The organism is uncultured Stenotrophomonas sp. (assembly GCF_913778665.1).
GTDB lineage: Bacteria > Pseudomonadota > Gammaproteobacteria > Xanthomonadales > Xanthomonadaceae > Stenotrophomonas.
Map to the genome: position 1 here is coordinate 1 of NZ_CAJYVQ010000010.1, position 54,931 is coordinate 54,931.

Genomic DNA, 54,931 nt, shown 5'->3' on the forward strand with positions numbered 1-54,931 from the left:
GGCGTGGATCTATCGTGTCGACCAAGGTCGACACCTACCGGAGATCGCGATTTACCAACCGTCACCAGGAAACTGTCGGGGGCGGGGCGGTGTGGGTGGGCAGGACACGCCGTAAACCCGTCCATGGGGGCTCGATGGCGCCATCCATGGCGCCAACGGTCCTGCCCACCCACACCGCCCCACCCCCGACAGTTTCCTGGTGACGGTTGGTAAATCGCGATCTCCGGTAGGTGTCGACCTTGGTCGACACGATAGATCCACGCCATGCGTGGATGAGATCTGTCAGGTGATGAGGGAGGGTAGGGGGGGAGGGGGCTCGGCTTCTGCCTGTGATCTTCTTTTTTTCTTTCCGTGACGGGCGGAACCGCCGGAATGTGTCAGAGGCCGGGCGGCTGGGGATGGCGGGGTGTCCGCGGCATGGATGCCGCGGCCAAGCCCCCAGGGACGGGTTTACGGCGTCCCCCGGCATCCCCACCCGCCCGGTCAACCCCACAAATCCCCCCGGAGCTCTCCGCAACCAACCAACCCCAAACCCGCCACGAGGGGCTGCGCCGCTGGCTGAAAATCCATGTAACCGCTTACACGGAAACGGATTTTTGCCGTAGCGGGTATCATGACCGGCTGACTTCACACAGGAGCCACCGCTCATGCGCCGCAAGATCGTCGCCGGAAACTGGAAGCTGCACGGCAGCCGTCAATTCGCCACTGACCTGCTGGGCCAGGTGGCTGCGGGGCTGCCCAAGGCGGGGGTCGAGGTGGTGATCCTGCCGCCGCTGCCCTACCTGGGCGAGCTGGTCGAGGACTTCGGCGACACCGGTCTGGTGTTCGGTGCGCAGGATGTCAGCAGCAACGAGAAGGGCGCCTATACCGGTGAGGTCTGCGCCGCGATGCTGCACGAGGTCGGTGCCCGCTACGGCCTGGTCGGCCACTCCGAGCGCCGCCAGTACCACCATGAAAGCAGCGAGCTGGTCGCGCGCAAGTTCGCCGCGGCCCTGCATGCCGGCCTGGTGCCGGTGCTGTGCGTGGGCGAAACCCTGGAGCAGCGTGAGGCGGGCCAGACCGAGGCGGTCATTGCCAGCCAGCTGGCGCCGGTGCTGGAACGGGTCGGCGCGGCCGGCTTCGCCCAGGCCGTGGTGGCCTACGAGCCGGTCTGGGCGATCGGCACCGGCCGCACCGCCAGCAAGGAGCAGGCGCAGCAGGTGCACGCGTTCATCCGTGGCGAAGTGGCGCGTATCGATGCTAGAATCGCTGATTCACTGCCCATTGTTTACGGCGGTAGCGTGAAGCCCGACAATGCCGGGGAACTGTTCGCGCAGCCGGATGTCGATGGTGGGCTGGTCGGCGGTGCCTCCCTGGTGGCCGCGGACTTCCTGGCCATCGCAAGGGCGGCGGCCGCGAACTAATCCTAGAAGTATTGTCCGAGGGCGGTTTCCAATGCTGATGTTGATCCTCAATGTCGTCTACGTGCTGGTCGCTGTGGCCATGATCGCGCTGATCCTGATGCAGCGTGGCTCGGGTGCGGCGGCGGGTTCGGGCTTTGGTGCCGGCGCCTCGGGTACGGTGTTCGGTGCGCGCGGCGCCTCGAACTTCCTGTCCAAGTCGACCAAGTGGCTGGCCGTCGTGTTCTTCGGTATCAGCCTCTTCATGGCCTGGTATGCCGGCCACGGCAGCCGTCCGGCGGCCGACCAGGATCTGGGCCTGATGTCCGCCCCGGCGGCCAGCGCTCCGGCCGCTCCGGCAGGTGAACTCCCGGCCGTTCCGAAGGCCGATGCGGTCCCGGCCGCCCCGGTTCCGGCCGCGAATGTGCCGGCTAAGGCGGAATCTTCGGTTTCTGGTGAAGAAAAGCCTTCGGAAGGCTCCCAGAAACACTGAAGCCGGTTACAATACGCGGCGCATCGGGAAGATAGTCTGATGTGATCGTTTGCCCAGGTGGCGGAATTGGTAGACGCACTACCTTGAGGTGGTAGCGACTTAGGTCGTAGGGGTTCGAGTCCCCTCTTGGGCACCATTTGTAAGTAAAGCGGGTTCGTCTGGCGCGCAAGGCGCCAGGCTGATTCCCGTCCACTCCCCCATGCCAAAGCGCCTGCAGGCGCAGCGGCAGAGGCAAGAGAGAATCGCTGTGCTGGCCGAATATTTGCCGTCTCTGCTGTTTCTGATCGTTGCCACCGGTATCGGCATTACGCTGATGCTGGTTGGTCGATTCCTCGGTCCCCGCCGCCCCGATCTGGAAAAGCTGTCGCCGTATGAGTGCGGCTTCGAAGCCTTCGAAGACGCGCGCATGAAGTTCGACGTGCGCTACTACCTGATCGCGATCCAGTTCATCGTCTTCGACCTGGAAATCATCTTCATCGTGCCGTGGACCCAGGTCTTCATGGAGCTGGGCGCCCGTTCGCTCGTCACCATGGGCCTGTTCGTCGGCATGCTGTTCCTCGGTTTCATTTACGTCTGGAAGAAGGGAGCGCTGGAATGGGAGTGATTCAGACTCTCGATGGCCTCATGAACAATCCGGTCCCGGAAGGGCGGGTTGATGACATCCTGCGGCCGGAGGGCGACAACCCGCTGCTGGAAAAGGGCTTCGTCACCACCAGCGTCGATGCCCTGCTGAACTGGGCGCGCACCGGCTCGATGTGGCCGATGACCTTCGGTCTGGCCTGCTGCGCGGTCGAGATGATGCACGCCGGCGCTGCGCGCCTGGACCTTGACCGCTACGGCGTGGTGTTCCGCCCGTCGCCGCGTCAGTCCGACGTGATGATCGTGGCCGGTACCCTGGTCAACAAGATGGCCCCGGCGCTGCGCAAGGTCTACGACCAGATGCCGGACCCGAAGTGGGTCATCTCCATGGGCAGCTGCGCCAACGGCGGCGGCTACTACCATTACTCCTATTCTGTCGTGCGCGGCTGTGATCGCGTGGTGCCAGTGGACGTTTACGTCCCGGGCTGCCCGCCGACCGCCGAGGCGCTGGTGTACGGGATCCTGCAGCTGCAGAAGAAGATCTGGCGTACACAGACCATCGCCCGCTGACCCTTCCACACTACAAGAGCGCGCCAAGCCCCCATGGCAGAGCAAGCATCCTTCATCGACCGACTCTCCGCACGTTTCGCTGGTGCGAAGGTCATCGTGGTCGAACCCCGCGGCGAAGTGACGCTGGAGGTGCCTGCCGCCGAGTGGCATGCCACCGCGCTGGCGCTGCGTGACGAGTTTGGTTTCGAGCAGGCCGTGGATCTCTGCGGCGTCGATTACCTCGGTTATGGCTCCGACGAATGGGACACCGCTGACGTGTCCTCGCAGGGCTTCAGCCGTGGCGTCGAAGGCAAGGCCCAGGGCCGTTTCGCGTGGGGCGAGTTCCCCACCGAGGAAAACGGTGCCGATGGCGCGAGCCCGCAGCACATGCCGGCCCAGCGTTTCGCCGTGGTCGCGCAGCTGCGTTCGTACCAGCACAACCTGATGATGCACCTGCGCTGCTTCGCCCCTGACGAAGCGCTGCCGGTGGTGTCTTCGCTGACCGGCATCTGGCCCGGCCTGAACTGGTTCGAGCGCGAAGCGTTCGACCTGTACGGCGTGATCTTCGAGGGCCACCCGGACCTGCGCCGGATCCTGACCGACTACGGTTTCGTCGGCCATCCGTTCCGCAAGGACTTCCCGCTGATCGGCAATGTCGAAGTGCGCTACGACGAAGAAAAGAAGCGCGTGGTCTACGAACCGGTCACCTCGGTGGAGCCGCGCGTCGGCGTGCCGCGCGTGATCCGTGACGACGCCCGTCTGCAGACCGCAGAAGGCGAGCGCGCGCAGGAGGCAGTGAAGTGAGTCAGTTCCATCAAGCCAGCGAAGCCTTTGCCAGTAATCCGGCCGAAGCACGACAGGAGATCCGCAACTACACCATGAACTTCGGCCCGCAGCATCCGGCCGCTCACGGTGTGCTGCGCCTGATCCTGGAAATGGACGGTGAAACCATCATGCGCGCCGACCCGCACGTGGGTCTGCTGCACCGTGGTACCGAAAAACTGGCCGAGTCCAAGCCGTTCAACCAGTCGATCGGCTACATGGATCGCCTGGACTACGTGTCGATGATGTGCAACGAGCACGCCTACGTGCGCGCGATCGAGACCCTGATGGGCATCGAGGCGCCGGAGCGTGCGCAGTACATCCGCACCATGTACGACGAAATCACCCGCATCCTCAATCATCTGATGTGGCTGGGCTCCAACGCGCTCGACCTGGGTGCGATGGCGGTGATGCTGTACGCCTTCCGCGAGCGCGAAGAGCTGATGGACTGCTATGAAGCGGTCTCCGGCGCGCGCATGCACGCGGCGTACTACCGTCCGGGCGGTGTCTACCGCGACCTGCCGGACCACATGCCGAAGTACAAGGAATCGCGCTGGCACAAGGGCAAGGCGCTGAAGCAGCTCAATGCTTCGCGCGAAGGCTCGTTGCTGGACTTCCTGGAGAACTTCACCGTCGAGTTCCCCAAGCGCATTGATGAATACGAAACCCTGCTGACCGACAACCGTATCTGGAAGCAGCGTACCGTCGGCATCGGCGTTGTCAGCCCGGAGCTGGCCCACCAGTGGGGCATGACCGGCGTGATGCTGCGCGGCTCGGGCGTTGCTTGGGACCTGCGCAAGAAGCGTCCGTACGCCAAGTACGATGCCGTCGATTTCGATATCCCGCTGGGCAAGGAAGGCGACTGCTACGACCGCTACCTGGTCCGCGTTGCCGAAATGCGCGAATCCAACCGCATCATCAAGCAGTGCGTGGCGTGGCTGAAGGCCAACCCGGGCCCGGTGATGGTGAAGAACTTCAAGGTCGCTCCGCCCAAGCGCGAGGACATGAAGGACGACATGGAAGCGCTGATCCACCACTTCAAGCTGTTCAGCGAAGGCTATTGCGTGCCGGCCGGCGAGACCTACTCGGCGGTGGAAGCCCCGAAGGGTGAGTTCGGCTGCTACCTGGTCTCCGATGGCGCCAACAAGCCGTTCCGCGTGCACCTGCGTGCGCCGGGCTTCGCCCACCTGTCTTCGATCGATTCGATCGTGCGCGGCCACATGCTGGCCGACGTGGTGGCGATGATCGGTACCTACGACCTAGTGTTCGGCGAGGTTGACCGGTAATGCCGTCCGCCACGCCAACGCCCGCTGCAGGCAGCCGGCGCAAGCCGGCGCCGCAGTTTCTGGAATTTCACGTTATGCATTTCGCTGAGGTCGGCCGATGAAGGCGACAGGTAATTTCGAGGCGGCGCGCGACGTCGACCCGATGGTGGTGCTGAGCGACAAGACCCGCGCTCACATCGATCACTGGCTGTCCAAGTTCCCGCCGGACCGCAAGCGCTCTGCCGTGCTGCAGGGCCTGCATGCGGCCCAAGAGCAGAACCAGGGCTGGCTGACCGACGAACTGATCGCCGGCGTGGCCAAGTACCTGGACCTGCCGCCGGTGTGGGCCTACGAGGTCGCCAGCTTCTACTCGATGTTCGAGACCGAGAAGGTAGGCCGCAACAACGTGGCCATCTGCACCAACATCAGCTGCTGGCTCAATGGCGCCGAGGACATCGTGCGCCATTGCGAGAAGAAGCTGGGCATCAAGCACGGTGAATCGACCCCGGACGGCCGCGTCTACCTCAAGCGCGAGGAAGAGTGCCTGGCCGGCTGCGGTGGCGCGCCGATGATGGTCATCAACGGTCACTACCATGAGCGTCTGACCCTGGAAAAGGTTGACGAGCTGCTGGACGGGCTGGAGTAAGGGCATGGCACATCACCACGAATCCAAGGGTCCGGTCGGCCCCGCGCCGCTGCCGCACCAGGTGGTCTACACCACCCTGCATTACGACACCCCGTGGTCGTACGAAAGCTACCTGAAGACCGGTGGCTACGCTGCTCTGCGCAAGATCCTCGAAGAGAAGATCCCACCGGAGCAGGTCATCGAGATGGTCAAGGCCTCGGGCCTGCGCGGCCGCGGTGGCGCAGGCTTCCCGACCGGCCTGAAGTGGTCCTTCATGCCCAAGGGCAACATGCAGAAGTACATCCTCTGCAACTCGGACGAATCCGAGCCGGGCACCTGCAAGGACCGCGACATCCTGCGCTACAACCCGCATTCGGTGGTGGAAGGCATGGCGATCGCCTGCTACGCCACCGGTTCAACCGTGGGTTACAACTACCTGCGCGGTGAGTTCCACCACGAGCCGTTCGAGCACTTCGAGCAGGCCCTGGCCGACGCCTATGCGAACGGCTGGCTGGGCAAGAACGTGATGGGCTCGGGCGTGGACATCGATATCTACGGTGCCCTGGGCGCCGGCGCCTACATCTGCGGCGAAGAAACCGCGCTGATGGAATCGCTGGAAGGCAAGAAGGGCCAGCCGCGCTACAAGCCGCCGTTCCCGGCGAACTTCGGCCTGTACGGCAAGCCGTCGACGATCAACAACACCGAAACCTACGGTTCGGTGCCGGCGATCATCCGCAACGGTCCGGAGTGGTTCAAGGGCCTGAGTCTGACCGCCAACGGCGGTCCGAAGTGCTTCTCGGTGTCCGGCTGCGTGCAGAACGGCGGCAACTTCGAAGTGCCGCTGGGCACCACCTTCGACGACCTGCTGGAAATGGCCGGTGGCCTGCGTCCGGGCCGCAAGCTCAAGGGCGCGATCCCGGGCGGTGTGTCGATGCCGGTGCTGACCGCAGCCGAGCTGAAGGGCCTGCCGATGGACTACGACACCATCCGCGCTCTGGGCTCCGGCCTGGGTTCGGGCGCCGTCGTGGTGCTGGATGACAGCGTGTGCTGCGTCAAGTTTGCCTGCCGCATCAGCCAGTTCTTCCACAAGGAATCCTGTGGCCAGTGCACCCCGTGCCGTGAAGGTACCGGCTGGATGCACCGCGTGCTGGAGCGCATCGTCGCCGGCAAGGCGACGATGGAAGACCTGCACCAGCTGAAGGCCGTGGCCGGCCAGATCGAAGGCCACACCATCTGTGCGTTCGGCGAAGCGGCTGCATGGCCCATCCAGGGCTTCCTGCGCCAGTTCTGGGACGAGTTCGAGTACTACATCGTCAACGGTCATTCGATGGTTGACGGCAAGAAGGTGGAGGCAGCCGCTGCATGAGCGCGCAACCCGTAAATCCGAGCGTCCCACCCGATCACGTCACCATCGAGATCGATGGCAAGTCGCTGGTCGTGCCCAAGGGCTCGATGATCATCCAGGCGGCCGACAAGGCCGGCATCTCGATCCCGCGCTTCTGCTACCACGAGAAGCTGCCGATCGCCGCCAACTGCCGCATGTGCCTGGTGGACGTGGAGAAGTCGCCAAAGCCGGCGCCGGCCTGCGCCACCCCGGTGATGGATGGCATGAAGGTGGCCACCCGCAGCGAGAAGGCACTGAAGTTCCAGCGTTCGGTGATGGAGTTCCTGCTCATCAACCACCCGCTGGACTGCCCGATCTGCGACCAGGGCGGCGAGTGCGAACTGCAGGACGTCTCGCTGGGCTATGGCCGTTCGGTCAGCCGCTTCAACGAGCGCAAGCGCGTGGTGCCCGACGAAGACATGGGCCCGCTGGTTGCCACCGAGATGACCCGCTGCATCCAGTGCACCCGTTGCGTGCGCTTCACCGCCGACGTGGCAGGCACCTATGAACTGGGTGGCATGTACCGCGGCGAGAACCTGCAGATCGGTACCTACGACGGCAAGCCGCTGACCACCGAACTGTCCGGCAACGTTGTGGACGTGTGCCCGGTCGGTGCGCTGACCAACAAGGTGTTCCAGTTCCGCGCCCGCCCGTGGGAGCTGACCGCGCGCGAGTCGCTGGGGTACCACGACGCGATGGGTTCGAACCTGTTCCTTCACGTGCGTCGCGGCGAAGTGCTGCGCACCGTGCCGCGCGACAACGAAGCCGTCAACGAGTGCTGGCTGTCCGACCGCGACCGCTACTCGCACCAGGGCCTGTACAGCGAAGACCGTGCGGTCAAGCCGCTGCGCAAGGTCAATGGCGAATGGAAGGAAGTGAGCTGGGCCGAAGGCCTGGCAGCGGCCGCCGAGATCCTCAAGGCGAACCAGGGCGACAGCCTGGGCGTGCTGGTGCACCCGTCGACCTCGAACGAGGAAGGCGCACTGCTGGCCCGCCTGGCCAAGGGCCTGGGTTCGAGCAACATCGACCACCGCATCAACAACCGCGATTTCTCCGACGCCGCAGCTGCCGAAGTGTTCGGCCTGCCGCTGGCCGAAATCGAAGGCGCCGACCGCATCGTCATTCTGGGCAGCAACATCCGCCACGAACTGCCGCTGCTGCACGCCCGCCTGCGCAAGGCGCAGACCACCCATGGCGCGAAGATCCACGTCGTCAACCCGGTGGACTTCGACTTCGCCTTCAGCATCGCCGGCAAGCAGATCGTTGTCCCGTCGAAGTTCGTCGACGCGCTGGCCAACGCCGAATTGCGTACGGCGGTGCAGGGCGGCAACAACACCGTGCTGATCGTCGGTGGCATCGCCGAGAACCACCCGCAGGCCGCCGCGATCCGCGCCGCTGCGCGTGAGTTCGCCGCCGCTACCGGTGCCAAGCTGTGCCGCATTCCGCAGGGCGCCAATGCTGTCGGTCTGACCCGCGCTGGCGTGCTGCCGGCCGGCAAGGACGTTGCCGCGATGCTGGCGCAGCCGCGCCAAGCTTACGTGGTGTATGGCCTGGAACCGGGCCTGGACTTCGCCGATGCCCCAGCCGCGCGCAAGGCGCTGGCCGGTGCCCAGGTGGTGGCCTTCAGCCAGTTCGCCTGCGCCTCGACCCGCGACGTTGCCGACGTGATCCTGCCGATCGGTGCGCTGCCGGAAATCGACGCCACCCTGACCAACCTCGATGGTCGCGAACAGTCGGCCCGTGCCGGCGGCAAGCTGCCGGGCGAGGCTCGTGAGGGCTGGCGCGTGCTGCGCGCCCTGGGCGGCGACCTGGCCGTGGCCGGTTTCGATTTCACCGACCTGGCCGGACTGCGTGCGAGCCTGGCCCCGGTGTCGGTCACCGTCGCCGCTTCGGCCCAGCCCGTGGTTGCCGGTGAAGGCCTGGAAGTGGCTTCGACCGCCGCGATCTACCGCACCGATGCGGTGGTCCGTCGCGCCCCGGCGCTGCAGTCGCATCCGCTCAACAACGCCCCGCGCATCGTGCTCAACGCTGACGATGCCGCTCGCCTGCAGCTGCAGGAAGGGCAGATGGCCAAGGTCGGCACCGACGCCGGCAAGGCCACCCTGCCGGTGGTGGTCGACGCCCGCGTCGCTGCGGGTTCGGTCTGGATTGAATCGGGCCACGGCGCGACCGCGCCGCTGGGTGCCGCTCGCGTATCGGTGGTGGCTGCATGAACGAATTGCTGTTGAACGCGGTCGACCCGCTGCACCAGTGGCTGCTTGGCCTCGGTGACATCGGCGCGCTGATCTGGATCATCCTGAAGATCCTGGTGATCGCCGTGCCGGTGATCGTCTCGGTGGCCTTCTACGTGGTCTGGGAACGCAAGCTGATCGGCTGGATGCACGTCCGCCACGGCCCGATGTACGTGGGCATGGGCATCTTCCAGGCCTTCGCCGACGTCTTCAAGCTGCTGTTCAAGGAAGTGGTCCAGCCGAGCAGCGCCAACAAGGCGATCTACCTGCTGGCGCCGCTGATCACCCTGGCCCCGGCCTTCGCGGCCTGGTCGGTGGTGCCCTTCGATTCGCAGATCGTGCTGTCCAACGCCAACGCCGGCCTGCTGTACCTGCTGGCGATGACCTCGCTGGGCATCTACGGCATCATCCTGGCCGGTTGGGCGTCCAACTCGAAGTACGCGTTCCTGGGTGCGATGCGCGCCTCGGCGCAGATGATCAGCTACGAAATCGCCATGGGCTTCGCCCTGGTCGGCGTGATGATCGCCGCTGGCAGCCTGAACCTGAGCAACATCGTGATGGCGCAGGCCGGCAGCTCCGGCTTCTTCGACTGGTTCCTGCTGCCGCTGTTCCCGCTGTTCGTCATCTACTGGGTGTCGGGCGTGGCTGAAACCAACCGCGCGCCGTTCGACGTGGTGGAAGGCGAGTCGGAAATCGTTGCCGGCCACATGGTCGAATACTCCGGCGGTGCCTTCGCCCTGTTCTTCCTGGCCGAATACGCGAACATGATCCTGATCAGCTTCCTGATCTCGATCTTCTTCCTCGGCGGCTGGCTGAGCCCGGTCCAGGGCTGGGTCAACGTCGGCGATGTCTCGCCGCTGGTCGACTGGATCTGGAAGGGCGGTGCACCGTGGCTGTTCGTCAAGGTGTTCTTCTTCGCCAGTGCCTACATCTGGTTCCGTGCCAGCTTCCCGCGCTTCCGCTATGACCAGATCATGCGCCTGGGCTGGAAGGTCTTCATCCCGCTGGCCATTCTGTGGATCGCGGTTACCGCCGTCATGGTGTTCTTCGGCGTGATTCAAAAGGGCGTCTAAGTGATGAACAGGATTACCCATTACTTCAAGAGCCTGCTGCTGCTCGAACTGCTGGCCGGCCTTTGGCTGACGCTGAAGTACAGCTTCAAGCCGAAGTACACGATGATGTACCCGATGGAGAAGTTCCCGCAGTCGCCGCGCTTCCGTGGCCTGCACGCACTGCGCCGTTATCCCAACGGCGAAGAGCGCTGCATTGCCTGCAAGCTGTGCGAAGCGGTGTGCCCGGCCCTGGCCATCACCATCGACTCGGCCAAGCGCGAGGACGGCACCCGCCGTACCACCCGCTACGACATCGACCTGTTCAAGTGCATCTTCTGCGGCTTCTGTGAGGAAAGCTGCCCGGTGGACTCGATCGTCGAAACCCACATCCTCGAGTACCACTTCGAGAACCGTGGCGAAAACATCGTTACCAAGCCGCAGCTGCTGGCCCTTGGCGATCGTCTCGAAAACGAGATCGCCGAGCGTCGTGCCGCCGATGCCGCTTACCGCTGAGGTCGAGAGATGGATTGGGTAAATATCGCTTTCTGGGTGTTCGCCATCGCGGCAACGGTTTCGGCCGGTGCGGTGATCAGCGTGCGCAACCCGGTGCACGCCGTGCTGTGCCTGGTGCTGACCTTCTTCTCCATTGCCTGCGTGTGGCTGCTGGTGGGCGCCGAGTTCCTTGGCGTGGCGCTGGTGCTGGTCTACGTCGGCGCGGTGATGGTGCTGTTCCTGTTCGTGGTGATGATGCTGGACATTGACACCACCAGGATGCGTGAGGGCTGGGTGCGCTACCTGCCGGTCGGCCTGATCGTGGCCGTGGCGATGCTGGTGCAGATGCTGATCCTGATCGGCGTGAAGGGCAGGGCGGTCAACCCGTTCCCGGCCGACAACGCCGCCGCGATCGCTGCCGACACCTCCAACATCACCTGGCTGGCGCGCACGTTGTTCACCGAGTACCTGCTGCCGTTCGAGTTCGCCGCCGTCATTCTGACCGTGGCCGTGGTCGCCGCCGTGATGCTGACCCTGCGTCGCCGCACCGGCGTGAAGAGCCAGAACCCGGGCGAGCAGACCATGGTCAAGGCAGACCAGCGCCTGCGCATGGTCAAGATGGATGCCGAACAGCCGGTGATCCACAGCAACACCACTCCGGCCGCGGGCGAAGAGGAGACCAAGGCATGATCACTCTGGGCCACATCCTCGCGCTGGGCGCGGTGCTGTTCGCCATCAGCCTGGCCGGCATCTTCCTCAACCGGAAGAACGTCATCGTCCTGCTGATGTCGATCGAACTGATGCTGCTGTCGGTGAACATCAACTTCGTCGGCTTCTCGCGTCAGCTGGGCGATCCGTCCGGCCAGCTGTTCGTGTTCTTCATCCTGACCGTCGCCGCCGCGGAAGCCGCCATCGGCCTGGCGATCCTGGTGACCCTGTTCCGTACCCGCCGCACGATCAATGTCGGCGAAGTCGATTCGTTGAAGGGCTGATCCACAGATGGAAATCACTCTCTCCAAGAGTCTGTTGATCGCAGTGGTGCTTGCACCGCTGTTCGGCAGCATCATCGCCGGCCTGTTCGGTCGCCAGGTCAAGCGCTTCGGCGCACAGACCATCACCATCCTCGGCGTCGCGGTTGCCTGCGGCCTGTCGATGTACACGTTCTACCAGTTGATGTGGGGCGGCGCGCAGCCGTTCAACCAGAACATCTACACGTTCTTCGAGGTTGGCCAGTACTCGGCCCATGTCGGCTTCATGGTCGACAAGCTCACCGCGATGATGATGGTGGTGGTGACCTTCGTGTCGCTGCTGGTCCACATCTACACGATCGGCTACATGCAGGACGATCCGGGTTACCAGCGATTCTTCAGCTATATCTCGCTGTTCACCTTCTCGATGCTCACCCTGGTGATGAGCAACAACTTCCTGCAGCTGTTCTTCGGCTGGGAAGCGGTGGGCCTGGTGTCGTACCTGCTGATCGGTTTCTGGTTCAAGCGCCCGACCGCGATCTTCGCCAACATGAAGGCGTTCCTGGTCAACCGCGTCGGTGACTTCGGCTTCCTGCTGGGTATCGCTGGCGTGCTGTGGGTGTTCGGCACCCTGGATTACTCGCAGGTGTTCTCGCAGGCCGGCATGCTGGCTGATCCGCGTGCCCAGCTGCAGATCTGGGACGGCACCATCCTCGGCATGCAGCTGCTGAACGAGCCGGTGATCTGGTCGATCGCCACCGTCATCTGCATCTGCCTGTTCATCGGCGCCATGGGCAAGTCGGCCCAGGTCCCGCTGCACGTCTGGCTGCCGGACTCGATGGAAGGCCCGACCCCGATCTCGGCTCTGATCCACGCCGCGACCATGGTGACCGCCGGCATCTTCATGGTCACCCGCATGTCGCCGCTGTTCGAGCTGTCGCAGACCGCGCTGAACTTCGTGTTGTTCATCGGTGCCACCACCGCGTTCTTCACCGGCCTGATTGGTATCGTGCAGAACGACATCAAGCGCGTCGTCGCGTACTCCACGCTGTCGCAGCTGGGCTACATGACCGTCGCCCTGGGCGTGTCGGCCTATTCGGCTGCCGTGTTCCACCTGATGACCCACGCCTTCTTCAAGGCCCTGCTGTTCCTGGGTGCCGGCTCGGTCATCATCGCGATGCACCACGAGCAGGACATGCGCAAGATGGGCGGCCTGCGCAAGTACATGCCGATCACCTTCATCACCATGTGGATCGGTACCCTGGCACTGGTGGGTACGCCGTTCTTCTCCGGCTTCTACTCGAAGGACACCATCATCGAGGCCGCCGAGCTGCACGCGCACCTGTCCAACAACTGGGTCGCCACCTACGGCTACTGGGCGGTGCTGGGTGGCGTGATCGTTACCAGTTTCTACAGCTTCCGCCTGCTGTTCCTGACCTTCCACGGCAAGGAGCGCTTCCGCGACGCGCATGATGATCATGCCCATGGCCACGGCCATGACGATCATCACGCCGCTGACGCCCACAACGGTGATGCGCACCACGACGACCATGGCCATGGCCATGGTCCGCATGAGCCGCACGAAACCCCGTGGGTGGTGACCCTGCCGCTGATCCTGCTGGCCATCCCGTCGATCGCCATCGGTTTCTTCAGCATCGGTCCGATGCTGTACGGCACCGACTGGGCCGGTCACCACGCGCACGACGCGATCAAGGGCCAGGCGCATACGTTCTTCACCGGCATCGTCGATTTCTACGATCCGGCCAAGAACACCATCGGTTTCCTGGGTGAAGAGTTCCACGGCCCGGTCGCCTTCGCGCTGCACGGCATGATGGCGCCTGCGTTCTTCCTGACCGTTGCGGGCTTCCTGCTGGCTGCACTGTTCTACCTGTGGAAGCCGGACCTGTCTGGCAAGGCGCGCAAGACCTTCGCCCCGATCGTTTCGGTGCTGGAAAACAAGTACGGCTTCGACAAGCTGTGGATCGATGGCTTTGCCGGCGGCAGCGTGAAGCTGGGCAAAGTCTCGCGCTGGATCGACAGCAACATCGTCGACGGTGTGGTCAATCTCTCGGCACGTGTTGTGGACGTCGCAGCCGGCGTGCTGCGTCGTACCCAATCCGGTTTCCTCTATCACTACGCCTTCGCGATGATCATCGGCCTGATTGCCCTGCTGGGCGTGCTGATGCATTACCTGCGTTGATGACCTGTACGGAATAAGAAGACGTGTCGAACTGGCCTCTACTCAGTGTCCTCATCTGGCTGCCGATCATCGGTGGCGCCCTGATCCTTGCGATCCGTGATGCGCAGACCGCCCGCTGGGCGTCGTTGGGCGTGGCGGTGCTCACCTTCGTTGCGAGCCTCTCGCTGCTGAGCGGCTACAACGCGGGCATCGACGGTCTGCAGTTCGTCGAGACCCATGCCTGGATCCCGGCTTACAAGATCGGCTACAACCTGGGCGTGGACGGCATTGCCATCGCGCTGATCCTGCTGACCACCCTGGTCAGCGTGCTTGCCCTGATCGGCGCCTGGAGCGCCATCGACAAGCGCGTGAACCAGTACGTGGCGGCCTTCCTGATCCTGGAAGGCGTCACCGTCGGCATCTTCGCCGCGACGGACGCGATGCTGTTCTACGTGTTCTTCGAGGCGATGCTGATCCCGATGTTCCTGATCATCGGTGTCTGGGGCGGCCCGCGCCGCATCTACGCGGCGCTGAAGTTCTTCCTGTACACCTTCCTCGGGTCGGTGCTGATGCTGGTGGCGCTGATCTACCTGTACATGAAGGGCGGCAGCTTCCAGCTGGCCGACCTGTACGCGCTGCCGCTGTCGGCCAAGGAGCAGACCTGGATCTTCTTCGCCTTCCTGATCGCCTTCGCGGTCAAGGTGCCGATGTTCCCGGTGCACACCTGGCTGCCGGATGCCCACGTCGAAGCACCGACCGCCGGTTCGGTGATCCTGGCCGCCATCGCCCTGAAGATCGGTGGCTACGGCTTCCTGCGCTTCAACCTGCCGATCGTGCCGGACGCGTCGCAGGAATGGGCCTGGCTGGTGATCGCACTGTCGCTGATCGCGGTGATCTACGTCGGCCTGGTCGCCCTGGTGCAGGACGACATGAAGAAGCTGATCGCCTATTCGTCGATCGCGCACATGGGCTTCGTCACCCTGGGCACCTTCATCGCCCTGTGGCTGGTGCGTGAAGCCGGCAACGCCGATGCGGCCCGCCTGGGCCTGCAGGGCGCCATGGTGCAGATGATCTCGCACGGCTTCGTGTCCGGTGCGATGTTCTCCTGCGTCGGCGTGCTGTACGACCGCATGCACAGCCGCCGCATCGCCGATTACGGTGGCGTGGTCAACGTGATGCCGTGGTTCGCCACCTTCGCCATGCTGTTCTTCATGGCCAATGCCGGCCTGCCGGGCACCAGCGGTTTCGTCGGTGAGTTCATGGTCATCCTGTCGGCGTTCCAGCGTAATCCGTGGATCGCTTTGGGCGCGGCCACCACCCTGATCATCGGCGCCGCGTACACCCTGTGGCTGTACAAGCGCATCTTCTTCGGCGAAGTGGCCAACAGCCACGTGGCCGAACTGAAGGACATCAACGGCCGCGAATGGCTGGTGCTGGGCGTGTTTGCCATTGGCGTGCTGGCCCTGGGCATCTACCCCAAGCCGCTGACCGACCTGATGGAGCCCTCGATCGCGAAGCTGGCGATGCAGATCGCATCCAGCAAGCTGCTGTAATTCCAGGATTTGATGATGACCACCTCCCCGCTGCTGCCATTGACCGCCGCTGACCTGCCACCGCTCGCTCCCGAGCTGGTGCTGATCGGCAGCGCCTTCGCCCTGATGATCCTCGACCTGTTCGTCAGCAACCGGAACAAGATCGTCACCCACCTGTTCTCGCTCGCTGCGCTGGCCGTGGTGCTGTTCATGCTGGCCACCGGCGTGGGCGGGCAGGGCGAGGTCTTCCATGGCATGTTCGTACGCGATACCGCCGCGGATGTGATGAAGACCGGGATCGTGCTGCTCAGCGGCCTGACCCTGGTCTATGGCTGGCGTTACCTGCGTGACCGCAACCTGTTCCAGGGCGAGATCCCGGTGCTGATCCTGTTTGGCACCGCCGGCATGATGATCCTAGTGTCGGCCGGCAGCCTGCTGATGGTCTACCTGGGCCTGGAACTGCTGGCGCTGTGCTCGTACGCACTCGTTGCCAGCAACCGCGAGAGCGGCCTGGCCTCGGAAGCGGCGATGAAGTACATCGTGCTCGGCTCGCTGGCCTCGGGCCTGCTGCTGTACGGCATGTCGCTGATCTACGGCGCCACCGGCAGCCTGCACCTGGACGTCATCCGTGACGCGATCCCGCACTCGGAAGAGCGCGTGCTGCTGATCACCGGTGCGGTGTTCATGATCGCTGGCGTCGCCTTCAAGCTCGGCGCCGCGCCCTTCCACATGTGGCTGCCGGACGTGTACCAGGGTGCCCCGGCGCCGATCGCGCTGTTCATCAGCTCGGCGCCGAAGCTGGCTGCGTTCGGCATGGCCTACCGCCTGCTGGAAATGGGCGTGGGCCCGCTGTCGACCGAGCTTCAGCTGATGATTGCCGGCCTGGCCGCGGTCTCGCTGGTGATCGGCAACCTGATGGCCATCGCGCAGAGCAATCTGAAGCGCATGCTGGCGTTCTCCACCGTCTCGCACATCGGCTTCCTGCTGATGGGCATCGCCGGTGGTGGCGCGCAGGGCTATGCCGCAGCGCTGTTCTACGCACTGGCTTACGCCATCATGTCCACCGCCGCCTTCGGCGCGATCATCGCGCTGTCGCGTGCCGGCTTTGAGGCCGAGAACATCGAGGACTTCAAGGGCCTCAATGCCCGCAACCCGTGGATGGCCGGCCTGGTGCTGTGCATCATGGCGTCGCTGGCCGGCATCCCGCCGTTCCTGGGCTTCTGGACCAAGCTGGCCGTGCTGGGCGCTGCCGTCAATGGCGGCCTGCTGTGGCTGGCCATCCTCGGCGTGCTGTGCGCCGTGGTCGGCTGCTTCTACTACCTGCGCGTCATCAAGGTCATGTACTTCGATGAGCCGGTTGGCGAGGCCATGCCGCGCAGCAACGACCGCGTGCTGGGCCTGGTGCTGGGCGTGAACGCGCTGGCGCTGCTGGCGCTGGGCCTGGCCTGGAACCCGATCATGGTCTGGTGCCAGCAGGCATTTGCGCATCTTGCATAAAAGTTGACACAAAGCTGCGTGATTCGTGTAATATGCGCAGCCTGAGTTGTCACTGCAGCGGTTCAGCCAGAACATCGTTGCGGTAGCCCTCCTCGAAAGAGCAGGGCAGCAGTTCAAACACTTCCGGTGCGGGGTGGAGCAGTCTGGCAGCTCGTCGGGCTCATAACCCGAAGGTCGCAGGTTCAAATCCTGCCCCCGCTACCAACATCGAACCGGCGCCAACCGGTCTGATGAATGAGGGAAGGCTTGCATGTATTGAAGCCATGCCTCATAATTCCGCTTCTGATGCGGGGTGGAGCAGTCTGGCAGCTCGTCGGGCTCATAACCCGAAGGTCGCAGGTTCAAATCCTGCCCCCGCTACCAAGTAAAGAGATCGCCTTCGAAGTCCTGCTTCGGAGGCGTTTTTCTTTGAGGTTGCGCCTTTTTGTAGAGTCGAGCCATGCTCGACTGCCGGTGAGGCAGGCCGGTCCAAGCCTTGCACCAGTGCGGTGCAGCCGCTATCATCAGCGGCCTAGGCAGTACCCCTGAAGGCGGCATCCCCACGGGAGGCCCGGTCCGGAAGGAGGGCTCGCAACACGCTTACGCAGCGCGTTGCAACCGGAATCCAGTCACCGGAGTCTTTCCGGAAAAAGGGGCCCAGCGGGCCCTTTGTCGTTTCCGGGGCGTCATGTTTTCACGCCGGCCAAGGTCGGCACCCAACCAAGAGATCAAGGCAGGCTGTGAGCGACAAGGCAACCGACATCGCGAATCTGCTCGCCCCGACCGTTGTGTCGCTGGGCCTGGAGCTGCTGGGCGTTGAGTATCTGCCGGCCCCCGGCGGTGCGACCCTGCGCCTTTACATCGACGTGCCGCTGGCTGAACAGCCGGAGCGCATCATCAATGTGGACGACTGCGAGCGCGTCAGCCGCGAAGTGTCGGCGCAGCTGGACGTCGAAGACCCGATCAGCGGCAACTACACGCTGGAAGTGTCCTCGCCGGGCGTGGACCGCCCGCTGTTCAACCTGGAGCAGTTCGCTCGCCACCAGGGTGAATCGGCCAAGGTCACGCTGAAGCTGCCGCAGGACAACCGTCGTCGCCTGCAGGGCCGCATTGAAGCGACCGACGAGGCGGCGGGCACCATCACCTTCATCGTCGACAAGGCCGAAGTGGTCGTGTCGGCCGACAATATCGACAAGGCGCGGATCATGCCCGACTGGGTGGCGCTGGGGCTGGCCCCGAGCAAGCCGACCGGTCCGGCACCGAAGCGTCCGAAGCCTAACAAGAATTCTTCTTCCAACGAGCCGGCGGCAAAGAAGCCGCGCGCGGAGTGAGCCAATGAGCAAGGAACTGTTGCTGGTAGTCGACGCAGTCGCCAACGAGAAGGGCGTGCCGCGTGAAGTGATCTTCGATGCCATCGAGGCCGCCCTGGCCTCGGCAGCGAAGAAGCGCTATCCCGACGAGGAAGTGCTGACCCGCGTGGTCATCGACCACAAGGATGGCAGCTATGAAACCTACCGCCGCTGGGAAGTGGTGGCCGATGACGTGGTCATGGAGTCGCCGGACCGCCAGATCCGCCTGATGGACGCCGTCGATGAAGCCGAAGGCGTGGACGTCGGCGACTACATCGAAGAGCAGATCGAGAACCCGGACTTCGGCCGCATCGCCGCCCAGGCCGCCAAGCAGGTCATCGTCCAGCGCGTGCGCGAAGCCGAGCGCCAGCAGGTCGTGGATGCGTGGAAGGATCGCGTCGGCGAACTGATCACCGGTGTGGTCAAGCGCGCCGAGCGCGGCAACATCTATGTGGACCTCGGTGGCAACGCCGAAGGCTTCATTCCGAAGGACAAGGGCATTCCGCGCGACGTGCTGCGCGCCGGTGACCGCGTGCGCGGCTACCTGGCCGAAGTGCGTTCGGAACCGCGTGGCCCGCAGCTGTTCATCAGCCGCGCCGCCCCGGAGTTCATGATCGAACTGTTCAAGCTGGAAGTGCCGGAAGTCGGCCAGGGCCTGGTGGAAATCAAGGCCTGCGCCCGCGATCCGGGCGACCGTGCCAAGATCGCCGTGCTCGCCCACGACCAGCGCACCGATCCGATCGGCGCCTGCATCGGCATGCGCGGCTCGCGCGTGCAGGCCGTGTCCAACGAGCTCAATGGCGAGCGCGTGGACATCGTGCTGTGGAACGACAACCCGGCCAACTTCGTCATCAACGCGATGGCGCCGGCCGAAGTGCAGTCGATCATCGTCGATGAAGACAAGCACTCGATGGACCTGGCCGTCGCCGAAGACCGCCTGGCCCAGGCGATCGGCAAGGGCGGCCAGAACGTGCGCCTGGCCAGCCGCCTGACCGGCTGGCAGCTCAACGTGATGACCCAGGACCAGGTCACCGCCAAGTCGGAGGCCGAGCAGGCATCGGCCCGGCAGCTGTTCATGGACAAGCTGGAAGTGGACGAAGAAATCGCCGGCATCCTGGTCAGCGAAGGCTTCGGCACCGTCGAGGAAATCGCTTATGTCCCGGTCGGCGAACTGCTGGCCGTGGAAGGTTTCGACGAAGACATCGTCGAAGAGCTGCGCGCTCGTGCCCGCGATGCGCTGCTCAATGAGGCCCTGGCAGTCGAGGAAGGCCTTGAAGACGGCCAGCCGGCGCAGGACCTGCTGTCCCTGAAGGGCATGGACGAAGCCACCGCGTATGCGCTGGCCGGCCACGGCGTGCGTACCAGCGAGGAACTGTCCGACCTGGCTGCCGACGAGGTCATGGACTTCGGCATCGAAGGGTTGGACCAGGAGCGCGCTGCGGCGCTGATCCTGGCCGCGCGCGCCGAAGAGATCGCCCGACTGGAACGCGGCGAATGAGCCGGCAATGAACAGGGCCCTGAGCCGCTCAGGGCGTAGAATCCGCGCCACCTCCAGATGCGGGGGGGCGCCCACAAGATCATAGGATCCGAATGTCGCAGCAAACCACCATCCGCAAGCTTGCCGAACTGGTCAACACGCCGGTCGAAAAACTGCTGGAACAGCTGGCCGGTGCCGGCATGAAGTTCAGCGGTCCCGACCAGGTCGTGACCAGCTCCGAGAAGGTAAAGCTCCTGGGCTTCCTTCGTCGTTCGCACGGCAAGCCCGAGCAGGCCCCGGAAGAGACCGATCAGTCTGCAAAGAAGATCACGCTCAACCGCCGGAAGCAGCAGGAATTGACGGTCAATTCCGGTCGCAGCAAGACGACCGTGAATGTCGAGGTGCGCCAGAAGCGCACCTACGTCAAGGATGGTGCTCGCGCCATGACGCCGGACGAAGAGCGCGCCGACATCCTGCGAAAGCTGGAAGAGTCGCGCGCACGCAACCTCGCCGAACAGCAGGCCCTTGCCGAGAAGGATCGTCTGCGCGACGAGGCCATCGTCCGTGCCCGTGAGGAAGAGGTTGCGGCCAAGGAACGCGCAGAGGCCGAGAAGAAGGCGGCCGAGGAAGCTGCCGCCGCCGCCAAGGCTGCCGAGGCGCTGGCGGCCAGCAAGCCCAAGCGTGCTCCGATCGATGAAACCGCGCCGCGCCCGCCGCGTACCCCGGCCGCTGCCCCGGCAGCGCCGCGTGGTGCACCGCCGCCGCCGCGCAACGATGACCGCAACAACCGCAGCGCGCCGCGCAACGAGCGTGGCCCGGGCGATCGCTTCGCCGGCCAGATGCACCTGTCGGCCGCCGATCGTGCGCGTCGTGGCAACAGCAACAACAGCAACAACCGTGGGCGTCCGGGTGGCCGCAACCAGGCCGGTGGTCGTCGCGACATGTCGCGCGGTGGCAACAATGCCGGTCCGCACGCGTTCGAGCGGCCGACCGCACCGGTGGTGCGTGAAGTGGCGATCGGCGACACGATCACCGTGGCCGACCTGGCGCAGAAGCTCGCGCTGAAGGGCGGCGAGGTGGTCAAGGCGCTGTTCAAGATGGGCGTGATGGCCACCATCACCCAGTCCATCGACCATGACACCGCCGCGCTGGTCACCGAAGAACTCGGCCACAAGGCGATCCGTGCCAACGACAACGACGCCGAAGACGCACTGCTGGCCTCGACCGGTGAAAACCAGGGCGAAGCCACCCAGCGTCCGCCGGTGGTCACCATCATGGGCCATGTCGACCACGGCAAGACCTCGCTGCTGGATTACATCCGCCGCACCAAGGTCGCCACTGGCGAAGCCGGCGGCATCACCCAGCACATCGGCGCCTACCACGTGGATACGCCGAAGGGCGTGATCAGCTTCCTGGATACCCCGGGCCATGCCGCCTTCACCTCGATGCGTGCCCGCGGCGCCAAGCTGACCGACATCGTGGTGCTGGTCGTTGCCGCCGATGACGGCGTCATGCCGCAGACCAAGGAAGCGATTCAGCACGCCCGTTCGGCAGGTGTGCCGCTGATCGTGGCGATCAACAAGATCGACAAGTCCGATGCCGACCCGATGCGGGTCAAGAACGAACTGCTGTCCGAGCAGGTCGTGGCCGAAGACTTCGGTGGTGACACCCAGATGGTGGAGATCTCGGCCAAGACCGGCCTGGGTATCGACGACCTGCTGGACGCCATCTCGATCCAGGCCGAACTGCTGGAACTGAAGGCCGTCGACGAAGGTCGCGCCTCGGGCGTGGTGATCGAATCGGCGCTGGACAAGGGCCGTGGCCCGGTTGCTACCGTGCTGGTGCAACAGGGCCGCCTGAAGAAGGGCGACTATCTGGTGTGCGGCATCCAGTACGGCCGCGTGCGTGCGCTGTTCGACGAAACCGGCAAACAGCCGGAGTTCGCCGGCCCGTCCATCCCGGTGCAGGTGCTGGGCCTGTCCGGCGTGCCGGAAGCCGGTGACGACTTCGTGGTCGTCGAGGACGAGCGCCTGGCCAAGGACGTTGCCCAGCAGCGTGAGACCAAGCGCCGTGAATCGCGCCTGGTCGCCACCGCCGGCAGCCGCATGGAAGACATCATGGCGACCTTGGGCAAGGGCGAGGGCCAGCAGGTCCTCAATCTGGTCATCAAGGCCGACGTGCAGGGTTCGGTGCAGGCGCTGAGCCAGGCGTTGGTCGCGCTGTCCAACGAAGACATCCGCATCAACGTGATCCACTCCGGCGTGGGCGGCATCACCGAGTCGGACGCCAATTCGGCGGCCGCCTCGAAGGCCACTGTCATCGGCTTCAACGTGCGTGCGGATGCCTCGGCCCGTCGCATCATCGAATCCAACGGTGTTGACCTGCGTTACTTCTCGATCATCTATGACGTGATCGATCAGGTGAAGCAGGTGGCCTCCGGTCTGCTGGGCGTGGAGATCCGCGAAGAGATCATCGGTATCGCCGAGGTCCGCGACGTGTTCCGCAGCTCCAAGCTGGGCGCCGTGGCCGGTTCGATGGTCATCGAGGGCGTGGTCAAGCGCAACAAGCCGATCCGCGTGCTGCGCGACAGCGTGGTGATCTTCGAAGGCGAACTGGAATCGCTGCGCCGCTTCAAGGAAAACGTCGAGGAAGTCCGCAACGGCACCGAGTGCGGTATCGCGGTGAAGGCCTACAACGACGTCAAGCCGGGTGACCAGATCGAGTGCTTCGAGCGTATCGAAGTGCCGCGCACCCTGTAATGCCATACGGAACCGGGCCTTTGGGCCCGGTTCCCGTTCCACCCTGTAAGCTGTTCAAGACCCAATACGAAGAAGAGCCCGACCGCGTGCCCAAGACTTTCCATCGAACCGACCGTGTCTCCGCCCAGCTGCGCCGTGAACTCGGCACCCTGGTGCACAACGCCGTGCGCGAGCACGGGTTGCCCTCGGTGAGCGTGTCCGACGTGGAAATCACCCGCGACATGGCCCATGCCAAGGTGTTCGTCACTGCGCTGATGCCGGAACGTTCGGCCGAAGCCGTGGCCGGCCTGAAGGAGCTGGGCTACCGCCTGCGCATGGACCTGGCCCGGGCGATGAAGCTGCGCCACGTGCCGGAGCTGCACTTCCACTACGACGACTCGGTCGACCGTGGTGAGCACATCGACAACATCCTGCGCGACCTGCCCGACACGCTGGCTGCGGAGAAGCGTCGCGAGAGCGACGAAGAATAAGCTTGCGCCGGGTAATGCCGGCGTTTTCCATGCTGACCGTGCGAGGCCGGACGCTGGCCGCGCTTCGGCAGTCGAGCATGGCTCGACTCTACGAAATGCTGTCATGACCCGAATTCAGTTCCGCCGCCTGGATGGCATCCTGCTGCTCGACAAGTCGACCGGCATGAGCTCCAACGCCGCCCTGCAGGTGGCCCGCCGCCTGTTCCGTGCCGAGAAGGGCGGCCACACCGGTAGCCTCGACCCGCTGGCCACCGGCCTGCTGCCGCTGTGTTTCGGCGAGGCGACCAAGATCGCCGGCCTGCTGCTCGGCTCAGCCAAGGCCTACGACGCCGAAATCGTGCTCGGCCAGACTACTGACACCGATGATGCCGAAGGCCAGGTGCTGCTGGAGCGCCCGGTGCCGGCCATCAGTGCCCAAGCGCTGCAGGCCGCGCTGGTACCGCTGACCGGCTGCATCCGCCAGCGTGCTCCGATCTATTCGGCGCTGAAGCAGGGGGGCGAGCCGCTGTATGTGAAGGCCCGCCGCGGAGATGCCATCGAGGCCCCGGAACGCGATGTCCAGGTGCACGCCATCGAGGTGCTGGAGCAGCAGCCGGAGCGGCTGCGCCTGCGCGTGACCTGCGGCTCGGGCACCTACATCCGCAGCCTGGCCCGCGATCTGGGCGAGGCACTGGGCTGCGGCGCGCACATCAGTGCGCTGCGCCGGCTCTGGGTGGAGCCGTTCCGCGAACCGGCGATGGTTACGCTGGACCAGCTGCGGGCGATGGCCGAGGCCGGTGATGAGGCGGCCCTGGATGTGCTGCTGCTGCCGCTGGCGGCGGGCCTGGCCGAGTACCCGCGGGTTGACCTCGATGCTGACCAGGCCCACCGCTTCTGTGTTGGCCAGCGCCAGCGGGACCCGTCCTGGCCGCGTGGCGTGGTCGCCGTGTTCGGCCCGGACGATGCTGTCCAGGGACTCGGCCAGGTCGATGGCAGCGGGCTGCTGGCCCCGCAGCGGCGCTTCAACCTCTGAACGGGGCAGGGCGGTTCAGCCCCGGACCTTGTTCCCGGGCCCCCCGACCGTTACACTTTCGCGGCCGTTTTCCGGCAATCTGCCTCGCGCAGGTTTCATCCCTGTAGTCCACGGCGAGCCTGGCGGTGCGCGAAGCGCGTTCCTGCCGGCCACGCATCACTGAGAAAAAAGAAAATGTCGATCGACACCCAGAAGGTCATTGAAGACAACAAGCGCAGCTCGGCTGACACCGGCTCCCCGGAAGTCCAGGTGGCTCTGCTGACCGCCCGCATCGAACTGCTGACCGGCCACTTCAAGACCCACAAGAAGGACCACCACAGCCGCCGCGGCCTGCTGCAGATGGTCAACCGCCGTCGCAGCCTGCTCGACTACCTGAAGAAGAAGGACGTCGAGCGTTACAAGGCGCTGATTGAAAAGCTTGGCCTGCGTCGCTAAGCAACGAATCCCCCGCGGCGCAGCGATGCGCCGCGGTTTTGTTTTGTAGCACCGCAATCCCCGATTCAGGCCGGAACGATCCGGCCACCCGCAGGCGGCAAGGGTCGCCGACGGTCCAAATTCGCAGACAGCATCCCCAAGGACACCCTCCGTGGCAAAAATCACCAAAACCTTCCAGTACGGCAAGCACACCGTCACGCTTGAGACCGGCGAAGTCGCCCGCCAGGCCAGCGGTGCCGTCATCGTCAAGATGGACGACACCGTACTGCTGGTCACCGCCGTCGCTGCCAAGAGTGCGCGCGAAGGCCAGGACTTCTTCCCGCTGACCGTTGATTATCAGGAAAAGTTCTACGCCGGCGGCCGTATCCCGGGTGGTTTCTTCAAGCGTGAAGGCCGTGCGACCGAGAAGGAAACCCTGATCTCGCGTCTGATCGATCGTCCGATCCGCCCGCTGTTCCCGGAAGACTACAAGAACGAAGTGCAGATCATCGCCACGGTCATGTCGCTGAACCCGGACGTGGACGGCGACATCCCGGCCCTGATCGGCGCCTCGGCTGCCCTGGCTCTGGCCGGCACCCCGTTCATGGGCCCGATCGGCGCTGCCAAGGTCGGTTACAAGAACGGCGAGTACATCCTGAACCCGACCGTCAGCGAACTGGCTGACTCGCAGCTGGAACTGGTCGTCGCCGGTACCTCCAACGCCGTGCTGATGGTTGAATCCGAAGCCGCGCTGCTGTCCGAAGAAGTGATGCTGGGCGCCGTGACCTTCGGTCACCGCGAAATGCAGAAGGTCATCAACGCGATCAACGAGCTGACCGTCGAAGCCGGCACCAAGCCGTCGACCTGGGAAGCCCCGGCCAAGAACGACGCGCTGATCGCTGCCCTGAAGGAAGCCATCGGCCCGCGCCTGGGCGAAGCCTTCCAGGTGCGCGACAAGCTGCAGCGCCGCGACGCCATCTCGGCGATCAAGAAGGACGTGGTCGAAGCCCTGGCTGGCCGCGTGGCTGCCGAGGGCTGGAACCCGGCCGAGCTGTCGAAGGAATTCGGCGAGCTGGAATACCGCACCATGCGCGACTCCGTGCTGGACACCAAGGTCCGCATCGACGGCCGTGCGCTGGACACCGTCCGCCCGATCGCGGTGAAGACCGGCGTGCTGCCGCGTACCCACGGTTCCTCGCTGTTCACCCGCGGCGAAACCCAGGCCATCGTGACCATTACCCTGGGCACCGCCCGTGACGGCCAGGTCATCGACGCCGTTGCCGGTGAGTACAAGGAAAACTTCCTGTTCCACTACAACTTCCCTCCGTTCTCGGTGGGTGAGTGCGGCCGCATGATGGGCCCGAAGCGCCGCGAAATCGGCCACGGTCGCCTGGCCAAGCGCGGCGTGCTGGCTGTCATGCCGTCGCTGGAATCGTTCCCGTACACCATCCGTGTCGTCTCGGAAATCACCGAGTCGAACGGCTCCTCGTCGATGGCCTCGGTCTGCGGCTCGTCGCTGGCCCTGATGGACGCCGGCGTGCCGGTGAAGGCCCCGGTGGCCGGTATCGCCATGGGCCTGGTCAAGGAAGGCGATCGCTTCGTCGTCCTGTCCGACATCCTGGGTGACGAAGATCACCTGGGCGACATGGACTTCAAGGTGGCCGGTACCGCTGAGGGCATCTCCGCCCTGCAGATGGACATCAAGATCGAAGGCATCACCGAAGAGATCATGAAGCAGGCCCTGCAGCAGGCCAAGGCTGGCCGTCTGCACATCCTGGGTGAAATGGCCCACGGCCTGACTGCTCCGCGCGAAGAGCTGTCGGACTACGCGCCGCGCCTGCTGACCATCAAGATCCACCCGGACAAGATCCGCGAAGTGATCGGCAAGGGTGGTTCGACCATCCAGGCCATCACCAAGGAAACCGGCACCCAGATCGACATCCAGGATGACGGCACCATCGTCATCGCCTCGGTCAACGCCATCGCTGCCCAGGCCGCCAAGGCCCGCATCGAGCAGATCACCTCGGACGTCGAGCCGGGCCGCATCTACGAAGGCAAGGTCGCCAAGATCATGGACTTCGGTGCGTTCGTCACCATCCTGCCGGGCAAGGACGGTCTGGTCCACGTGTCGCAGATTTCCAGCGACCGCGTCGAGAAGGTCGGCGACGTGCTGAAGGAAGGCGATGTGGTCAAGGTCAAGGTGCTGGAAGTCGACAAGCAGGGCCGTATCCGCCTGTCGATGAAGGCCGTGGAAGAAGGCGACGCCGCCAGCGCCGAGTAATCGGCGTTGGGTGTCAACCTCGTTTGACACGCTCTTGGCATCGCTGAGATGAAAAAGCGGGCTTCGGCCCGCTTTTTCTTTGCCTGCGATCCAGCACCGTTCGTTGTGCCGGTATGCTCCGCTCATGGACATGCTGCGCCTGCTCGATCTGGATATTGACCGCCCGGCGCAACGGGTCAGCCGCGGCGGCGAGGTGCTGGCCGTCAGCGGCCTGAGCTGGACGCTGCTGGAGGTCCTGCTGGCGCATGGCACCGAGGTGGTGGATTTCGACACCCTGGCTGCCCAGGTCTGGGCACCGGCGGTGGTCGGCGAAGATGCGGTCAGCCAACGGGTCAAGCTGCTGCGCCAGGCGCTGGGTGACGACAGCCGGCGCCCGCGTTACATCCGTTCCGTGCGTGGCCGCGGTTACCAGCTGTGCGCGCAGCCACTGCCCGCGACCGCACCGCCTGCGCGATCACGCCGGGTCCGCAGCGCCGGGTGGGGCGTGGCCGCCATGGCGGTACTGTGCGGGGTGGCCGCGCTGTTGCCGTGGTCGCGGTCGGCATCGCAAAGCGGCGCACAGGCGTTGCTGCAGCGCGCCGACTACTACGCCGGCATCGGCCAAGCCAGCAACAATGAAAGGGCCATCAGCCTGTATCGGCAGGCATTGCAGGCTGACCCAGAGTCGGCGGGGGCGCGGCGCGGCCTGTCACGTGCCCTGTCGGCGCAGGGCTGCCTGTTCAACGGGACGCCCGAGCAGTTGAGCGAAGCGCTGTCGCTGGCCGAGCTGGAGCGCCAGCGTGCGCCGCGCGACGCCGCCACCCACGCGCTGTGGGGCTACGCGCACGACTGCCTGGGCAACATGCGCAAGGCCATCGAGGGTTATGCGCGCGCCATTGAACTGGACCCGGGAGACGAGCGCAGCCGCGCATCGCTGGCCTACCTGCAGCAGGAGCGCGGCCAGCTGGCCACAGCGCTGCGGGCCAACCTGACCTTGAAGGCCCCCGAGCGCATCCGCTTCCGGGACGTGCAGGTGGCACGTGAGCTGGAACTGCTGGGCTTCACCCAGGCGGCTGCAGTTCGCCACGCGCGCAACTTCCAGCTGTACCCGGACAACGTTTTTTCCAATATTGCCTGGCCGCGCAGCCTGTACGTTGCCGGTGCACCACAACAGGCGCGGCAGGTCCTGGACGAAGCGCTGGCACGGGGCACGCCCCATCCGCAGTTGTTGCGCCTGCAGGGTGAGCTGGCGCTGCTGGGCGATGACCCCGCAGCCGCCGCCACAGCGTTCGAGCGCGGCCGCCAGTTGCGGCCCCGGCAGTCGTTGGGCCAGACCCTGGCGGCGTTGCACGGCCCACATCCGGTGCAGCGTGCGTGGATCGAGGAGCGGCTGCATGGCCTCGGTGACGGTGATGGCTGGCCGGATGCGGCGCTGGAGCGGGCCCTGCTGCTGCAGGCCGGCGGACGTGCCGCAGACGCTGTGGCAGCGCTGCAGCGGGCGGTCGACGATGGCTTCCGCGACGTGGCGTGGCTGCGTGCCACCCCACTGTTCGCACCGCTGCGCAGCGCACCTGGCTGGGCGGCCCTGCTGCAGCGGCTGGATGCCGACATCGCCCGGCAGCGAGCGCAGGTGCTGGCCGCCAGCTGGCGCCCGGATGACTTGGCCGCGCTCAGCGCAGCGCCGGCAACAGGAACTCGGTGAGGATGCGTCGCGACTGCGGATGGGCGAAGTTGCGGTTGAGCGCCTGGCTGGTGACTACTGCCACCACGCGCTGTTCGGGCACTATGAACACATAGTTGCCGCCATTGCCGGACATCGCCCACACCGTGCGCGCCGATCCCCGTACGTCCAGTTTCAGGCCCCACCACTGGTAGCCGTAGTCGCTGCCGTCGGGGGCGGTTGCCTGCGCCCGTACCATCGCCTCCACATAGTCCTTCGGAACCAGCTGCCGGCCCTGCCAGCGGCCGCCATCGAGCACGAGCTGGCCGAAGCGGGCCAGATCACGCGTGCGGTAGCGCGTGCCGCCGCCGCCCATGCCTATCCCTTCTGGGGAACGGTTCCATTGGCTGTGGGTGATTCCCAGCGGACGCTCCAGCACCCGCGCGGCGTAATCGGCCAACGGCTGTCCACTGGCCTGTTCAAGCACCGCGCCCAGTACGAACGGGTTGGCGGTGCAGTAGGCGAACGCGCGCCCGTGTGGGCTGTCCTGTGGCCGCTGCATCCAGGGCGCGAAGCCCTTCACAGGCAAGCTCAGTGCAAAGTCCAGCCACTTCTCGGTGACGTACATGCGTTCCTCATGGCCGGTCGAGAACGCGTTCTCGTCATCGCATTCCCACAGGCTGCTCATCGTCAGCAGGTCCTGCACGGTAGTGGAGCGCAGGCGCGGGTCGACCGCGTGCCGGGCAGTGAAGGCAGGGAAGTAGTCGTACACCCGGGCCTGCACGCCGGGCAGGTGGCCTTCACCGATGGCGGCACCGACCAGCAGCGCGGTCACGCTCTTGCTGGCCGAGCGCACGTCATGCAGCGTCTGCGCGTCGGCGCCGTTGAAGTAGCCCTCGTAGACGACCTTGCCATCGACCTGCAGCAGTACGCTGCGGATCTGTTTCAGTTCGTCGCTGGCAATGGCCTGCTGCAGGGCCTGCAGGCGGGTCGGGTCCGGCGGGGTGGCGCGGGCAGCGAAGGGCAGGGTGCAGACCGCGCAGAGCAGGGTGAGGGCAGGCAGGATCGTACGCATCGTCGGACTCCATCGAAGGGGAGCCCGATTGGGCCTGCGCTGCGTCTGAAGTGCTGGAAGCCGGCCTGAAGAATTCTGAAGGCCTTGTGCCACAAGGCCCGGCGCTCGACCTTACTCGGCCTCTTCCTCCTCCCCCAGCCACCAGACCTGGCCTGGCTTCGGGTCGCTCATGGGGTGTTCGCGCTGTTCGATGGCCTCCAGCACCCGGCCGGGGGCTGCAGCGACCCACACCGCCATGAGCTTTTCCACCGCAGCCCGGCCCTGTGCGGCCACGCCGAGGTCACGTTCGCGTCTCCATTGGTCTTCATCTGGCGCCTCATCATCATGTTGGTGCGGCGTGCCGTAGCTGCAGCGGCGGCACAGCCGGCGCACGGTGGCGGTCCAGTCCTCGACCATGCCGATGCCGGGCAGCGTGATGGCCTCCAGGGCAGCGATGTCATCAACTGAATCACACTGCACGAACACGGTGAAGGTCGCCATGTCCGATGCCTGCAGGCGCTGCATGGCATTGAACACCGGCACCTGGCGCTCGCCGTAGGTGCGATGGCCGGTTGATGCGCCGTCGTGCAGCACGATGTCGCCGAAGCGGAAGCCGCTTTCGGGCAGCGGTACGTTGTCGATGCGTGCACGTACCGGATCAATGCGGCTCATATACACCACCTCGGCATCGGACCACGGCGCCAGGCGCACACAGGCCACGCCGAAGTCGCTCTCGATCGGGCCTTCGCCCTCGGGCAGGGTGATGCCACAGCGGGCCCACTGGCGGCGTGCTTCGGCCCAGTCACCGGCGCCGGTGGCGGCGATACCGGCATTCCACGCGGTGGCTTCATCGAACTCGCCGCGCAGCTGTTCTGATTGCCGGTTGTCCTGCAGCGAGGCAGCCCAGTCGCGCAGGTATTTGTGCGCCAATCCGCGCATGTAATGCAGGTACGGCACTTCAGGCGCGAGCGCGATCAGCTCGCCGAACAGCGCCACCGCCTGCTGCAGGTCGCCCTCGCGGAAGAGGGCGTAGGCGCGTGCCTCCAGTGCCTGGCGTTCGTCGAGGACCTCGTTGTCCTGCAGGTCGCCGTCGTCGAGTGGGTCGTGGTCGGTGCTCATGTCCATGCGCGATTGAAGGTCCGCGGCTACCTTAGCCGATGAATGAGGGCCGCGTCGCTGCGTGTCCTGCTGCAGTGCATGAGGGTCGTTGCATGACTACCGTGTTGTCGTCACTCGGCACTGGGGGGTGTCCACTGGACGACATGCCGCGACAACCGTCCCACAGCTCCATCGGTTTGCTAACGTGGCTGCGCCTTCGAACCGGGAAATCCCATGTTCCGCCAGACCGTGGCCGTTCTTGCCGTGCTGATTGCCGGTGCCTTGCCGATCGCTGCTCACGCCTCGCCGGCGCAGCCGCCGATCTTCGGTGCCTACTACCCCGGCGGTTCGGCCGAGCGCTATCCGGTATCGCACATTCCGGCCGAGCGGCTGACCCACCTGTTCTACGCGTTCTCCACCATCGAGGACGGGCGCTGCACGATCGGCGCGGACGCACCGAAGAATTTCGCCGCCCTGGCCGAGCTGAAGAAGGCGCACCCGCATCTGCGCACGCTGATCTCGATCGGCGGATGGGGCGCAGGTGGATTCTCCGACGCAGCGCTGACCGAGGCCAGCCGCAAGCGGTTGGTCGACTCATGCATGGCGCTGTTCTTCGACCGCCATGCCGGCAGCTTCGATGGCGTGGACATCGACTGGGAGTTCCCGGTCAGTGGCGGACCGAAGGAGCTGGCGCACCGCCCGCAGGATCGCGCCAACCTGACCCGGCTCGCGCAGGCGTTCCGCGTGGCACTCGACGCGCACGGGCGCAAGGCGCGACAGCCGATGCTGCTGACCGCCGCGCTGGCCGCCGGTCGCCTGCAGACCGATGGCCCCTACGATCCAGCAGCGAGCTACGACCTGCCGGCGTTGGCCACGGTGTTCGATTTCATCAACCTGATGAGCTACGACATGGGCACCGGCTTCTCGGCGGTGTCGACCTTCAATGCGCCCTTGCATGAGGTGCCGGCCGATCCGCTGGCGCCGGAACTGCGGCGTTGGAACAACGTGGCCGGCGCCGTGCAGTACTACCGCGAACACGGGGTGCCGGCCGACAAGCTGGTGCTGGGCGTGCCGTTCTACGGGCGCGGTTTCAAGGTGACCGGTGATGCCGCCGATGGCCTGTACCAGTCCTACAGCGCGCCGGCCGATGCCGGCGACTGGCGGGTGATCAAGGCGCGCTACCTGGACCAGCCTGGCTGGACGAAGCATTGGCAGGCGCAGGCGCAGAGCCCGTGGCTGTACAACGCCGAACAGAAGGTCTTCATCAGCTACGAAGACCCGCGCTCGATCGGGCTGCGTGCGCAGTTCGCCCGCGAGCAGGGCCTGGCCGGCGTGTTCATGTGGGAGCTGACCGGCGACGACGAACAGGCCAGCCTGCTCAACGCCATGCTGGGCCCCTGGCAGAAGGCGCGCATTGGCGATTGAGCTGCATCAGGCGATGCCCGGCGCAGCGCCGCAACGCCATCGGCCCAACCCCGCACAGCATGTCCATGCCCGCCGCGTTACGCTGCGGGCATGATCCATCTCGAACGCCTGGACCATCTGGTCCTCACCGTCGCCGACATCGACCGCAGCTGTGATTTCTACCAGCGCGTGCTCGGCATGCAGGTCGTGCGCTTCGGCGCGGGCCGTACCGCGCTGCAGTTCGGCCGGCAGAAGATCAATCTGCATGCGGCCAGTGCACCGCTGCAGCCGCATGCACTGCAGCCCACGCCGGGCAGTGCCGACCTGTGCCTGGTCACGCGTACGGCGACAGTCGATGTGCTGGCCCACCTGCAGGCGCAGTCCGTTGCAGTGGAGGAGGGCCCGGTTGCACGTACCGGCGCGCTGGGGCCGATCGAATCGGTGTATTTCCGCGACCCGGATGGCAACCTGATCGAAGTCAGTCGCTACCCGGACGACGCGTACCCGCCCCGGTAGCGCCGGGCCATTCCCGGCGAAGGCTCAGTTGGCCCAGACGCTGTTGGGATCGCCGTTGCGGGCGCGGCGTTGGCTGGCCACTGCCAGGCGGGCGAAGCCGCAGGCCATGGCCAGCGCGATGGCATCGACCCAGAACAGCGGCCAGTGGCCACGCGCGGCGGCGCGCCACAGCCAGTCACCATTGAGTGCGCCGTGCAGCACCGGCACCAGCGCGGTACTGATCGCCGCCGCCCACAGCAGCTCGCGTGCGGCCTGCGCTGGGCGTCGCAGCGCGGCCCATAGTGCACAGGCCGCCCAACTGCCGAAGCAGGCCCAGCGGATGCCGTGATCGACCGCCGTCGGCGCCAGCCGCTCCAGCACCAGCGCGGTGACGAAGGCGACCGAGATCGCCACGCACAGGCCGATGCACACGCCTACCGTTGCCCGTGCCATGTTCACCGCCGAACGTGGCTGCTGCGGCTGCCGGCGCTTGCGCCGCGATTCGATCCACAGCAGGTTCCCCGAGTAGAACAGGAACGCGCCGCCGAGGCCGAGCAGGAAGTACAGCCAGACCACCACGCCGTTGCCGAATTCGCCGAAGTGCAGCGCATAGGCAGCGCTGAGCGTGGCGTGGTTGGCATCGCGGTGGCCGGGCAGCTGGCTGGCGAGCACGCGGCCACTGGCCACGTCCAGCGCGACCGAACCGAGCGGGCCGAGGGTGCCGCTGGATTCGCCGGTGATCTCGATGGTGGCGTTGGCATCGCCGCCGTTGGCCAGCTTCAGGTAGGCCGGTTCGAAATCGGCAATGCCCTGTGCGCGCGCCACTTCCAATGCGCGGGCATGCAACTCACGCAGGCTGCCTGGCGCGGCCGGCACGCCACTGGCCTCGCGCACCGGCGCGGTATCCATGGCCGCCGGCACCGCTTGCATGGCCTTGCCATCGAAGATGAGCGGGTTGAGCAGGCCGATCTGGATGAAGACCAGGCACAGCAGGGCGCCGGTCACCGCGAACATCAGGTGGAACGGCAGGCTGAGCACGCCGATCACATTGTGCGCGTCCTGCCAAAGCTGCTTGAGGTTGCGGCCGGGGCGCAGCGCGAACAGGTCGCCGAACAGCTTGGGCAGATGGATCACCAGCCCGCTGAGCAGCGCCATCCCGTACAGCAGGCTGACGATGCCCATCACGTAGATGCCGGCCACCGGCAGCCCCAGGCTGTAGTGCAGCTCGTTGACCAGTTCGGCCAGGCCGGCCTGCGGCGGTGTCGGGCTGCCTGCGGTCTGGCCCGGCCAGGCATAGCGCCAGCCACCGTCGGCGGCTTGCCAGTAGGCCAGCGGCTGCGGGTGCTCGGCGCCGGGGAAGGTCATGCCGATGTGGCGGCGTGCCTCCGCATGCGCGGCCAGCACGTCTTCCAGCAGGTACTGCGCATCGTCCAGCCCGGCGGGCAGTGCGGTGGCGGCTCCCGGGGTCTGCCACCGCGGCAGGTCGTGATGGAACAGGGTCAGCGCACCTGCATAGAAGGCCACGAACAGGCCGAAGCCGGCCACCAGGCCGACCCAGGTATGCAGGGTAGTGAACGTGCGCAGGGTCTGCGAACTGAACTTCATGGGAGAGGTCTCATTGCACCGCGCCGGTCAGTCGCAGCAGCCCGAGCACGGCGAAGCCGGCGGCGGCGCTGCCACCCAGCACCAGCCAGGCGCGCAGCGCGCTGCGGAAGCTGAACGCCCACAGGGCGGCCAGCATCCATAGCGGGATGAAAGCGATCAGGGTCGGCACCAGCGCCCGCTGCCAGGGGCCGGGCGGCACCCATGCCAGCAGGCCGGTCGCGGCCCCGGCCAGGAAGAAGCCGGCCACGATGCCAGCAAAGGCACGCGGCCACATCAGGGCGACTCCGTGCCGGGACGGTGCCAGGCGGCCAGCGCCGGCAACAGCATCGCGGCCAGCATCCAGGTGCACAACATCGCCACCAGGCCGGCGGCAACGCCCAGTTCGGCCATCCACAGCCACAGCGCGGCGGCAGCGGCGACCAGGCCGATCTGGCGGCCCAGGCGGCCGGCGCGGCGCAGGCGCGGCCAGCGGCAATGCGGCGAGGCGGCATAGAAGGCCAGCGCCGAGAACATCGCTGCCAGCATGCCCAGACTGCAGAAGCCGAGCGTGGAAAGGCCGACGGTGATCATTGCGGACCGCCGTCGCGGCAGCGGGCCAGCGAACGCGGGGCACGGGCGGGGCCGGCGGGAGCCGGTCGGAGCGGGTGGCGCATCACGAGGTCCTGGGGGAAAGCGGGCAGGCTGGCACGGGGCGGGCTGCGCCGACATGGTAATCATTGCAATTTCACGCCGCCAGCGATGGCCATTCAGCGGACCGTAGGACAGCCCTTGGGCTTTCCGTTGCGCTGGTTTAAGATCGTCCTGTATCCCTGACTGGAACAAGGTGGCCCGCGCCCAGCGCCGGCCGAGCGTGTGACATGAGCACTACCACCGCCCCCTGTTGACCTGCCCCCGAAGGCCCTGCGTTCCAGGCGCCCTCGTGGCGCTTTTTTGTTGCCCGGGCGCCGCCCCGGGAGCGCTTTCCAGCCCGCACCGCGGGCCCCGCACGAAGCCAATGCGATGATCAACATTACCCTTCCCGACGGCAGCCGCCGCGCGTTCGAAAACCCCGTCAGCGTCATGGACGTCGCCCAGTCGATCGGCGCCGGCCTGGCCAAGGCCACCATCGCCGGTGCTGTCGATGGCGTGCTGGTCGATGCCAGCGATGTCATCGACCACGATGCCAGCCTGCGCATCATCACTGCCAAGGACGAGGAGGGCGTGGAGATCATCCGCCACTCCTGCGCCCACCTGGTCGGCCACGCCGTCAAGCAGCTGTACCCGGACGTGAAGATGGTGATCGGCCCGGTGATCGCCGAGGGCTTCTACTACGACATCTACTCCGAGCGCCCGTTCACCCCGGACGACATGGCCGCGATCGAGAAGCGCATGGGTGAGCTGATCGCCCAGGATTACGACGTCATCAAGAAGATGACGCCGCGCGCCGAAGTGATCGAGATCTTCAAGGCCCGTGGCGAGGACTACAAGCTGCGCCTGATCGAGGACATGTCCGACGACATCCAGGCGATGGGCATGTACTACCACCAGGAGTACGTGGACATGTGCCGCGGCCCGCACGTGCCGAACACGCGCTTCCTGAAGGCCTTCAAGCTGACCCGCATTTCCGGCGCCTACTGGCGTGGCGATGCGCAGAACGAGCAGCTGCAGCGCATCTACGGCACCGCCTGGGCCGACAAGAAGCAGCTTGAGGCGTACATCAAGCGCATCGAAGAAGCCGAGATGCGCGACCACCGCCGCATCGGCAAGCAGCAGGACCTGTTCCACCTGCAGGAAGAGGCGCCGGGCCTGGTGTTCTGGCACCCGAAGGGCTGGGCGCTGTGGCAGGTGGTCGAGCAGTACATGCGCAAGGTCTACCGCAACAGCGGCTACGGCGAAGTGCGCTGCCCGCAGATTCTGGACGTGAGCCTGTGGAAGAAGTCCGGTCATTGGGACAACTACCAGGACAACATGTTCTTCACCGAATCGGAGAAGCGCACCTACGCGGTCAAGCCGATGAACTGCCCGGGCCACATCCAGGTGTTCAACCAGGGCCTGCACAGCTACCGCGACCTGCCGATCCGCTACGGTGAGTTCGGTTCCTGCCACCGCAACGAGCCGTCCGGCGCGCTGCACGGCATTCTGCGCGTGCGTGGCTTTACCCAGGACGACGGGCATGTGTTCTGCACCGAAAACCAGATCGAATCGGAAGTGACCGCGTTCCACCAGCAGGCGCTGGCGGTCTACCAGCACTTCGGCTTCGACGAGATCCAGATCAAGATCGCGCTGCGCCCGGAATCGCGACTGGGCGATGACGCCACCTGGGACAAGGCCGAAGGTGCGCTGCGCTCGGCGCTGACCGCCTGTGGCGTGGAGTGGCAGGAGCTGCCGGGCGAAGGCGCCTTCTACGGCCCGAAGATCGAGTATCACTTGAAGGACGCCATCGGCCGTACGTGGCAGCTGGGGACCATGCAGGTCGACTTCATGATGCCGGGCCGCTTGGGTGCCGAGTATGTGGACGAGAACAGCCAGAAGAAGCACCCGGTCATGCTGCACCGTGCCATCGTCGGCTCGATGGAGCGCTTCCTGGGCATCCTGATCGAGCACCATGCTGGCCAGTTCCCGGCCTGGCTGGCCCCGACCCAGGTGGTGGTGGCCAATATCACCGACGCTCAGGCTGAATACGTCGCGGGCGTGACCAAAACCCTTGCGGAGCAAGGCTTCCGCGTCAGCTCGGATTTGCGTAACGAGAAGATCGGCTATAAAATCCGCGAGCATACGTTGCAGCGCGTGCCCTACCTGCTGGTCATTGGTGACCGCGAGAAGGAAAATGGGGCTGTAGCGGTGCGTACGCGTTCTGGCGAAGACCTGGGCAGCATGAGCCTGCAGGCCTTCATCGAGCGGCTCCACGCCGAGGGCGCGTAAGCAAAGGTCCGGTCCGGGCGCACAGGCACCCGGACCGGTTCGATACCCTTGGGAGAACGTAATATCAGCACCCCTGACAACAAACAGAACCGCAAGAATCAGGAAATCCGTGTGCCGCGCGTCCGCGTGATCGGCAGTGACGGAGAAATGATCGGCGTGTTGTCGCGCGACGAAGCGCTGTCCATGGCCGAAGATGAAGGCCTGGACCTGGTCGAAATCCAGCCGCAGGCCGATCCGCCGGTCTGCAAGATCATGGACTTCGGCAAGTTCAAGTTCGAAGCGCAGAAGAAGGCCAGCGAGGCCAAGAAGAAGACCAAGCAGGTCGAGATCAAGGAAGTGAAGTTCCGTCCGGTCACGGACGAGGGCGACTACCAGATCAAGCTGCGCAAGATGCGTGGGTTCCTTGAGGATGGTGACAAGATCAAGGTCAACATCCGCTTCCGCGGCCGTGAAATGAGCCACCAGGAACTGGGCCGCGAAATGGCCAACCGGATCGAGACCGATCTGGGTGAGGACATCGTCATTGAATCCCGTCCGCGCCTGGAAGGGCGTCAGATGGTCATGATGATCGCGCCGAAGAAGAAGACCTGAGGCCTGACGGGCCGCCCTCCGGGGCGCCTGGCTGAACGGTTCAGGGTGAAGGGGCGCCATCGGCGCCCCTTTGCTTTTGCAGCATGCCGGCGAATGGCCGTGAAGGGGTTGCAGGGGCTGGTGGCAGGGCGGTTTTGCCTGTATCATGCCCGGCTCGACCCACCCAGGACGGGTCGTACGCCGATCATGGCAGGACGGAAAGAGCGGCCCAGGCCGCCGCCAGATCAGTCAGAAACCAGGGTCATATCCCATCAAGGACATTGCAATGCCCAAGATCAAGACCAACCGGGCAGCGGCCAAGCGTTTCCGCAAGACCGCCTCGGGCAAGTACAAGTGCGGCCACGCCAACCGTAGCCACATCCTCACGAAGAAAGCGACCAAGCGTAAGCGTAATCTGCGTCAGACGGGCCATGTCCGTGCAGAAGACGCAGGCCGTCTGGACCGCATGCTCCCTTACCTCTGAGGAACTGAAAAATGGCACGAGTTAAGCGTGGCGTACAGGCGCGTCGCCGCCACAAGAAGATTCTGGATCTCGCCAAGGGCTATTACAACGCCCGCCGCAAGGTCTTCCGCGTCGCCAAGCAGGCGGTCATCAAGGCACAGCAGTACGCCTACATCGGCCGTAAGCAGAAGAAGCGCAACTTCCGTTCGCTGTGGATCACCCGTATCAATGCGGCTGCCCGCATCAACGGCCTGAGCTACAGCCGCTTCATGAACGGTCTGCTGAAGGCCGGCATCACCCTGGATCGCAAGGTCCTGGCTGACATCGCCGTGCACGACGCAGCCGGTTTTGCTGCGCTGGCCGAGAAGGCCAAGGGCGCGCTGGCGGCATAAGTCCTTCCCGATGCCGTAACCGTTCGTCCGGAACGGTGTCAGGTCAAGGCAATGCATGGGGAAGGGCGCAAGTCCTTCCCCATTCTTTTTTGGGTCCCGGCGTGGCCACAGCGGCAGCGCGGGGACGGCGGTGGCGACAGGGGTCGGCCCTTCGCGCATCGCGATGGCAGATCGACTGGAGTTCCGGCCCCCCATGAGCGACATCCAATCCCTCACCACCCAGGCGCTGGCCGATGTGGCCGCCGCACAGAGCCCCGACGTGCTGGAACAGCTGCGCGTGGCCCTGCTTGGCAAGAGTGGCAGCATCACCTCGCAGCTCAAGCAGCTCGGCGCTCTGCCGGCCGACGAGCGCAAGTCCGCCGGTGAAGCGATCAACCAGGCCCGTGACGCGCTGACCCGCGCGCTGGGCGAGCGCAAGGCGCTGCTGGAAGACGCGGCACTGGATGCGCGCCTGGCCGCCGAAGCCATCGACATCACCCTGCCGGGCCGCAATGGTGAGCGCGCCGGCCTGCACCCGATCACCCGCACCCTGGAGCGGATCACCGGCATCTTCGGCCGCCTGGGCTACGAGCTGTCGGAAGGGCCGGAGATCGAGGATGACTGGCACAACTTCGAAGCGCTGAACTTCCCGCCGCACCATCCGGCGCGCGCGATGCATGACACCTTCTATTTTGGCGACGGCCGCCTGCTGCGTACGCATACCTCCGGTGTGCAGGTGCGCTACATGGGCGACCACGCGCCGCCGCTGCGCATGATCGCCGCCGGCAAGGTGTATCGCAGCGACAGCGACCAGACCCACTCGCCGATGTTCCACCAGGTCGAAGGCCTGCTGGTCGACGAGCATTCGACCTTCGCTGACCTGAAGGGCACGCTGGCCGAGTTCGTGCGCGCGTTCTTCGAGCGCGATTTCGAGATGCGCTTCCGTCCCAGCTACTTCCCGTTCGTTGAACCGGGTGCGGAAGTGGATATCGCCTGGCAGCAGCCCGATGGCAGCACCCGCTGGCTGGAAGTGCTCGGCTGCGGCATGGTGCATCCGAACGTGCTGCGTAACGTCGGCATCGATCCGGAGCGCTACACCGGCTTTGCCTTCGGCATGGGCGTGGAGCGTTTCGCGATGCTGCGCTACGGCGTCAACGATCTGCGCGCGTTCTTCGAAAACGACGTGCGCTTCCTGAAGCAGTTCGCGTAAGCCGCAACCATGTAGAGCCGAGCCATGCTCGGCTGCTCCTAAATTCGCAGGCCCAGGCGCATGCGCCGGGCCCACCAGGGTGACACGATGAAATTCTCCGAAAACTGGCTGCGCAGCCACGTCCCGACCAGCGCTTCGCGCGATGAACTGAGCGCGGTGCTGACCGCCATCGGCCTGGAAGTGGAAGAGGTGACCGCGCTTGGCGAAGGCCTCGATCACGTGGTCGTTGCACGCATCGTCGAAGCGGTGCGCCATCCCGAAGCCGATCGCCTGCAGGTGTGCAAGGTCGATGCCGGGCAGGGCGAACTGCTGCAGATTGTGTGCGGTGCGCCGAACGCGCGTCCGGGCCTGGTCGCGCCGCTGGCGATGGTCGGTGCGCAGATCGGGGAGCTGAAGATCAAGCCGGCCAAGCTGAGGGGTGTCGAGTCCAATGGCATGCTGTGCTCGGCCAAGGAGCTGGGCCTGGACAATGATGCGTCCGGGCTGCTGGAACTGCCGGACGATGCACCGGTCGGCCAGACCCTGGTCGAGTACCTCGGCCTGCCGGACGCCAGCATCGAGATCAAGCTGACCCCGAACCGCGCCGACTGCTTCAGCCTGCGTGGCATCGCCTTCGACGTCGCCGCGGCCACCCGCAGCGAAGTGCTGGATTTCGCTGCCGATGTCATTGCACCGGTCGGCAGCCGCGAACTGTCGATCCAGCTTGATGCCGGCGCCGAAGCGCCGCGTTACCTGGGCCGCGTCATCGAAGGCGTCAACGCCGCGGCCAAGACCCCGCTGTGGATGGCCGAGCGCCTGCGCCGCAGCGGTGTGCGTCCGGTCTCGCTGCTGGTCGACATCACCCAGTACGTGATGCTGGAGCTGGGCCAGCCGATGCACGCCTATGATCTTGGCACCCTGCAGGGCAGCATCGCGGTGCGCCGTTCGCGCACAGGCGAGACCCTGAAGCTGCTGGACGGCCGTGATGCCACGCTGGACGACAGCTTCCTGGTAGTCACCGATGCTGATCGTGCGGTCGGCCTGGCCGGCCTGATGGGCGGCTTCGACACCCGCGTCACCGATGCCACCACCGCCGTGTTCCTCGAGGCCGCGCACTTCGCGCCGGCCGCGATCATGGGCCGTGGCCGCAAGCTGGGCCTGCACACCGATGCCGGCCACCGCTTCGAGCGTGGCGTCGACCCGGCGCTGCCACGCACCGCCATCGAATACGCCACCCGCCTGGTGCTCGACCTGGCCGGCGGTACCCCGGCGCCGGTCACCGAGGCCGTACGCGAGGCCGATCTGCCGCAGCCGGCGACGATCCTGTTGCGCCGCGCGCGCATTACCCGCGTGCTCGGCATCACCATCGAAGACGCTGAAGTCGAGCGCATCCTGCGCGCGCTGGGCATGGTCGTGGTCGCCTGCGCCGATGGCTGGGAGGTGGCCGCGCCCAGTCGCCGCTTCGATATCGCCATCGAAGAAGACCTGATCGAAGAACTGGCCCGTATCCACGGTTACGAGCAGATCCCGACCACGCTGCCGGGCGGCGCCGCGCGCGTGGCGATGCCGAGCGAGACCCAGCTGGACGCGCTGAGCGTGCGTCGCCAGCTGGTTGCCCGTGACCAGCAGGAGACGGTCAACTTCGCCTTCGTCGATGATGCGCTGCTGAGCCAGTGGCAGCTGCGCGACGGCCTGGTGCCGCTGGCCAACCCGCTGTCGGCGGAGCTGGCGGTGATGCGTCCGTCGCTGCTGCCGGGCCTGGTCGCCACGCTGGGCCGCAATGCCGCGCGCCAGCTCGGCCGCGTGCGCCTGTTTGAAATCGGCCGCGTGTTCGCCCAACAGGCTGGCGACGCGCCGCTCGGCGAAAGCCGGCCGGCGCCGCTGGAAACCCCGCGAGTGGCCGCTGCGGTCTGCGGTGATGCGCAGGCGGTGCAGTGGGGCCTGCCGAGCCGCAAGGTCGATTTCCATGACCTGAAGGGCGACCTGGAGTCGCTGGCCGCTGCCAGTGGCGCGCAGCTGGAGTTCCGCCCGTCGGCGCGTGCCTACGGCCACCCGGTGCGTTCGGCCGAGGTGTTCCGTGATGGCGTGGCCATCGGCTGGATCGGCCAGATCCACCCGCGCCTGGCGCGGGCGATGGAGATCGAGGCCGATGTGTACGCCTTCGAGCTGGACCTGGAGCCGCTGACCGCCCGCCGCCTGCCACGTGCCGGCGAGCTATCGCGCTACCCGGCGGTGCGCCGTGACCTGGCGTTCCTGGTGCCTGAACAGGTGGCATGGGCTGACCTGGCGGCCACCGTCCGCCAGGCCGCCGGCCCGCTGCTGCGTGACCTGAACCTGTTTGACCGCTATGTCGGCCAGGGCGTCGAGCCGGGATTCAAGAGTCTCGCTATGGGCTTGATTTTGCAGGACAAGTCGCGCACTCTGACGGACCGCGACGTGGATGCGGTAGTGGCCGAGGCGGTCGCTGCCATCGAGCGTGAACACCACGCCCGGATCCGCGGCTGAGCGGGCAGCACTCGGGGGTAGCAGGCAATGGCATTGACCAAGGCGGAGATGGCGGAAAAGCTGTTCGACGAAGTCGGTCTGAACAAGCGGGAAGCCAAGGAATTCGTCGACGCGTTTTTCGATGTGCTGCGTGAAGCATTGGAACAGGGACGTCAGGTGAAGCTGTCGGGCTTCGGCAATTTCGATCTGCGGCGCAAGAACCAGCGCCCGGGTCGCAACCCCAAGACCGGCGAGGAAATTCCGATTTCCGCCCGTACGGTGGTGACCTTCCGTCCGGGCCAGAAGCTCAAGGAGCGGGTGGAAGCTTATGCTGGATCCGGGCAGTAACCGCGAACTACCGCCAATACCGGCCAAGCGCTACTTCACCATCGGTGAAGTCAGCGACCTGTGCGACGTCAAGCCGCACGTCCTGCGCTACTGGGAAACCGAGTTTCCCAGCCTTGAGCCGGCCAAGCGCCGAGGCAACCGTCGCTACTACCAGCGCCATGACGTGCTGATGGTGCGGCAGATCCGCAGCCTGCTGTACGAACAGGGCTACACCATCGGTGGTGCCCGCCTGCGTCTGGACGGTCCCGATGCCCGGGAAGAATCGGCGCTGAGCAACCAGATCATCAAGCAGGTGCGCATGGAGCTGGAAGAAGTGCTGCAGTTGCTGCGCCGCTGACCCCATTTCCATCGTAATCCGCTATACTTCACGGCCCGCCGCACTGGCGGGCACATCGCAGCATCAGTCGGGGCGTAGCGCAGCCTGGTAGCGCATCTGCCTGGGGGGCAGAGGGTCGTCGGTTCGAATCCGGCCGTCCCGACCACTGTGATGAATCAAGAAGCCTGCGCAGCGATGCGTGGGCTTTTTTGTGCGCGCGGTGTATGCTTCGCGCCACTCGTACTACTGCGGCTGCTGAACCCGGTACTCACGAGAACACATCATGGAATCTGCAAGAAACCGTGCCTGGCGTCGCAGCCAGGCCCGCAACCGTGGTGGCGACCGCGCCACGACCGCTTACAGCTACAAGCCCGAGAAGAACTGGAAGCTGCTGTACTCGCGCGATGCCAAGCTCGCGCGCGCACGCCAGCTGGGCTTCACCTATCCGGTCCTCAGCCCTCGCCAACTGCAGGAACAGGAATGATCCACCTGCTGTTCGTCTGCAGCCGCAACCAGCTGCGCAGTCCGACCGCCGAAGCCATGTGGCGACGGCGGCCCGGCTTCGCCGCACTGTCGGCTGGCACCAGCCCGCATGCGCGACGCCCCATCGGTCCGGCGGATATCCGCTGGGCCGATGTCATCTTCGTGATGGAGGCCAAGCACCAGCACCGCCTGCAGGCCACGTACGCACGCCTGCTGGAGCACAAGCGCCTGCATTGCCTGGATATCCCGGACGACTATCGCTGCATGGATCCGCTGTTGATGGACCTGCTGGAGGCGAAGGTGGCCACGTATCTCGATCCGCTGCCGGCAAAGCGTTAGAGCAGCTCCAGATCGCCTTCGTCCAATCCACGCATGATGCCGCTGTCAATGAAACCCGAGGCGGCGAGCAGGCGTTGCATGCCGGTATTGGAAGTATTGGTCGAAGCGAACAGCCTGCGTTGGCCCTGCAGCGCGATGGCATGGCGCTGCAGCGCGGCGCCGACGCCCTGGCTGCGTTGTTCGCGTGCCACCATCAGCATCTCGACGAAGGCTTCGCCGAAGAAGTGATGGTGGATGACCAGGTAACCGGCCAGCCGGCCGGCCCGTTCGGCCACGTCGACGTCTGCGCTGGCCTGCCAGTCGGCGATCTGCCGTGCGCGCCGCGGATCGTGGGCCGCAACGCTGTCGAGCGCGATCAACGCGGAAACGTCGGCGGGCATCGCCTCGCGGATATGCAGCCTCGTCGAGGAGGGATCGGGGGGGCCATCGAAGGTTCCTGCGCTGGGTGCGCCCAGTCCATCGAGCACGTCGGCCGTGTCTGCGTATCCGCCACAGCCAGCGCGCGGCCGGCAGTCAATACACCCGGAACTCGGCGCGGCAGCCGTCGCTGACCCACACGCCGCGGCGGTCCCAGCCCCAGTTGTGGTCTTCGATGCATGCCGTCACTGACTTCTGCTTGACCAAGCGGACCTCATGGCGCACGCGGATGCGGCATTCCTTTTCCTTCTTCTCGTACGACTCGCAGACCAGGCGCTCGCCGTCATCGTCGCGATCGCGTCCCTTGCCGCGCCCAGGCCAACGACCGTAACCGTCGGCGACGAACTCGGCGCGGCAACCGTCGGTGACCCACAGCATGCCGCGGCTCTGGCCCCAGTTCTGGTTCTCCATGCAGCGGGTAACCGACAACTGCCTGGCCAAGCGCATCGGCCCCTCGATCGGGCACTGTGCGGTTTTGTTGAACTGCGATTCGCAGCGCACTGGTGCCCGCGCGTCGCTGGCGTACTCCTGGGCGGCCACGGTGGTGTCGGCCAGGCACAGGGCAAGGGTGATGCCGCCGATGGGCAGCAGCAGGCGATGGATCATGGGGGCCTCGGAAGCGGGAACGGGCGGCAAGAATGGCCCAGTCCGCGTTGCCCGGAACGGATCGTTGCGTCGCGGGCTCAGGGGGCATTTAGTAGTGTGCGCGGGCCCATGCACCGGCTTACATCCCGTATCATCGCTGCACATCCGATCGCATCGGGTTACACCTTTTTACACGTCTCCCACGCCTGTCGGCGCGGCCTTGGGCTGCCGTCACTGGCGTGCGCGCGGCCTGTGGAGGACGATGCGCGGACCACGACGACCACAGGGGGTTGCGTTGATCAGCAGTATCGTCATTCATCGCTCGGCGGGCGGCGGCAGCGCCGAGGTGTGCGTCCTGGACACCACGTTCAAGGGCAAGCGCGTGTTTGTAGCCTGGGGCCTGCGCGGCCTGGAATTGACCCGCGGCGCAGAACCAGCCGCCACGGTCGCCGCCCGTAGCGCGCTGCAGGCCGTGGCCAAGCAGAGCGAGGGGCCGCGCAGCCCGGAGGCTTTCATCGCCAGCCAGTCGGGCGTGGCGATCACCGTGTACCGCCTGCTGACCGAGGCGCGATCGGGTGATGCCGTGTTCTTCCTGTGTGATTCGCAGGCCGTGGTCGATTGGCTGGTCACCGCGCTGGAGATACGGGACGCGGACTGATGCTTCGCTACGTATCGCGTTGCTTCAGGCCAGTGCTGCGTCCACCGCCGCCAGCGCATGCAGGGTGGTGGTGTCGAACAGTGGCACGGCGCTGTCCTGCGGCCGCACCAGCAGCATGATCTCGGTGCAGCCGAGGATGATCGCCTCAGCGCCGCGTTCGACCAGGCGTGCGATCACCTCGGCGTAGACCTGCCGCGAGTGCTCGCTGACCACGCCGGCGATCAGTTCCCGGTAGATGATGTCGTGCACGATGTGGCGGTCATCCGCGCCCGGTATGAGGACCTCCAGGCCAAAGCGTTCCTGCAGTCGATTGCGGTAGAAATCCTGTTCCATGGTGAAGGCGGTGCCGAGCAGGCCGACCGTGTGCGCCCCGGTGCGCACGATCGCCTCGGCGGTCGGGTCGGCGATATGCAGCAGCGGCAGCGGGCAGGCGGCTTCGATGCGGTCGGCCAGCAGGTGCATGGTGTTGGTGCAGATCAGCAGCAGGTCGGCGCCACCGGCCTGCAGGCGCCGCGCGCCGTCGATCATGTGCACGCCCAGCGTGTTCCAGTCGCCCTCGTGCTGCAGCTGCTTGATGCCGGCGAAATCCACCGACCACAGCAGCAGCTGCGCGGAATGCGCACCACCGAGGCGATGCCGCACCTCCTCGTTGATGAGCCGGTAGTACTGCGCCGAGCTTTCCCAGCTCATGCCGCCGATCAGGCCGAGGGTCTTCATGCCGTGCTCCGTACCAGGGGCCGCCATTGCAGCATGGATTGCTGCCCGGGTGCACCGCCGATGATCTGTAACCCCCGCATCCATGTCGCGCTGTATGTGCCACACGGCAGCACAGCAGCCTATGCTTGTGCGGTCTTCTGGAGTGGATGTCGAATGGCCCTGCACACCTGGTGGTGGTTCCTTGCCACTGTATTCGTCCTGTGCGGTACGCCCGGCCCGAACATGCTGCACATCCTTGGCCGCAGCGTTGGCCTCGGCTTCCGCGGCAGCGTGCCGGCAATGGCCGGTTGCCTGCTGGCGATGCTGCTGGTGCTGGCCGCATCCGCTACGGGCCTGAGCGCGCTGCTGCGCTCCTCGCCGATGTTGTTCGAGGTGCTGCGCTATCTCGGCGTGGCCTACCTGGCCTGGCTGGGTCTGAAAGCGTGGCGTGACAGCTGCCGCCCGTCATCGCCGATGGCCGTGGATGTCGCCGAGCCGCTGGCGCGCACGCTCGGTGCGTGGACCGTGTTCCGCGGCGGTATCCTGGTGGGTCTGAGCAATCCCAAGTTGTTGCTGTTCGCCACCGCGTTCCTGCCGCAGTTCGTCGATCCGGGGCGCGGCCAGGCGCTGCAGTACAGCGTGCTTGTGGCGACGTTCGCGGCCTGCGAGCTGTTCTGGTACGTGATGTACGCGGCCGGCGGCCATGGCCTGCGCCGCTGGTTGGCCAGGCCGTTTGCGCAGCGCTGGTTCGAGCGCCTGGTCGGAAGCGTGTTCCTTGCATTCGCGGTCGCGCTGCTGCGCTTCCGGCCACGTTGATTCACGCCGCGCACGCGGCCTGTTCACGAGCAGGGCATCGGCGCCGGCCTAGCCTGATCCCACTGTTTATAGTCCCTGCGGGGAAAGGATCGACATGATCAAGTGGGCCATCATTTTCGCCGTCATCGGCATCATCGCTGGCGTGCTCGGCTTCGGTGGCATTGCCGGTGCCGCCGTCGGCATCGCCAAGTTCCTGTTCTGGGCCGGCATCATCATCGCCGTGGTGCTGTTCCTGATCGGGATGAGTGTGGCCAAGAAGGTCAGCTAGCCTTTACCGCGGAGCAGCGCGTTCAGTGCGCGCTGCTGCGCGAGAACAGGTTGATCACCAGTACGCCGGCGCAGATCAACCCGATGCCGATCAGGGCCGGCGCATCCAGGCGCTGCTTGAATACCACCAGCCCGATCAGCGAGATCAGTACGATGCCGACCCCGGACCAGATCGCATAGGCGATGCCAGTCGGCACAGACTTCATGGTCATCGACAGCAGGTAGAAGCACAGCCCATAGCCGGCCAGTGCGCCCAGCGTCGGCGCCAGCCGACTCATGCCATCGGAGGCCTTCAGCAGCGAGGTGGCGATCACTTCCAGCACAATGGCTGCCGCGAGACAGGCGTAGGGATTCATCATCGGCTCCGGTTCACGGCGGGTCGCACAGCTTCAGGGCCTGCTCAGCCATCGCGCGTGCATTGAGGCGTTCGTTCTCATCCAGCGGACGCCCGTAGGCGGTGGCCCAGTAGCCGTCGGCGGCACAGCGTGCGGCATACAGCCGTGGATCACCGGCCTCGTCGGGGAACTCGGCCAGCATCGCCCGCTTCCAGTCACGCCAATGCGCGAGCAGGCCAGGTTCCATCAGGTTGCCGAGGGTCAGACCGATGTCGTTCTCCTGTTCCTGTTCCAGCAGGTGCTCGAAATTGGCCTGCACGTAAGCGCGGCTGAAGCAGCCATGGCCGGGCGACAGCTCCTGCAGCAACGCACGCACCCGCGCTTCGAATTCGCCGATGAGGGCGCCGATGGCCGCGTCGACCAGCGCCTGCTTGCTGCTGAAGTGATGGAACAGCGCGCCCTTGCTGACCCCAGCCGCCGTGGCGACGTCCTGCACGGTCAACGCCGCCAGCCCGTGCTGGCCGATGACGTCGATGGTGGCCTGCAGCAGCGACTGGCGCACGCTGCCGGGCGCCTTGCGGCGCGAGCGGGGAGGGGACGCGGACATGATGGGAGGAAACCGACTGGACGGTATGATTGTAGCTCAGGCCCAGTGCCGCGTTGCGCGCTGCGCAGCGGAGCCGGCAGCGTGCGACTCAATCGCCGATCATGCGTCGATGCGGGCGAAGCGCGGTTGCGGGCCGTTTGCGCCCTGCACCTGTTCGATGAACATCGGATACGGACGTACCCAGAGGCCGCCTTCGCCATACAGGGCCCGGTACAGCACCATCGGCTGCAGTGTTTCGCTGCTGCGCACGATACCGATCACTTCGTATTCGCCGCCCTTGAAGTGGCGGTAACGGCCCGGCGCGAGGCTGGGCAGCGGACTCAATTCATCCATGACGGGCGCGCCTCACTTGCGCGCCGGGCTGGCCGGCGTTGAACAGTAGGCACTGATGGCCTCGGCGGTGTTGGCCAGGCCCTGTGCCTGGGCCAGTTCCCACGGGCGTTCGCAGCGCTGGCTGCGCTCGCACCACTGGTAGCCGGCGGAACCGATGCAGCCGTGGGCGTCGCGATCGCTGCCGACCGCCGGCGTGGCCGGCGATGCGGCGGCGGCATCGGCGCGCTTGGCGGCCTGATCCTGGCTCGCACAGGCAGCCAGGAACAGCAGGACGGGAATCAGAAGAAACGCTTTCATCGGGCGGGCTCCGGGCCTAATGCAACAGTGTCGGCCGTGCTTAACCCGGCAGCAAGCGCTCAGTGCATGGCGGCGCGGATCAGTTCCTCGAAGAGGATCACGTAGCTGGCAACGAAGTAGAACTTCAGCAGCATGCCGCGCTGCTGCGAGATGAAGGTGCGCATGTGGAAGGGGCCCCTGTTAGTGACGATAGTGTGAAGCCCTGCTGACTCCGTGACAAGGATCACGAAAATAAATTCATTAAATGGACTCAGGGTTGTGAGGGCAGGAAATCCGATATCACGGCACGGATTTTTCGTACAAGTCTGATAGGCCAACCCGGAAGCGCTCGCTAGCCTGACGGTGTACTGGCGGTTGGGATTCCCAGCCGTCGGAGCATCTTTCCGTCCTGCAGGAGTCTTCCATGGTCATTACCGTGCAATGCAATACCCGGCACTGGTCCGTGCTGGATCCGGCTGCCGATGACGCCATCTTCTATGCGCGAGGCGCGGATGCATTCGATGCCGCTGCCGCACGTGCGTTGGAGCATCACCGTCGTACCGGCCAGCACAGCACCGTGCGGGTCGAGGCGCTGGGCAGCACGATCGACGCGCTGCACATCGGCGGCTGAAGCCCGATCACGTAGCGCAGTCAGCCGCGGTTGATTTGTTTGAATGGGGAAAAACCGCCGTTGCGTGCCCCCCTGTGCGCCGTGCCGCGAATCCCCGATGCTTGCGCCATCGTATTCATCTGGAGATATCGATGGGCAAGGCACCCACCTGGCGCACCCTGGCCTGCACCCTGCTGCCAATGATGGCGGCCGCCGCCGCTGGCGGCGCGCAGGCGCAGAGTTATGGCTACGGGTATGACGATGACCGCTACGGCGGCCGTGAAGGCAGCGGCATTGTGCGCTGTGAGTCGATCAAGAACCGCAGCAATGAGTGCCGCCTCGAGGGCCGGGCGCGGATGATCCGCCAGTTATCCGGGTCGCCGTGCGTGGAAGGAGAGACGTGGGGCCAGTCACGCCATGGCGTCTGGGTCACCCAGGGCTGTCGCGCCGAGTTCGTCGGCGAGTACCGCCGGGGCGGTGGATGGGGCAACGGCGGCTGGGGCAACGGCAATGGCTGGGGTGGTGGTGAGGTGGTGACCTGCCATTCCAATGGGCATCGGCAGGAATACTGCGACGCGCGCATCCGACGCGGCGTGCGCCTGGTCCGCCAGGATTCGCGCAGTGCCTGCATCGAAGGACAGACCTGGGGTTGGGACCGCCGGGGCATCTGGGTCAGCGACGGCTGCCGCGCCCAGTTCCAGGTGAATTGAGGGTTTCAGTCGAAAATCAGAATAATCTGATACAGCTCACATTTTGAACGCCGTATCTTCTGCGACCAGGGGCGCCTGCGGTTGTCCCTGATTCGTCGCGACAACGCGCGCCGCAATCGGCACGCGTGACCCCCACCGTCGATACGCCGCCTCAAGGAGTGAGTCGCATGTTGATCCGCCTGCAATGCGAACAGCGCCAATGGCGCGTACTGCATCCGGACCGGCCGGAGCCGATCGATTTCCGCGACGGCGCGCGCGCTTTCGATTTCGCCGAAACCCTGGCGCGGTTGCATTTTGTCGATACCGGGCAGCGCGCCGCGGTACGCGTGGAAGCCAGTGGCGCCTTCGTGGAGGCGATCAGCTACGGCTGAGGCTTGCCGTGTGCGGCCTCGCCGTTGATGGCATCCACGTATGGCGTGGATGCACCCGTCCAGGATCGATGCGTGTCTTCAGTAGATCCACGCCATGCGTGGATCCTCCGGGTGCCCAACCGCCTCAGCTCGCTGCGCTGAGCGGCGGTGTGCCTGCGGCAAGCTGCGGCCAGCGCTTCAGCACCGCCGCGCGGATGCCCGCAGCGTCGATTCCGGCCTCCGCCAGCAGGTCCTCGCGGCTGGCGTGGTGCTGGTAGCTGTCAGGCAGGCCGAGATGCAGGATCGGGCGCAGCACGCCTTCGGCATTGAGCAGTTCGCCGACGCCAGAGCCGGCGCCTCCGGCCACCACGTTGTCTTCGATCGTCACCAGCCCGTCGTGCTGGGCGGCCGTGGCCAGCACCAGTTCGCGATCCAGTGGCTTGATGAAACGCATGTTGACCACGCTCAGGCCAAGTTCGCGACCGACCTGCTCGGCGGCGGCCACGGTGCTGCCAAAGGCGAGCAGGGCAATGCGGCTGCCCTGCAGGCGCACTTCGCCCTTGCCGATCGGCAGGGTGGACAGGTCGCTGCCGGCGTCCACGCCGGTGCCGCTGCCGCGCGGGTAGCGCACCGCAGCCGGGCCCGGGTGCTGCAGGCCGGTGCTGAGCATCTGCCGGCACTCGGCTTCATTGGACGGCGCCATCACCACCAGGTTGGGCACGCAGCGCAGGAAGCTCAGGTCGAGGTTGCCGGCGTGGGTCGCACCGTCCGGGCCGACCACGCCGGCGCGGTCGATCGCGAACAGCACGTCCAGGTCCTGGATCGCCACGTCATGCACCAGTTGGTCATACGCGCGCTGCAGGAAGGTGGAGTAGATCGCCACCACCGGCTTGCCACCCTGGGTGGCCATGCCGGCGGCGAGGGTGACCGCGTGCTGTTCGGCGATCGCCACGTCGAAATAGCGCTGCGGATACTCCTTGCTGAAACGCACCAGGCCGGAGCCTTCGCGCATTGCCGGGGTGATGCCATACAGGCGCGGCTCGGCGGCGGCGGCATCGCACAGCCAGTCGCTGAACACATCGGTGTAGGTCGGCTTCTTGGCGCCGGCCTTGGCCACCAGGCCCTTGTCCGGGTCGAACGGGCCCACCGCGTGGTAACCGATCTGGTCACCCTCGGCTGGCTCGTAGCCCTTGCCCTTGGTGGTCATCACGTGCAGCAGCTTCGGCCCCTTGGAGGCGCGCAGCGTCTTCAGCGTGGACAGCAGGGCGGGCATGTCGTGGCCGTCGATCGGGCCTGTGTAGTGGAAGCCCATTTCCTCGAACATCGTGGACGGCACGAACATGCCCTTCCAGTGTTCTTCCCAGCGCTTCACGAAGCGCGCCGGGTTGTTCTTCTTGTCGCCGAGGATCTTCTTGCCGCCTTCGCGCAGCGCATTGAGCGTGCGGCTGCCGGTGGCGCGGCCGAGCATCTTGGTCAACCCTCCGACCGCCTCGGAGATCGACATGTTGTTGTCGTTGAGGATCACCAGCAGGTTCGGTTCCGGCTCCATGCCGCCGGCGTGCATCAGCGCCTCGAAGGCCATGCCGGCGGTCATCGCGCCGTCACCGATCACCGCCACCACCTTGCGGTCGTCGCCTTCGGACTGGCGGGCGATGGCCATGCCGAGCGCGGCCGAGATCGAAGTCGAGGAGTGGCCGACGCCGAAGGTGTCGTACTCGCTCTCTTCGCGCTTGGGGAACGGCGCGACGCCGTCCTTCTGCTTGACGGTGTGGATCTCGTCGCGGCGACCGGTGAGGATCTTGTGCGGATAGGTCTGGTGGCCGACGTCCCAGACCAACTGGTCATGCGGCGTCTGGTACAGGTAGTGGAGCGCCACGGTCAGTTCGATCACGCCCAGGCCGGCAGCGAAATGGCCGCCGCTCTTGCCCACCGATTCGATGAGGTAGGCGCGCAGTTCGTCGGCGACCGCCCTCAATTCGGATTCGTCGAACGTGCGCAGGTCATCCGGTGTCTGGATGCGCGCGAGGCGGGGATAGCGGGCAGAGTCGATCATCATGTTCGCACTTTTTCTGAACGCCCATTTTCGCCCTCAAACGGGGGTGGGGCAAGCAAACGCCGCCGTCCGTGACAGGACGGTGAGGGTTGCATTTTCGTCGTTCAGGTGCTCAGTTTCGAACGCTTCGGCAACTGTGCCTTCAGGAAGGCCATCTGGTCGGCCAGGATGTTGCGGTTGGACAGGATCAGATGCTCGATCCAGCTGGGCCGGTAGGGCACCGCCAGCAGGGGCATTCCGGCCTGCTGCGGGGTGCGGTCGCTCTTGCGTGAATTGCAGTGGAAGCAGGCGGTGACCACGTTTTCCCAGCAGTCCAGACCGCCCTTGGACAGCGGCATGACGTGGTCGCGGGTGAGCGTGGGGCGGCTGAACTGCTGGCCGCAGTACATGCACAGATGCGCATCGCGGGCGAACAGGGCCGGGTTGGTCAGGTTCGGCGTGGGGTCGATCGCGCGCGAGCGGGCATGGCCGCGTGCGGCGATGATCGGGTGCAGGTCCATCCCGCTCTGCAGGCCGCTGAAGCGGTTGGTGCCGCCATGGATGTGCAGGCAGGGGTCGCCGAGTGTCCAGGCGACGGCTTCGCGGGCGTAGAGACAGGCCGCATCCTGCCAGGTGATCCAGTCCAGTACACGTCCGTGGGCATCCAGCGAGAGCAGCCGGACCGAGCCGGGGCGATGCAGCGTCGTGGCGTTGGGCGATGCCTCGGCGCCCGGAGCAGAAATCGGAGCTCCGGCTTCGATCAGACCCAAGCGTGTAGTGTCTGTCTCCATCGGGAGAACAGCTTATACCTGAATTGTTGCGTTTTGGGTATCGCCACCTGGGCAACACCCCAAAACGCAACAATTCAGGTCCGCGCATTCCTCCTGATCCCCGCGCCTTTGGCGCGCCCCCTTTAACAAAAGGGGCTCTTCTCCAGGTGGATTCTGGGTGTTGCCATCCACGCGTGGCGTGGATCTCTACCGGAAAAGTGTCGAGGGCGGGGTGGGTCCGGTTGCGGGGGCGTGAGCCGCGTGGATGCGGCGATCGAGGCTACAAGGACGTACCTGCGCCGTCCCCCGCAATCGGAGCCGCCCTGCCGCCCCGCAGGAAGCCAGCTGTTGCTTTAGCTCCAGCCCTGGCTTCTGAGGGTGCCGGGCGGCAGTCCGGCTCAGGCGCCGAAGCGCTCGTCGTCCATCGCCATCAGCGGGGCGGCGCCGGCCTGGATGGCGGCGGCGTGGCTGAGCGTGCGCGGCAGCACGCGGGCGAAGTAGAAGCGTGCGGTCTCGCGCTTGCCTTGGGCGAAGGCGGCGCCGTGCGCGCTGGCATCGGCGGCGGCCACGCTGCGGGCCCACCAGTACGCCAGCACCACGTAACCCGAATAGAACAGGTAGTCGTAGCTGGCCGCGCCCAGTTCGTCCGGGTTGGCGGCCGCGCGCTGCAGCACGTCCAGGGTCAGCTTGCCCCATTCGGCGGCCTTGGCGCGCAGCGGGCCGATGAACTCAGCCAGCGCTTCGTTGCCTTCGTGTTCCTTGGCGAAGGCTTCGATCTCGGCCAGCATCAGCTTCAGGCCGGCGCCCTGGCTGGACGCGGTCTTGCGGCCGATCAGGTCCAGTGCCTGGATGCCGGTGGTGCCTTCATACAGGGTGGTGATGCGGGCATCGCGGGCCAACTGCTCCATGCCATGCTCGCGGATGTAGCCGTGGCCACCGAAGCACTGCAGGGCGTTGTAGGTGTTCTCGATGCCCCATTCGGTCTGGCAGGCCTTCGAGATTGGCGTGAGGAAGCTGACGAGGGTGTCGGCGCGCTCGCGCTCGGCGGCGTCCTCGGCGTGGTGGGCGACGTCGATCAGGGTGGCGGCGTGCAGGGCCAGCAGGCGACTGCCCTCGACCAGCGACTTCACCGTCAGCAGCATGCGGCGCACATCCGGGTGGACCAGGATCGGGTCGGCCGGCTTGTCCGGGAACTTTGCGCCGCTCAGGGCGCGCGACTGCAGGCGCTCACGGCTGTACTTCAGCGCGTTCTGGTAGGCGCGCTCGGACAGGCCGATACCCTGCAGGCCAACGCCCAGGCGAGCGGTGTTCATCATGGTGAACATTGCCTGCAGGCCCTTGTGCGGCTGGCCGACCAGGTAGCCCTGCGCACCGTCGAAGTTCATCACGCAGGTGACCGAACCCTTGATGCCCATCTTGTGCTCGATCGAGCCGCAGCGCAGTGCATTGCGCTCGCCGACGTTGCCGTCGCGGTCGACCTTGAACTTGGGGGTCACGAACAGCGAAATACCCTTGGCGCCCGGAGGGGCGTCAGGCAGCTTGGCCAGCACCAGGTGCACGATGTTTTCAGTCAGGTCGTGCTCGCCGGCGGTGATGAAGATCTTGGTGCCGGTGATCGCGTAGCTGCCGTCGGCGGTCGGCTCGGCCTTGGTCTTCAGCAGGCCCAGGTCGGTGCCGCAGTGTGGCTCGGTCAGGCACATGGTGCCGGTCCAGCGGCCCTCGATCAGTGGCTTCAGGAAGGCCTCGTGCTGCCAGGCTTCGCCGTGCTGCTTCAGCGCTTCGATGGCGCCGTGCGAGAGCAGCGGGAAATTGCCCCAGGCCAGGTTGGCGGCGTTGATCATTTCGTTGAGCGGCACGCCCAGCGTATGCGGCAGGCCTTGGCCGCCCAGTTCCGGCGAAGCGGTCAGGCCGGTCCAGCCGCC

At 65.7% G+C, this 54,931-nt stretch carries 57 protein-coding genes and 4 tRNA genes (1 of these 61 cut by a window edge); 46 read left to right on the plus strand and 15 right to left on the minus strand.

Annotated features, from left to right (window positions below; translation table 11 throughout):
* Positions 1-647: 647 nt before the first annotated feature.
* The 27 genes from tpiA (at position 648) to QZ853_RS14130 (ending at position 28,469) form a co-directional block, all read left to right on the plus strand.
* Entirely contained in the window at positions 648-1,403 is a 756-nt protein-coding gene (gene tpiA, locus QZ853_RS14000; RefSeq protein WP_295574338.1) for a triose-phosphate isomerase, read from the plus strand.
* A 31-nt stretch (positions 1,404-1,434) separates the two neighbouring features.
* On the plus strand, positions 1,435-1,872 hold the full coding sequence (gene secG, locus QZ853_RS14005) for a preprotein translocase subunit SecG (RefSeq protein ID WP_295574341.1): 438 nt from the start codon (positions 1,435-1,437) through the stop codon (positions 1,870-1,872).
* A 51-nt stretch (positions 1,873-1,923) separates the two neighbouring features.
* Positions 1,924-2,008: transfer RNA gene (locus QZ853_RS14010), tRNA-Leu, on the plus strand.
* 111 nt (positions 2,009-2,119) lie between these two features.
* Complete coding sequence (locus tag QZ853_RS14015) at positions 2,120-2,476, plus strand: NADH-quinone oxidoreductase subunit A (RefSeq protein WP_005414075.1); 357 nt, start codon at positions 2,120-2,122, stop codon at positions 2,474-2,476.
* Positions 2,467-3,021, plus strand: coding sequence for an NADH-quinone oxidoreductase subunit B (locus tag QZ853_RS14020; RefSeq protein ID WP_079222612.1), 555 nt, complete (start codon positions 2,467-2,469; stop codon positions 3,019-3,021). The genes QZ853_RS14015 and QZ853_RS14020 overlap by 10 nt, the downstream gene beginning before the upstream one ends.
* Positions 3,022-3,054: 33 nt before the next feature.
* Complete coding sequence (locus tag QZ853_RS14025; protein WP_295574344.1) at positions 3,055-3,804, plus strand: NADH-quinone oxidoreductase subunit C; 750 nt, start codon at positions 3,055-3,057, stop codon at positions 3,802-3,804.
* On the plus strand, positions 3,801-5,108 hold the full coding sequence (locus QZ853_RS14030; RefSeq protein WP_295574347.1) for an NADH-quinone oxidoreductase subunit D: 1,308 nt from the start codon (positions 3,801-3,803) through the stop codon (positions 5,106-5,108). Before QZ853_RS14025 ends, QZ853_RS14030 begins: the two co-directional genes overlap by 4 nt.
* Positions 5,109-5,205: 97 nt before the next feature.
* Positions 5,206-5,733, plus strand: coding sequence for an NADH-quinone oxidoreductase subunit NuoE (nuoE, locus tag QZ853_RS14035; RefSeq protein WP_005410460.1), 528 nt, complete (start codon positions 5,206-5,208; stop codon positions 5,731-5,733).
* 4 nt (positions 5,734-5,737) lie between these two features.
* Positions 5,738-7,078, plus strand: coding sequence for an NADH-quinone oxidoreductase subunit NuoF (nuoF, locus tag QZ853_RS14040; RefSeq protein ID WP_295574350.1), 1,341 nt, complete (start codon positions 5,738-5,740; stop codon positions 7,076-7,078).
* Entirely contained in the window at positions 7,075-9,309 is a 2,235-nt protein-coding gene (gene nuoG / locus QZ853_RS14045) for an NADH-quinone oxidoreductase subunit NuoG (protein WP_295574353.1), read from the plus strand. The genes nuoF and nuoG overlap by 4 nt, the downstream gene beginning before the upstream one ends.
* The gene (nuoH, locus tag QZ853_RS14050) at positions 9,306-10,400 is read left to right on the plus strand and encodes an NADH-quinone oxidoreductase subunit NuoH (protein WP_295574358.1); all 1,095 of its coding nucleotides are present in this window, start codon (positions 9,306-9,308) and stop codon (positions 10,398-10,400) included. Before nuoG ends, nuoH begins: the two co-directional genes overlap by 4 nt.
* Positions 10,401-10,403: 3 nt before the next feature.
* The gene (nuoI, locus tag QZ853_RS14055; protein WP_005410456.1) at positions 10,404-10,892 is read left to right on the plus strand and encodes an NADH-quinone oxidoreductase subunit NuoI; all 489 of its coding nucleotides are present in this window, start codon (positions 10,404-10,406) and stop codon (positions 10,890-10,892) included.
* 9 nt (positions 10,893-10,901) lie between these two features.
* Positions 10,902-11,561, plus strand: coding sequence for an NADH-quinone oxidoreductase subunit J (locus QZ853_RS14060; protein WP_295574361.1), 660 nt, complete (start codon positions 10,902-10,904; stop codon positions 11,559-11,561).
* On the plus strand, positions 11,558-11,863 hold the full coding sequence (gene nuoK, locus QZ853_RS14065; RefSeq protein ID WP_005417921.1) for an NADH-quinone oxidoreductase subunit NuoK: 306 nt from the start codon (positions 11,558-11,560) through the stop codon (positions 11,861-11,863). The genes QZ853_RS14060 and nuoK overlap by 4 nt, the downstream gene beginning before the upstream one ends.
* Positions 11,864-11,870: 7 nt before the next feature.
* Positions 11,871-14,039, plus strand: coding sequence for an NADH-quinone oxidoreductase subunit L (gene nuoL, locus QZ853_RS14070; RefSeq protein WP_295574363.1), 2,169 nt, complete (start codon positions 11,871-11,873; stop codon positions 14,037-14,039).
* 23 nt (positions 14,040-14,062) lie between these two features.
* Complete coding sequence (locus QZ853_RS14075; RefSeq protein WP_057497494.1) at positions 14,063-15,571, plus strand: NADH-quinone oxidoreductase subunit M; 1,509 nt, start codon at positions 14,063-14,065, stop codon at positions 15,569-15,571.
* Between the two features lie 15 nt (positions 15,572-15,586).
* Positions 15,587-17,047, plus strand: a complete 1,461-nt coding sequence (nuoN, locus tag QZ853_RS14080) for an NADH-quinone oxidoreductase subunit NuoN (RefSeq protein WP_295574366.1) — start codon at positions 15,587-15,589, stop codon at positions 17,045-17,047.
* 127 nt (positions 17,048-17,174) lie between these two features.
* A tRNA-Met gene (locus QZ853_RS14085) sits at positions 17,175-17,251 on the plus strand.
* A gap of 82 nt (positions 17,252-17,333) precedes the next feature.
* A tRNA-Met gene (locus tag QZ853_RS14090) sits at positions 17,334-17,410 on the plus strand.
* A 356-nt stretch (positions 17,411-17,766) separates the two neighbouring features.
* The gene (rimP, locus tag QZ853_RS14095) at positions 17,767-18,357 is read left to right on the plus strand and encodes a ribosome maturation factor RimP (RefSeq protein WP_295574368.1); all 591 of its coding nucleotides are present in this window, start codon (positions 17,767-17,769) and stop codon (positions 18,355-18,357) included.
* 4 nt (positions 18,358-18,361) lie between these two features.
* Positions 18,362-19,873 (plus strand): transcription termination factor NusA, encoded by a 1,512-nt coding sequence (gene nusA / locus QZ853_RS14100; protein ID WP_107231059.1) that lies wholly within the window; start codon positions 18,362-18,364, stop codon positions 19,871-19,873.
* A gap of 92 nt (positions 19,874-19,965) precedes the next feature.
* Positions 19,966-22,611, plus strand: coding sequence for a translation initiation factor IF-2 (gene infB, locus QZ853_RS14105; RefSeq protein ID WP_295574371.1), 2,646 nt, complete (start codon positions 19,966-19,968; stop codon positions 22,609-22,611).
* 86 nt (positions 22,612-22,697) lie between these two features.
* Complete coding sequence (gene rbfA, locus QZ853_RS14110) at positions 22,698-23,081, plus strand: 30S ribosome-binding factor RbfA (RefSeq protein WP_005410447.1); 384 nt, start codon at positions 22,698-22,700, stop codon at positions 23,079-23,081.
* Positions 23,082-23,184: 103 nt separating this feature from the next.
* A complete protein-coding gene (gene truB / locus QZ853_RS14115) occupies positions 23,185-24,093 on the plus strand; it encodes a tRNA pseudouridine(55) synthase TruB (protein WP_295574373.1) in 909 nt (302 codons plus the stop codon).
* Between the two features lie 174 nt (positions 24,094-24,267).
* Positions 24,268-24,528 carry a 30S ribosomal protein S15 gene (gene rpsO / locus QZ853_RS14120; protein WP_005410445.1) on the plus strand — a complete coding sequence of 87 codons (261 nt, stop codon included), beginning with the start codon at positions 24,268-24,270 and terminating at the stop codon, positions 24,526-24,528.
* 151 nt (positions 24,529-24,679) lie between these two features.
* Complete coding sequence (gene pnp, locus QZ853_RS14125) at positions 24,680-26,788, plus strand: polyribonucleotide nucleotidyltransferase (RefSeq protein ID WP_295574375.1); 2,109 nt, start codon at positions 24,680-24,682, stop codon at positions 26,786-26,788.
* A 124-nt stretch (positions 26,789-26,912) separates the two neighbouring features.
* Complete coding sequence (locus tag QZ853_RS14130) at positions 26,913-28,469, plus strand: winged helix-turn-helix transcriptional regulator (RefSeq protein WP_295574378.1); 1,557 nt, start codon at positions 26,913-26,915, stop codon at positions 28,467-28,469.
* Here QZ853_RS14130 and QZ853_RS14135 read toward each other — a convergent pair.
* Entirely contained in the window at positions 28,438-29,502 is a 1,065-nt protein-coding gene (locus QZ853_RS14135; RefSeq protein ID WP_295574379.1) for a serine hydrolase, read from the minus strand. The genes QZ853_RS14130 and QZ853_RS14135 overlap by 32 nt on opposite strands.
* 111 nt (positions 29,503-29,613) lie before the next feature.
* The gene (locus QZ853_RS14140) at positions 29,614-30,600 is read right to left on the minus strand and encodes a hypothetical protein (protein WP_295574381.1); all 987 of its coding nucleotides are present in this window, start codon (positions 30,598-30,600) and stop codon (positions 29,614-29,616) included.
* Between the two features lie 213 nt (positions 30,601-30,813).
* Here QZ853_RS14140 and QZ853_RS14145 point away from each other — a divergent pair, with 213 nt between their 5' ends.
* Together QZ853_RS14145 and QZ853_RS14150 are read left to right on the plus strand one after the other, a co-directional pair.
* Entirely contained in the window at positions 30,814-32,004 is a 1,191-nt protein-coding gene (locus QZ853_RS14145; RefSeq protein WP_295574384.1) for a glycoside hydrolase family 18 protein, read from the plus strand.
* Between the two features lie 90 nt (positions 32,005-32,094).
* The gene (locus tag QZ853_RS14150; protein WP_295574385.1) at positions 32,095-32,499 is read left to right on the plus strand and encodes a VOC family protein; all 405 of its coding nucleotides are present in this window, start codon (positions 32,095-32,097) and stop codon (positions 32,497-32,499) included.
* A gap of 24 nt (positions 32,500-32,523) precedes the next feature.
* Here the strand turns inward: QZ853_RS14150 and QZ853_RS14155 are convergent, their stop codons facing one another.
* Genes QZ853_RS14155 through QZ853_RS14165 form a run of 3 tightly spaced genes read right to left on the minus strand, consistent with a single transcriptional unit; the run spans position 32,524 to position 34,653 of the window.
* Positions 32,524-34,083 (minus strand): PepSY-associated TM helix domain-containing protein, encoded by a 1,560-nt coding sequence (locus tag QZ853_RS14155; RefSeq protein ID WP_295574387.1) that lies wholly within the window; start codon positions 34,081-34,083, stop codon positions 32,524-32,526.
* Between the two features lie 10 nt (positions 34,084-34,093).
* Positions 34,094-34,357: a hypothetical protein gene (locus tag QZ853_RS14160; RefSeq protein ID WP_295574390.1), complete on the minus strand. Its 264-nt coding sequence runs from the start codon at positions 34,355-34,357 to the stop codon at positions 34,094-34,096.
* Positions 34,357-34,653 carry a hypothetical protein gene (locus tag QZ853_RS14165; RefSeq protein WP_295574392.1) on the minus strand — a complete coding sequence of 99 codons (297 nt, stop codon included), beginning with the start codon at positions 34,651-34,653 and terminating at the stop codon, positions 34,357-34,359. The genes QZ853_RS14160 and QZ853_RS14165 overlap by 1 nt, the downstream gene beginning before the upstream one ends.
* 429 nt (positions 34,654-35,082) lie before the next feature.
* Between QZ853_RS14165 and thrS the strand changes: the two genes are divergently transcribed.
* From thrS to QZ853_RS14220, 11 genes are all read left to right on the plus strand, one after another.
* Positions 35,083-36,984, plus strand: coding sequence for a threonine--tRNA ligase (gene thrS / locus QZ853_RS14170; RefSeq protein WP_295574394.1), 1,902 nt, complete (start codon positions 35,083-35,085; stop codon positions 36,982-36,984).
* A gap of 63 nt (positions 36,985-37,047) precedes the next feature.
* Positions 37,048-37,575 carry a translation initiation factor IF-3 gene (gene infC / locus QZ853_RS14175; RefSeq protein WP_074725076.1) on the plus strand — a complete coding sequence of 176 codons (528 nt, stop codon included), beginning with the start codon at positions 37,048-37,050 and terminating at the stop codon, positions 37,573-37,575.
* 265 nt (positions 37,576-37,840) lie between these two features.
* On the plus strand, positions 37,841-38,038 hold the full coding sequence (gene rpmI, locus QZ853_RS14180) for a 50S ribosomal protein L35 (protein ID WP_005410436.1): 198 nt from the start codon (positions 37,841-37,843) through the stop codon (positions 38,036-38,038).
* An 11-nt stretch (positions 38,039-38,049) separates the two neighbouring features.
* Positions 38,050-38,409, plus strand: coding sequence for a 50S ribosomal protein L20 (rplT, locus tag QZ853_RS14185; protein ID WP_005410435.1), 360 nt, complete (start codon positions 38,050-38,052; stop codon positions 38,407-38,409).
* A 193-nt stretch (positions 38,410-38,602) separates the two neighbouring features.
* Positions 38,603-39,598: a phenylalanine--tRNA ligase subunit alpha gene (locus QZ853_RS14190; protein WP_295574396.1), complete on the plus strand. Its 996-nt coding sequence runs from the start codon at positions 38,603-38,605 to the stop codon at positions 39,596-39,598.
* A gap of 87 nt (positions 39,599-39,685) precedes the next feature.
* Positions 39,686-42,082 carry a phenylalanine--tRNA ligase subunit beta gene (pheT, locus tag QZ853_RS14195; protein WP_295574398.1) on the plus strand — a complete coding sequence of 799 codons (2,397 nt, stop codon included), beginning with the start codon at positions 39,686-39,688 and terminating at the stop codon, positions 42,080-42,082.
* Positions 42,083-42,109: 27 nt separating this feature from the next.
* Complete coding sequence (locus tag QZ853_RS14200; protein ID WP_005410432.1) at positions 42,110-42,409, plus strand: integration host factor subunit alpha; 300 nt, start codon at positions 42,110-42,112, stop codon at positions 42,407-42,409.
* On the plus strand, positions 42,390-42,746 hold the full coding sequence (locus QZ853_RS14205) for a MerR family transcriptional regulator (RefSeq protein WP_295574401.1): 357 nt from the start codon (positions 42,390-42,392) through the stop codon (positions 42,744-42,746). The genes QZ853_RS14200 and QZ853_RS14205 overlap by 20 nt, the downstream gene beginning before the upstream one ends.
* A 68-nt stretch (positions 42,747-42,814) precedes the next feature.
* A tRNA-Pro gene (locus tag QZ853_RS14210) sits at positions 42,815-42,891 on the plus strand.
* 117 nt (positions 42,892-43,008) lie between these two features.
* Complete coding sequence (locus QZ853_RS14215; RefSeq protein ID WP_295574403.1) at positions 43,009-43,209, plus strand: hypothetical protein; 201 nt, start codon at positions 43,009-43,011, stop codon at positions 43,207-43,209.
* On the plus strand, positions 43,206-43,547 hold the full coding sequence (locus tag QZ853_RS14220) for a phosphotyrosine protein phosphatase (RefSeq protein ID WP_295574406.1): 342 nt from the start codon (positions 43,206-43,208) through the stop codon (positions 43,545-43,547). The genes QZ853_RS14215 and QZ853_RS14220 overlap by 4 nt, the downstream gene beginning before the upstream one ends.
* Here QZ853_RS14220 and QZ853_RS14225 read toward each other — a convergent pair.
* A complete protein-coding gene (locus QZ853_RS14225) occupies positions 43,544-43,927 on the minus strand; it encodes a GNAT family N-acetyltransferase (protein ID WP_295574817.1) in 384 nt (127 codons plus the stop codon). The genes QZ853_RS14220 and QZ853_RS14225 overlap by 4 nt on opposite strands.
* Positions 43,928-44,060: 133 nt before the next feature.
* Complete coding sequence (locus QZ853_RS14230) at positions 44,061-44,570, minus strand: DUF3011 domain-containing protein (protein ID WP_295574407.1); 510 nt, start codon at positions 44,568-44,570, stop codon at positions 44,061-44,063.
* Between the two features lie 241 nt (positions 44,571-44,811).
* Between QZ853_RS14230 and QZ853_RS14235 the strand changes: the two genes are divergently transcribed.
* A complete protein-coding gene (locus QZ853_RS14235; protein WP_345777906.1) occupies positions 44,812-45,207 on the plus strand; it encodes a hypothetical protein in 396 nt (131 codons plus the stop codon).
* A gap of 24 nt (positions 45,208-45,231) precedes the next feature.
* On the opposite strand, the gene QZ853_RS14240 is transcribed toward QZ853_RS14235, so the two are convergent.
* On the minus strand, positions 45,232-45,924 hold the full coding sequence (locus QZ853_RS14240) for an aspartate/glutamate racemase family protein (protein ID WP_295574414.1): 693 nt from the start codon (positions 45,922-45,924) through the stop codon (positions 45,232-45,234).
* Between the two features lie 153 nt (positions 45,925-46,077).
* Between QZ853_RS14240 and QZ853_RS14245 the strand changes: the two genes are divergently transcribed.
* Together QZ853_RS14245 and QZ853_RS14250 are read left to right on the plus strand one after the other, a co-directional pair.
* Positions 46,078-46,719: a LysE family translocator gene (locus QZ853_RS14245; RefSeq protein WP_295574417.1), complete on the plus strand. Its 642-nt coding sequence runs from the start codon at positions 46,078-46,080 to the stop codon at positions 46,717-46,719.
* Between the two features lie 94 nt (positions 46,720-46,813).
* Positions 46,814-46,987, plus strand: a complete 174-nt coding sequence (locus QZ853_RS14250) for a DUF1328 domain-containing protein (protein WP_088496161.1) — start codon at positions 46,814-46,816, stop codon at positions 46,985-46,987.
* 22 nt (positions 46,988-47,009) lie between these two features.
* On the opposite strand, the gene QZ853_RS14255 is transcribed toward QZ853_RS14250, so the two are convergent.
* The 4 genes from QZ853_RS14255 to QZ853_RS14270 all read right to left on the minus strand — a co-directional run bounded on the left by QZ853_RS14255 (position 47,010) and on the right by QZ853_RS14270 (position 48,558).
* Positions 47,010-47,342 (minus strand): SMR family transporter, encoded by a 333-nt coding sequence (locus QZ853_RS14255; protein WP_295574422.1) that lies wholly within the window; start codon positions 47,340-47,342, stop codon positions 47,010-47,012.
* A 13-nt stretch (positions 47,343-47,355) separates the two neighbouring features.
* Positions 47,356-47,928 (minus strand): TetR/AcrR family transcriptional regulator, encoded by a 573-nt coding sequence (locus QZ853_RS14260; protein WP_295574424.1) that lies wholly within the window; start codon positions 47,926-47,928, stop codon positions 47,356-47,358.
* Positions 47,929-48,027: 99 nt separating this feature from the next.
* Positions 48,028-48,261, minus strand: a complete 234-nt coding sequence (locus QZ853_RS14265) for a DUF1653 domain-containing protein (protein WP_295574426.1) — start codon at positions 48,259-48,261, stop codon at positions 48,028-48,030.
* A 12-nt stretch (positions 48,262-48,273) separates the two neighbouring features.
* Positions 48,274-48,558 (minus strand): hypothetical protein, encoded by a 285-nt coding sequence (locus QZ853_RS14270; RefSeq protein WP_295574429.1) that lies wholly within the window; start codon positions 48,556-48,558, stop codon positions 48,274-48,276.
* A gap of 403 nt (positions 48,559-48,961) precedes the next feature.
* Here QZ853_RS14270 and QZ853_RS14275 point away from each other — a divergent pair, with 403 nt between their 5' ends.
* From QZ853_RS14275 to QZ853_RS14285, 3 genes are all read left to right on the plus strand, one after another.
* On the plus strand, positions 48,962-49,168 hold the full coding sequence (locus tag QZ853_RS14275; protein WP_295574431.1) for a hypothetical protein: 207 nt from the start codon (positions 48,962-48,964) through the stop codon (positions 49,166-49,168).
* A 131-nt stretch (positions 49,169-49,299) separates the two neighbouring features.
* The gene (locus QZ853_RS14280; protein ID WP_295574434.1) at positions 49,300-49,857 is read left to right on the plus strand and encodes a DUF3011 domain-containing protein; all 558 of its coding nucleotides are present in this window, start codon (positions 49,300-49,302) and stop codon (positions 49,855-49,857) included.
* 167 nt (positions 49,858-50,024) lie between these two features.
* On the plus strand, positions 50,025-50,228 hold the full coding sequence (locus tag QZ853_RS14285; protein WP_295574437.1) for a hypothetical protein: 204 nt from the start codon (positions 50,025-50,027) through the stop codon (positions 50,226-50,228).
* A 124-nt stretch (positions 50,229-50,352) separates the two neighbouring features.
* On the opposite strand, the gene dxs is transcribed toward QZ853_RS14285, so the two are convergent.
* The 3 genes from dxs to QZ853_RS14300 all read right to left on the minus strand — a co-directional run.
* Positions 50,353-52,260, minus strand: coding sequence for a 1-deoxy-D-xylulose-5-phosphate synthase (gene dxs / locus QZ853_RS14290; RefSeq protein WP_295574820.1), 1,908 nt, complete (start codon positions 52,258-52,260; stop codon positions 50,353-50,355).
* A gap of 104 nt (positions 52,261-52,364) precedes the next feature.
* Positions 52,365-53,030, minus strand: a complete 666-nt coding sequence (locus tag QZ853_RS14295; RefSeq protein WP_197594548.1) for an HNH endonuclease — start codon at positions 53,028-53,030, stop codon at positions 52,365-52,367.
* A gap of 377 nt (positions 53,031-53,407) precedes the next feature.
* Positions 53,408-54,931: the 3' portion of an acyl-CoA dehydrogenase C-terminal domain-containing protein gene (locus tag QZ853_RS14300; RefSeq protein WP_295574440.1), read on the minus strand. The gene runs 267 nt beyond the window's last position; 1,524 of the gene's 1,791 nt are visible here — the last part of the coding sequence; the start codon falls outside the window, past its right edge; its stop codon occupies positions 53,408-53,410.

Excerpts from the sequence above, each read along its gene's own strand:
- rpmI (WP_005410436.1), top strand. The coding sequence starts at position 37,841 with ATGCCCAAGATCAAGACCAACCGGGCAGCGGCCAAGCGTTTCCGCAAG.
- rplT (WP_005410435.1), top strand. The coding sequence starts at position 38,050 with ATGGCACGAGTTAAGCGTGGCGTACAGGCGCGTCGCCGCCACAAGAAG.
- QZ853_RS14155 (WP_295574387.1), bottom strand. The coding sequence starts at position 34,083 with ATGAAGTTCAGTTCGCAGACCCTGCGCACGTTCACTACCCTGCATACC.
- QZ853_RS14280 (WP_295574434.1), top strand. The coding sequence starts at position 49,300 with ATGGGCAAGGCACCCACCTGGCGCACCCTGGCCTGCACCCTGCTGCCA.
- rpsO (WP_005410445.1), top strand. The coding sequence starts at position 24,268 with ATGTCGATCGACACCCAGAAGGTCATTGAAGACAACAAGCGCAGCTCG.
- infB (WP_295574371.1), top strand. The coding sequence starts at position 19,966 with ATGTCGCAGCAAACCACCATCCGCAAGCTTGCCGAACTGGTCAACACG.
- QZ853_RS14150 (WP_295574385.1), top strand. The coding sequence starts at position 32,095 with ATGATCCATCTCGAACGCCTGGACCATCTGGTCCTCACCGTCGCCGAC.
- QZ853_RS14130 (WP_295574378.1), top strand. The coding sequence starts at position 26,913 with ATGGACATGCTGCGCCTGCTCGATCTGGATATTGACCGCCCGGCGCAA.
- nuoL (WP_295574363.1), top strand. The coding sequence starts at position 11,871 with ATGGAAATCACTCTCTCCAAGAGTCTGTTGATCGCAGTGGTGCTTGCA.
- QZ853_RS14145 (WP_295574384.1), top strand. The coding sequence starts at position 30,814 with ATGTTCCGCCAGACCGTGGCCGTTCTTGCCGTGCTGATTGCCGGTGCC.
- nuoH (WP_295574358.1), top strand. The coding sequence starts at position 9,306 with ATGAACGAATTGCTGTTGAACGCGGTCGACCCGCTGCACCAGTGGCTG.
- tpiA (WP_295574338.1), top strand. The coding sequence starts at position 648 with ATGCGCCGCAAGATCGTCGCCGGAAACTGGAAGCTGCACGGCAGCCGT.
- QZ853_RS14025 (WP_295574344.1), top strand. The coding sequence starts at position 3,055 with ATGGCAGAGCAAGCATCCTTCATCGACCGACTCTCCGCACGTTTCGCT.
- QZ853_RS14265 (WP_295574426.1), bottom strand. The coding sequence starts at position 48,261 with ATGGATGAATTGAGTCCGCTGCCCAGCCTCGCGCCGGGCCGTTACCGC.
- QZ853_RS14240 (WP_295574414.1), bottom strand. The coding sequence starts at position 45,924 with ATGAAGACCCTCGGCCTGATCGGCGGCATGAGCTGGGAAAGCTCGGCG.
- QZ853_RS14200 (WP_005410432.1), top strand. The coding sequence starts at position 42,110 with ATGGCATTGACCAAGGCGGAGATGGCGGAAAAGCTGTTCGACGAAGTC.
- pheT (WP_295574398.1), top strand. The coding sequence starts at position 39,686 with ATGAAATTCTCCGAAAACTGGCTGCGCAGCCACGTCCCGACCAGCGCT.
- QZ853_RS14190 (WP_295574396.1), top strand. The coding sequence starts at position 38,603 with ATGAGCGACATCCAATCCCTCACCACCCAGGCGCTGGCCGATGTGGCC.
- dxs (WP_295574820.1), bottom strand. The coding sequence starts at position 52,260 with ATGATCGACTCTGCCCGCTATCCCCGCCTCGCGCGCATCCAGACACCG.
- nuoE (WP_005410460.1), top strand. The coding sequence starts at position 5,206 with ATGAAGGCGACAGGTAATTTCGAGGCGGCGCGCGACGTCGACCCGATG.
- QZ853_RS14160 (WP_295574390.1), bottom strand. The coding sequence starts at position 34,357 with ATGTGGCCGCGTGCCTTTGCTGGCATCGTGGCCGGCTTCTTCCTGGCC.
- QZ853_RS14020 (WP_079222612.1), top strand. The coding sequence starts at position 2,467 with ATGGGAGTGATTCAGACTCTCGATGGCCTCATGAACAATCCGGTCCCG.
- QZ853_RS14245 (WP_295574417.1), top strand. The coding sequence starts at position 46,078 with ATGGCCCTGCACACCTGGTGGTGGTTCCTTGCCACTGTATTCGTCCTG.
- QZ853_RS14230 (WP_295574407.1), bottom strand. The coding sequence starts at position 44,570 with ATGATCCATCGCCTGCTGCTGCCCATCGGCGGCATCACCCTTGCCCTG.
- QZ853_RS14255 (WP_295574422.1), bottom strand. The coding sequence starts at position 47,342 with ATGAATCCCTACGCCTGTCTCGCGGCAGCCATTGTGCTGGAAGTGATC.
- nuoF (WP_295574350.1), top strand. The coding sequence starts at position 5,738 with ATGGCACATCACCACGAATCCAAGGGTCCGGTCGGCCCCGCGCCGCTG.
- secG (WP_295574341.1), top strand. The coding sequence starts at position 1,435 with ATGCTGATGTTGATCCTCAATGTCGTCTACGTGCTGGTCGCTGTGGCC.
- QZ853_RS14235 (WP_345777906.1), top strand. The coding sequence starts at position 44,812 with ATGCGCGGACCACGACGACCACAGGGGGTTGCGTTGATCAGCAGTATC.
- QZ853_RS14225 (WP_295574817.1), bottom strand. The coding sequence starts at position 43,927 with ATGCCCGCCGACGTTTCCGCGTTGATCGCGCTCGACAGCGTTGCGGCC.
- QZ853_RS14060 (WP_295574361.1), top strand. The coding sequence starts at position 10,902 with ATGGATTGGGTAAATATCGCTTTCTGGGTGTTCGCCATCGCGGCAACG.
- QZ853_RS14140 (WP_295574381.1), bottom strand. The coding sequence starts at position 30,600 with ATGAGCACCGACCACGACCCACTCGACGACGGCGACCTGCAGGACAAC.
- QZ853_RS14275 (WP_295574431.1), top strand. The coding sequence starts at position 48,962 with ATGGTCATTACCGTGCAATGCAATACCCGGCACTGGTCCGTGCTGGAT.
- nuoG (WP_295574353.1), top strand. The coding sequence starts at position 7,075 with ATGAGCGCGCAACCCGTAAATCCGAGCGTCCCACCCGATCACGTCACC.
- nuoI (WP_005410456.1), top strand. The coding sequence starts at position 10,404 with ATGAACAGGATTACCCATTACTTCAAGAGCCTGCTGCTGCTCGAACTG.
- QZ853_RS14215 (WP_295574403.1), top strand. The coding sequence starts at position 43,009 with ATGGAATCTGCAAGAAACCGTGCCTGGCGTCGCAGCCAGGCCCGCAAC.
- QZ853_RS14260 (WP_295574424.1), bottom strand. The coding sequence starts at position 47,928 with ATGTCCGCGTCCCCTCCCCGCTCGCGCCGCAAGGCGCCCGGCAGCGTG.
- QZ853_RS14285 (WP_295574437.1), top strand. The coding sequence starts at position 50,025 with ATGTTGATCCGCCTGCAATGCGAACAGCGCCAATGGCGCGTACTGCAT.
- nusA (WP_107231059.1), top strand. The coding sequence starts at position 18,362 with ATGAGCAAGGAACTGTTGCTGGTAGTCGACGCAGTCGCCAACGAGAAG.
- QZ853_RS14270 (WP_295574429.1), bottom strand. The coding sequence starts at position 48,558 with ATGAAAGCGTTTCTTCTGATTCCCGTCCTGCTGTTCCTGGCTGCCTGT.
- nuoN (WP_295574366.1), top strand. The coding sequence starts at position 15,587 with ATGACCACCTCCCCGCTGCTGCCATTGACCGCCGCTGACCTGCCACCG.
- truB (WP_295574373.1), top strand. The coding sequence starts at position 23,185 with ATGACCCGAATTCAGTTCCGCCGCCTGGATGGCATCCTGCTGCTCGAC.
- QZ853_RS14205 (WP_295574401.1), top strand. The coding sequence starts at position 42,390 with ATGCTGGATCCGGGCAGTAACCGCGAACTACCGCCAATACCGGCCAAG.
- QZ853_RS14220 (WP_295574406.1), top strand. The coding sequence starts at position 43,206 with ATGATCCACCTGCTGTTCGTCTGCAGCCGCAACCAGCTGCGCAGTCCG.
- thrS (WP_295574394.1), top strand. The coding sequence starts at position 35,083 with ATGATCAACATTACCCTTCCCGACGGCAGCCGCCGCGCGTTCGAAAAC.
- nuoK (WP_005417921.1), top strand. The coding sequence starts at position 11,558 with ATGATCACTCTGGGCCACATCCTCGCGCTGGGCGCGGTGCTGTTCGCC.
- QZ853_RS14135 (WP_295574379.1), bottom strand. The coding sequence starts at position 29,502 with ATGCGTACGATCCTGCCTGCCCTCACCCTGCTCTGCGCGGTCTGCACC.
- QZ853_RS14295 (WP_197594548.1), bottom strand. The coding sequence starts at position 53,030 with ATGGAGACAGACACTACACGCTTGGGTCTGATCGAAGCCGGAGCTCCG.
- QZ853_RS14165 (WP_295574392.1), bottom strand. The coding sequence starts at position 34,653 with ATGATCACCGTCGGCCTTTCCACGCTCGGCTTCTGCAGTCTGGGCATG.
- QZ853_RS14250 (WP_088496161.1), top strand. The coding sequence starts at position 46,814 with ATGATCAAGTGGGCCATCATTTTCGCCGTCATCGGCATCATCGCTGGC.